Here is a 57,671-nt window from a genome sequence, read left to right on the forward strand (position 1 = left end):
CGGGGACGCGGCGTACGACAGGGACCGCCCGCTCGACGCCGATCTGGTCGTCGTCGACGAGGCGTCCATGCTCGACCTGCTGCTCGCCAACAAGCTCGTGAAGGCGGTGGCACCCGGTGCCCACCTCCTGCTGGTGGGCGACGTCGACCAGCTTCCCTCCGTCGGCGCGGGTGAGGTGCTGCGCGATCTGCTCGCGGAGGGCGGACCGGTCCCCGCGGTCCGGCTGACCACCATCTTCCGGCAGGCCCAGCAGTCCGGAGTCGTCACCAACGCCCACCGGATCAACGCGGGGGTCCCGCCGCTGACCGAGGGCCTGGCCGACTTCTTCCTCTTCGTGGAGGACGAGACGGAGCAGGCGGGGTTGCTCGCCGTGGATGTCGCGGCCCGTCGGATCCCGGCCAGGTTCGGCCTCGACCCACGCCGTGACGTGCAGGTTCTCGCCCCGATGCACCGTGGCCCGGCCGGTGCGGGCGCACTGAACGGGCTGCTTCAGCAGGTCATCACGCCGGGCCGCCCGGACCTGCCCGAGAAGCGTTCCGGCGGCCGGGTCTTCCGCGTCGGCGACAAGGTCACGCAGATCCGCAACAACTACGACAAGGGCGAGAACGGCGTCTTCAACGGCACGGTCGGCGTGGTCACCGCCCTCGATCCGGACGAGCAGAAGCTGACCGTCCGCACGGACGAGGACGAGGAGATCGGGTACGACTTCGACGAGCTCGACGAACTGGCCCACGCCTACGCCATGACCATCCACCGCTCCCAGGGCAGCGAGTACCCGGCCGTCGTCATTCCGGTCACCACCAGCGCCTGGATGATGCTCCAGCGAAACCTGCTCTACACGGCCGTGACGCGCGCCAAGAAGCTCGTCGTGCTGGTGGGGTCACGCAAGGCGATAGCCCAGGCCGTGCGCACGGTTTCCGCAGGCAGACGCTGTACGGCACTGGATTTCCGGCTCGCCGGAGGGTTCGGCGGAGACTTCGCACAAAAATGATCGATCAAATCGGTGGGAAACATCACTGAGGGCTTCCGGAACCGGATTCAAGGGGGCAGGATGAGTAAGTTGGCGGCACTGAGTGCCGCCACTAGGTCCAATGGACGACCCCGAGTGCACTCTCCTGAGCCAAATGGGGGAGGGTGGAAGACAGTCAGGGCACCTCGAAGAAGAGGCACTACGTCGGTGAGGGATGACGTGAGCGAGCACACCAACAATGCTGTAGTACTGCGGTACGGCGATGACGAGTACACCTACCCGGTGATCGACAGCACCGTCGGCGACAAGGGCTTCGACATCGGGAAGCTCCGGGCCAATACCGGCCTGGTGACGCTGGACAGCGGATACGGCAACACCGCCGCGTATAAATCCGCCATCACCTATCTCGACGGTGAGCAGGGCATCCTGCGGTACCGCGGCTACCCGATCGAGCAGCTGGCGGAGCAGTCGACGTTCCTCGAAGTCGCCTACACGCTGATCAACGGTGAGCTTCCCAAGGCCGACGAGCTGTCGGCCTTCAAGAACGAGATCACCCAGCACACGCTGCTGCACGAGGACGTCAAGCGGTTCTTCGACGGCTTCCCGCGCGACGCGCACCCGATGGCCATGCTGTCCTCGGTCGTCAGCGCGCTGTCCACGTTCTACCAGGACAGCCACAACCCGTTCGACGAGGAGCAGCGCCACCTCTCGACGATCCGGCTGCTGGCCAAGCTCCCGACGATCGCGGCGTACGCGTACAAGAAGTCGATCGGCCACCCCTTCGTCTACCCGCGCAACGACCTCGGCTACGTCGAGAACTTCCTGCGGATGACGTTCTCGGTCCCGGCCCAGGAGTACGTGCCGGACCCGGTCGTCGTCTCGGCGCTGGAGAAGCTGCTCATCCTGCACGCGGACCACGAGCAGAACTGTTCGACCTCCACCGTGCGTCTGGTCGGCTCCTCGCAGGCGAACATGTTCGCCTCGATCTCCGCCGGCATCTCGGCGCTGTGGGGCCCCCTGCACGGTGGCGCCAACCAGTCGGTGCTGGAGATGCTGGAAGGCATCCAGGCCAACGGTGGCGATGTCGACTCCTTCATCCAGAAGGTGAAGAACAAGGAGGACGGCGTCCGCCTGATGGGCTTCGGCCACCGGGTGTACAAGTCCTTCGACCCCCGCGCCAAGATCATCAAGGCCGCGGCCCACGACGTGCTGTCCTCGCTCGGCAAGTCCGACGAGCTGCTGGATATCGCGCTCAAGCTGGAGGAGCACGCGCTCTCCGACGAGTACTTCGTCTCGCGCAACCTCTACCCCAACGTGGACTTCTACACCGGCCTGATCTACCGGGCCATGGGCTTCCCGAGCGAGATGTTCACCGTGCTCTTCGCGATCGGACGGCTGCCGGGCTGGATCGCCCAGTGGCACGAGATGATCAAGGAGCCGGGATCGCGCATCGGCCGCCCGCGCCAGATCTACACCGGCGAGGTCCTGCGCGACTTCGTCCCGGTCGAGGGTCGCTGACCCCGACCCCTCCGCAGAGCTTTCCGGTACGACTGACTCTGCCGCTCCTGGCCCTCCCTCGGGCCGTCTGCCTTCGCCCCGCGTACCGCGCTTTCGCACAGAGCGCGGTGTCCGGGGCGATTCGGCGTTCAGGGGGGAGGCCGTGGTCGCCCGTACCGTCCGGCGGTGGAAAGCGAGAAGCGCCCCGCCGCCGATCCCCCCACGGGTCGACGTACAGGGCGCTTCCCTTGTCCCGGAGCGGATTCCCCCCACGGGATCCGGCCGGGCGTCTGTGTGGAGCCGAGGCTCCAGGCGCCGCGCTGGTCGTACGTATTCAGTTGGATGCCGCCGGCGTTCCGCCGGGGTACGTACGGGAGGGCCGCTCAAAGCTCCCCGTGCACGTGCCCCGGCCAACGCTGGCCAGGAGCGTCCCCCAAGACACTCCATCGGACGTCCCCCAAGACATCCTTGACATCGCACTCTAAGACTCGTGAACCCCTCAGATGGTTACCCCAAATGCAGTGTGATCTAGATCTCTTTGTGGAAATTACGTGAAGGAGCGCAAGCGGAGGCTGTTCGTCACCACGAAGACGGACGAAAAAGCCATGGCAGCGCCAGCGATCATGGGGTTGAGCAGGCCGAATGCGGCGAGCGGCAGGGCGGCCACGTTGTAGCCGAACGCCCAGAAGAGGTTGCCCCTGATGGTGGCGAGCGTGCTGCGGGCAAGCCGGATGGCATCGGCCGCGACCTTGAGATCTCCACGAACGAGCGTCAGGTCGCTCGCCTCGATCGCCGCGTCGGTGCCCGTCCCCATCGCCAGACCGAGGTCGGCGGTGGCGAGGGCGGCGGCGTCGTTGACCCCGTCGCCCACCATGGCGACCGTCCGGCCCCCGGCCTGGAGCCGCCGGATCACGTCCGCCTTCTCCTCCGGCAGCACCTCGGCGTACACCTCGTCGATCCCGGTCGCGCGCGCGACGGAGTCCGCGACGGCCTGGCTGTCTCCGGTGAGCAGCACCGGCCGCAGGCCCAGGGCGCGCAGTTCGGCCACGGCCGCCGCGCTGGTGTCCTTGACCGCGTCGGCGACTTCGAGGACCGCCCGCGCCTCTCCGTCCCAGGCCACGGTGACCGCTGTACGGCCCTGTGCCGCCGCGTCCGTCATGGCGGCCGCCAGGGGCTGCGGCAGGGCGATCCCGGCCTCGCTGAGCAGCTTCGGGCGCCCGACCAGTACCTGATGTCCGAGGACGGTGCCGCGGACGCCGAGACCGGGGACGCTGGTGAAGCTCTCGGGGGTGGGGAGCGGTGCGCCGGTGCGTTGGGTGGCGCCGGTGGCGACGGCCTGGGCGATGGGGTGTTCGGAGGAGTGTTCCAGTGCTCCGGCGAGGCGCAGGACTTCCTGCTCGGTGGTGTGGTCGGTGGTGTGGATGCCGAGGAGGGTCATGCGGCCGGTGGTGACGGTGCCGGTCTTGTCGAGGACGATCGTGTCGACGCGGCGGGTGGTTTCCAGGACTTCGGGGCCCTTGATGAGGATGCCGAGCTGGGCGCCGCGCCCCGTGCCGACCATGAGGGCGGTCGGTGTGGCGAGGCCCAGGGCGCAGGGGCAGGCGATGATCAGTACGGCGACGGCGGCGGTGAACGCGGCCGTGACGTCGTCCGTGACCAGGAGCCAGGTGACGAGCGTGGCCAGCGCGATCAGCAGGACGACGGGCACGAAGACGGCGGAGATCCGGTCGGCGAGGCGCTGGGCCGCGGCCTTGCCGTTCTGGGCGTCCTCGACGAGCCTGGCCATCCGGGCGAGCTGGGTGTCGGCGCCGACCCGGGAGGCTTCGACGACGAGCCGGCCGGAGACGTTGACGGTGGCTCCGGTGACGGGGTCTCCGGCGGACACGTCGACCGGGACGGACTCGCCGGTGAGCATCGAGGCGTCGACGGCCGAGGAGCCCTCGACGACCGTGCCGTCCGTGGCGATCTTCTCGCCGGGGCGGACCACGAAACGGTCCCCGACGGTGAGCCGGCCGACCGGAACGCGTACCTCCGTACCGTCCCTGAGCACCGCCACGTCCTTGGCGCCGAGATGCATCAGCGCGCGCAGCGCCGAACCGGCCTTCCGCTTGGACCGCGCCTCCAGATAGCGGCCCAGCAGGATGAAGGTGATGACGCCCGACGCCACCTCCAGATAGATCGTCGAGGCGGCGTCGGCGCGCGAGACGGTGAGGTCGAAGCCGTGCCGCATGCCGGGCATGCCCGCGTCCCCGAGGAACAGGGCCCACAGCGACCAGCCGAACGCCGCGAGGGTGCCGATCGAGACCAGGGTGTCCATGGTGGCCGCGCCGTGCCGGAGGTTGGTCCAGGTGGCGCGGTGGAAGGGCAGGCCGCCCCAGACGACCACGGGGGCGGCGAGGGTGAGGGAGAGCCACGGCCAGTTGTCGAACTGGAGCGCCGGGACCATGGCGAGCAGGATCACGGGGAGGGAGAGCACGGCCGAGACGAGGAGGCGCTGCCGCAGGGCGGCGAGGGCGTCGCCCTGCCCCGCCCCTGCGGTCTCTCGCTGTCCCGGCGCCTCGGCCGGGCCGCCGGCCTCTTCGGTGCCCGCCTTCACGTCGGCCGCTCCGCCGGGGGGCTCGGGTGCGGCTGGCGGTGGCGGGGCCGGCGCCGGGCGGGGCACCGGGCGGGCCGTGTAGCCGGTCTTCTCGACCACGGCGACGAGGTCCGCCACCGCCGTCCCCGCGCCGAAGGAGACGCGGGCCTTCTCGGTCGCGTAATTGACGCTGGCGGTGACGCCGTCCATCCGGTTGAGCTTCTTCTCGACGCGGGCCGCGCACGACGCGCAGGTCATCCCGCCGATCGCGAGCTCGGTCTCGGAGGATTCCGCAGCCGGGACCTCGGCTGTTGTGGTGCTGGCCATGTCCGAACTCCTGGGTCACGCAGATCGGGCCGTACCCCACCAGTATCTGCTGGCAGGTCCGGCCCGACGGGATGGTGCGGTGGTGCGGTGCGACCGGGGGAGTCTCAGGCGCGGCCGGCGAGCTCGTAACCCGCCTCGTCGACGGCGGCGCGCACCGCTTCCTCGTCCAGGGGGGCCTGGGAGGTCACGGTCACCTGTCCGGTGGAGGCGACCGCCTTCACGGAGGTGACTCCGGCGATACCGGAGATCTCCTCGGAGACAGCGCCCTCGCAGTGGCCGCAGGTCATGCCCTTGACCTCGTACACCGTCGTGACAGCGCCCACCTGGACGTCGGACGCGCTGTCGTGGCAGGAGCCGGTGGGCGAGCAGCAGGAGCCGGTGGCGGCCTGGGGGGTCTCGGTCTCGGCGGTCATGGCGTTCTCCTCTTCGGCAAACACGGGTGGGCGTGACGTGCGGGAGCCCCCGGCAGGAGCCGGTGCGCCCTCACATGCGTCACACTATACCCCTAGGGGGTATGAAGGCGAGTCGCGCGGGAGAGGCGGAGGCGGGCGGGGCGTCCGAGTCCGGCAAGAGGCGGGACAAGATCGGCGGCGGGGCGTAGATTCGGCGCCTCCGAGCGGCGGGCGAGGCGAAGGGCGGAACCGATGCGGGCAGTTGTGTTCGAGCAGTTCGGGCAGGAGGCCCGGCTCCGGGAGGTGCCCGATCCGGCTCCCTCCGCCCAGGGAGTGGTGGTCCGGGTCGAGGCCACCGGACTGTGCCGCAGCGACTGGCACGGCTGGATGGGCCACGACCCGGACATCACCCTCCCGCACGTCCCCGGGCACGAGCTGGCCGGAGTGGTCGAGGCGGCGGGAGCCGATGTCGTCAACTGGCGGCCGGGCGACCGCGTGACGGTGCCCTTCGTCTGCGCCTGTGGCCGGTGCGAGGCGTGCGCGGCAGGTGCGCAGCAGGTCTGCGAACGGCAGACCCAGCCCGGGTTCACGCACTGGGGCTCCTTCGCCGAGTACGTGGCACTGGAGCAGGCGGACGTGAATCTGGTCGCCCTGCCCGAGGGGCTGTCGTTCGCCACGGCGGCGGGTCTCGGCTGCCGGTTCGCCACGGCGTTCCGGGCCGTCGTCGGCCAGGGGCGGGTGGCGCCGGGGGAGTGGGTCGCCGTGCACGGCTGCGGCGGGGTGGGCCTGTCGGCCGTGATGATCGCGGTGGCCTGCGGGGCGAGGGTCGTGGCCGTCGACGTCTCGCCGCGGGCCCTGGAGCTGGCGCGGACCTTCGGCGCGGCGGAGTGCGTGGACGCCTCCGCGCACCCCGAGGGTGCGGACGAAGCGGTGCGCGAACTCACGGGCGGCGGTGCGCGTCTGTCGATCGACGCGCTCGGCTCACCGCTCACCTGCGCCGCCTCGGTGCGGAGCCTGCGGCGGCAGGGCCGCCATGTACAGGTCGGCCTGCTGCCGTCCGCGACCGGCGATCCGGTCGTGCCCATGGCGCGGGTGATCGGCCTGGAGCTGGAGATCCTCGGCAGCCACGGCATGGCCGCGCACGACTACCGGCCGATGATGGACATGGTGCGGGCCGGCGCCCTGCGCCCGGACCTGCTGGTGACCTCCGTCATCCCGCTCGACGCGGCACCGGCCGCGCTCGCCGCGATGGGGGCGGCGCCGGGGGCGGGCGTGACGATCATCGAACCGTCGGGGAAGCGGCGTGACTGAGGCCCCGCAACGGGACCGGAGGGGACCGGTCGCCGTACGGGGCCTGGGGGGAGTGAATCCGGAGGGGGCTCTGTCAGTCGCGTCGGCCGCGGTTGCCGGGGCGGGACGCGACCCAGGCGCGGACCGTGTCCGCGTACCAGTAGGGCTTGCCGTTCTCCACATGGTCGGGAGGTGGAAGCAGACCGTGCTTGCGATACGAGCGGATGGTGTCGGGCTGCACCCGGATGTGCGCGGCAATGTCCTTGTAGGACCAGAGACTTCTGTCCGTCATGGGTGACACCTCTCTGCACCGCACCGACGGCGGGGGGCCGTCTGGGGGATGTGCGGCATGGACGCTGACGATCACTCAGCCTGTGCCTGGTCAACGACGCAGAGTGACGAGCGGGGAGGGATGTCGGGCGCCTGTGACGGAAGACCCGCGTAACGGAGACAAGCGTGACAAGAGGGTGACAGCTGTGACAGAACGAGGTCAGCGGGGACTTCGGGAGCCGCCGGGGCTCTGCGGCATGCCGCAGGAGCGGAGGAAGTCCCGGGTGCGGCGGGCGATCGGGAACGGCTTGTCGGGCGGGCAGGGATACATGTCCTGCTCGACGATCGCGAACATGTCGACGTCCAGAGCGCGGGCGGCCTCCAGGACCGGCCCCAGGGCCGGGACCCCGCGCGGCGGTTCACACATCACTCCGCGGGCCACGGCCGGGCCGAACGGCACCTCGTTGGCGACGACATCGGCGAGGATCTCCGGGTCCACCTGCTTGAGGTGCAGATAACCGATGCGCTCACCGTAGGTCTCGATGAGCTTGACGCTGTCCCCGCCGCAGTACGCGTAGTGGCCGGTGTCCAGGCAGAGCGAGACCAGGGCGGGGTCGGTGGCGTCGAGGAACCGGCTGACGTTCTCCTCGGTGTCGATGTGGGTGTCGGCGTGCGGGTGCACGACGATGCGCAGCCCGTACCGGTCCTGGACCTCGCGCCCCAGTCGCTCCGTCTGGGCCGTCAGATCGCGCCACTGCTCAGCCGTGAGCGTGCGGTCCTCCAGCACCTCGCCCGTCTTGTCGTCGCGCCAGAACGACGGGATGACCACGAGGTGGTCCGCGCCCATGGCCCGGGTGAGCGCCGCGATGTCCGCGACATGGGCCCAGGTCCGGTCCCAGACGGCGGGCCCGTGGTGCAGTCCGGTGAAGACGGTGCCCGCCGAGACCTGGAGTCCACGACGCCCGGTCTCCTCCGCCAGCCGGTCCGCGTCGACGGGGAGATAGCCGTACGGCCCGAGCTCGATCCACTCGTAACCGGCCTCGGAGACCTCGTCGAGGAAGCGCTGCCAGGGCACTTGCCGCGGATCGTCGGGGAACCACACCCCCCACGAATCAGGTGCCGAGCCGATTCGGATGCGGGCCGGAGAGGGTACGGAGGAGGTCATATCGCCCACCCTCCGGTCACTGTGGAGGAGTGTCAAGAGTACGTCCGAATGTCCGGACAAAATGTTGACAGGGTTCCGGGGGAGGGCTAGACCTGGGACCAGCCGTCCGGCCGCGGTCGAGCCGCGGCGCGAAGGGATGCGTATGCCTGAGCCGTACGACGTGATCACCATGGGGCGGATCGGGGTGGACATCTACCCCCTGCAGACCGGTGTGCCGCTCGCCCGCGTCGAGACCTTCGGGAAGTACCTCGGTGGCTCGCCGACCAATGTCGCGGTGGCGGCGGCCCGTCTCGGCCGGCGCGCGGCCGTGATCACCCGGACCGGCCGGGACGCCTTCGGTGACTATCTCCGGTGGCAGCTGCGGGAGTTCGGGGTGGACGACCGGTGGGTGACGGTTGTGGAGGAGTATCCGACCCCGGTCACCTTCTGCGAGATCTTCCCGCCGGACGACTTCCCCCTCTACTTCTACCGGCAGCCCAAGGCGCCCGACCTGGAGATCCACGGCGCGGAACTCGACCTGGACGCGGTGCGCGACGCCCGGGTGTTCTGGATGACGGGCACCGGACTCTGTGCCGAACCGAGCCGCACCGCGACCCTCACCGCACTCCGCGCCCGGAACGGGACCCGTACCGGGGCGCGAGCGGGCGGTGTCACCGTCTTCGACCTCGACTGGCGGCCGATGTTCTGGGAGGGCGGCGACCACAGCACGGTGGCACCCGCGCGGTACCGGGAAGCGCTCGCCCACGCCACCGTGGCCGTCGGCAACCTCGACGAGTGCGAGATCGCCACCGGGGAACGCGAGCCGTACGCGGCGGCCCGCGCCCTCCTGTCGGCCGGGGTCGAACTGGCCGTCGTCAAGCAGGGACCCAAAGGGGTCCTGGCCGTTCACCGCGACGGCACCACGGCCGACGTGCCGCCCCTGCCCGTGGAGGTCGTCAACGGACTCGGCGCCGGGGACGCCTTCGGCGGGGCGCTCTGCCACGGGCTGCTCGCCGGATGGACGACCGAGCGCATCATGCGGTACGCCAACGCGGCCGGTGCCATCGTCGCGTCCCGCCTGGCCTGTTCGTCCGCGATGCCGTACCCGGCCGAGGTCGAACAGGCGCTGGCCGACGGCGCCGTCCTGCCGACCGGAGCGACCCCATGACGCCCGCCGCCTCCTCCGCCTCCGAGCTCGTCCGGCTGCGGGTGCACCACCCGGAGGCCGTCGCCGAGGCCGCCGCCCGGCGCCGCCGACGGCCTCTCGTCTCTCCCGGCGGCCGGTTGATGATCGTCGCCGCCGACCATCCGGCCCGCGGCTCGCTCGCCGTCGGGGAGCACGGACTGGCCATGGCCAACCGTTTCGAGCTCCTTGAGCGGCTCTGCCTAGCCCTCTCCCGGCCGGGCGTCGACGGGGTCCTCGCCACCGCCGACATCCTCGACGACCTGCTCCTGCTCGGGGCCCTGGAGAGCAAGGTCGTCATCGGCTCCATGAACCGCGGCGGACTCGCGGGCGCCTCCTTCGAACTGGACGACCGGTTCACCGGGCACCGCCCCACCGACCTGGCCAGGCTCGGCTTCGACGCGGGCAAGCTGCTGCTGCGCATCGACTACGACGACCCCGGCTCCCTCGACACCCTGCACACCACCGCCCGTGCCATCGACGACATGGCGGCCCGCCACCTGCCCGTCTTCGTCGAGCCGTTCCTCTGCCGCCGCGTCGACGGCCGGCTCCGCAACGACCTGGGCGCGGCAGCCGTCACCACGTCCATCGCCATCGCCTCCGGGCTGGCGGGCACCTCCGCGTACACCTGGCTCAAGGTCCCCGTCACGGAGAATCCCGACGACATGGCCCAGGTGATGGAGACCTCGACCCTGCCCGCCGTGCTGCTCGGCGGTGAGGTGGGCGGCGATCTCGACGGTGCGTACGAGAAGTGGCGTGGCGCGCTGCGGCTGCCGTCCGTCCAGGGGCTGGTGGTGGGCCGTTCACTGCTCTATCCGGCCGACGGCGATGTGGCCGGGGCGGTCGACACCGCTGTGGCACTGCTCTAGGAGGGCATGTAAAGGGCATGGAGACGACGACGCACGAGGACCAGCGGCGAAGCCGCCACCACCTCCCGGCCGGCAGCGCGGCGAGCGGTGCCTACGCCTTCGACATCGACCCGGAGCGGGCCGGGTGGGACCGGTCGAGCCTGCGCGTGCTCGAACTGGAACCGGGTGGTGTTCACACCCTGGTAACCGGGGAGAGTGAATGGATCATCCTGCCGTTGACGGGCGGCTGTACGGTGCACACGGCAGGTGAGATCTTTGAACTGCTGGGCAGAGAAAGCGTGTTCAGCGGGGTGAGCGATTTTGCGTACCTACCGCGTGACGCCCACGCACAGATCGCCTCCGGCGCGGGAGGCCGCTTCGCCCTGGCAGGAGCGAAGTGCGAGCGACGACTCCCCGCTCGCTACGGCCCCGCGCCGGAGGTACCCGTCGAGCTGCGCGGCGCCGGGAACTGCTCCCGGCAGGTCAACAACTTCGCCGCCGCCGACACCTTCGACTGCGACCGCCTCATCGCGGTGGAGGTCCTCACCCCCGGGGGCAACTGGTCCTCGTACCCGCCGCACAAGCACGACGAGCACCGTCCCGGGACGGAGTCCGTGCTCGAGGAGATCTACTACTTCGAGGTGGAGGGGGACGGCCTCGCCTACCACCGGGTGTCACCGTCCCGGGCGGGCGGTACGGATGTCCTCGCCGAAGTGCGTACCGGCGACGCGGTCCTCATCCCCGACGGCTGGCACGGCCCGTCCATCGCCCCGCCCGGCCGCACCCTGTACTACCTCAACGTGATGGCCGGGCCGGGGCAGCACCGCGAGTGGCTGATCCGCGACCACCCCGACCACAGCTGGATTCGTGACGCCTGGCCCGCACAGCCCGTCGACCCCCGGCTCCCCCTCTACGGCCCGGAGGCCGGCCGATGACCACACCCCCCGCCCCGGCGACCAGGCGGCTCACCACCGCTCAGGCCCTCGTCGCCTTCCTCGCCCGCCAGTACACCGAGCGCGACGGCCATCGCCAACGCCTGATCAACGCCACCTGGGGCATCTTCGGCCACGGCAACGTGGCCGGGATCGGCCAGGCCCTCGTCGAGGCCGGACCGGCCGGCATGCCCTTCCTCCAGGGCCGCAACGAACAGGCCATGGTGCACGCGGCCGTGGGGTACGCACGCCAGTCCGGCCGGCTCTCCGCGCAGGCCGTCACCACCTCCATCGGTCCCGGCGCCACCAACCTGGTCACCGGCGCGGCCCTCGCCACGGTCAACCACCTGCCCGTCCTCCTCCTGCCCGGTGACACCTTCGCGGCCCGGCCCGCCGACCCCGTACTCCAGCAGCTCGAAGTGCCGTACGCGGGCGACGTCTCCGTCAACGACTGTCTGCGGCCGGTGTCCAGGTACTTCGACCGGATCGGCCGCCCCGAAGCACTGATCCCCGCCGCTCTCGCCGCGATGCGCGTCCTCACCGACCCGGCGGCCACCGGCGCCGTCACGCTGGCGCTGCCGCAGGACGTCCAGGCGGAGGCGTTCGACTGGCCGGAGGAGTTCTTCCGGGAGCGGGTCTGGCACATCCGCAGGCCCCGCCCCGAGGACCGCGAACTGTCCGCGGCCGCCGCGGCGATCAGGGCAAGCGCCCGCCCGCTCGTCGTCGCGGGCGGCGGCGTCCGTCACAGCGGGGCCCAGGCGGCGCTGCGCGCCTACGTGGAGGCCACCGGCATCCCCGTCGCCTCCACCCAGGCGGGCAAGGGATCGCTGCCCCACGACCACCCCTGCGACGTCGGCGGCATCGGGCACACCGGGACGGCCACCGCCGACGAACTCGCCCGCGCGGCCGACCTGGTGATCGGCGTGGGCACGCGGTACAGCGACTTCACCACCGCCTCGTCGACGCTCTTCGCCCCCTCGGCCCGCTTCGTCAACGTCAACATCGGCTCCTTCGACGCGCACAAACTCTCCGCGCTGACCGTGCTCGCCGACGCCCGCGAGGCGCTCGAAGCCCTGCACGGCGGCCTGGACACGGACCCCTACCGGGTCGAGGCGGCCTACGAGGCCGGTTACGGCGCGGCCAAGGCCCGGTGGGAGGAGCGGGTCACCGCCGCCTACGCCCCGGCGGACCCTGCGGCGCGCCCCACCCAGGCCCAGGTCCTCGGCGTACTCGACACCCTGGTCACCGAGGACGACATCCTGATCAACGCCGCCGGTTCGCTCCCCGGCGACCTGCACAAGCTCTGGCGGACCCGTTCCGCCGACCAGTACCACGTCGAGTACGGCTACTCCTGCATGGGATACGAGATCCCCGCCGCGATCGGAGTCCAGCTCGCGGCCCCCGGCCGGCCCGTCTGGGCACTCGTCGGCGACGGCACCTACCTGATGAACCCCACCGAAATCGTCACCGCCGTGCAGGAGCGGCTGCCCATCAAGATCGTCATTCTCCAGAACCACGGCTACGCCTCGATCGGCGGCCTCTCCGAGTCCGTGGGCGGCGAGCGCTTCGGCACCGCCTACCGTCACCGGGCGGCGGACGGCAGCTTCACCGGGCCGCCGCTCCCCGTCGATCTCGCGGCCAACGCGGCCTCCCTCGGTATGCGCGTCCTGCGTGCCGAGACCGTGACTGACCTGCGCGAAGCCCTCGCCGATGCCCGCGCCGCCGACCGTCCTACTTGTGTCTACGTCGAGACCGAAACGGCAGACACTGTGTCGGGCCCCCCTCCGGCGCAGGCGTGGTGGGATGTTCCGGTAGCCGAAACCGCGACCCGCCCGTCGGCGGTCAAGGCCAGAGAAGAGTACGAACGCCACGTCGCAGCCCGACGCCGCCACCTCTGAAGGAGCACGTAGTCATGACGAAGACCGTCAACCACTGGATCGGCGGCAAGAGCGTCGAGGGCACGTCGGGCAACTACGGTCCGGTGACCGACCCCGCCACCGGCGCCGTCACCACCAAGGTCGCGCTCGCCTCGCTCGACGAGGTGGACGCCGCGGTCGCCGCCGCGAAGGCCGCCTACCAGACGTGGGGCACGTCCTCCCTCTCCGCCCGCACCGCGGTCCTCTTCCGCTACCGCGCCCTGCTCGACGCCCACCGCGACGACATCGCCGCGCTGATCACCGCCGAGCACGGCAAGGTGCACTCGGACGCGCTCGGTGAGGTCGCCCGCGGTCTGGAGATCGTGGAGCTGGCCTGCGGCATCACCACCCAGCTCAAGGGCGAGCTGTCCACCCAGGTCTCCAGCCGGGTCGACGTCTCCTCCATCCGCCAGTCGATCGGTGTCGTCGCCGGCATCACGCCGTTCAACTTCCCGGCCATGGTGCCGATGTGGATGTTCCCGCTCGCCATCGCCTGCGGCAACACCTTCGTCCTGAAGCCCAGCGAGAAGGACCCCTCGGCCGCCAACCTGCTGGCCGAGCTGGCCGCCGAGGCCGGTCTGCCGGACGGTGTCCTCAACGTCCTGCACGGTGACAAGGTCGCCGTCGACGGGCTGCTGAACCACCCCGACGTCGCCGCGGTCTCCTTCGTGGGCTCCACCCCCATCGCCCGCTACATCCACACCACCGCCTCCACCAACGGCAAGCGCGTCCAGGCGCTCGGCGGCGCCAAGAACCACATGCTGGTCCTGCCCGACGCCGACCTGGACGCGGCGGCCGACGCGGCGGTCTCGGCGGCGTACGGCTCCGCCGGTGAGCGCTGCATGGCGATCTCCGCCGTCGTCGCCGTCAGCTCCATCGCGGACGAGCTCGTCGCCAAGATCAAGGAGCGGGCCGAGAAGATCAAGATCGGCCCCGGCAACGACCCCACCTCCGAGATGGGCCCGCTGATCACCGCCGCCCACCGCGACAAGGTCGCCTCCTACGTCACGGGCGCGGCCGCCCAGGGCGCCGACGTCGTCCTCGACGGCACCGGTCACACGGTCGACGGCTTCGAGGACGGCCACTGGATCGGCCTGTCCCTGCTCGACAACGTGTCGACGGACTCCGACGCGTACAAGGACGAGATCTTCGGCCCGGTCCTGTGCGTGCTGCGCGTCGACACGTACGACGAGGGCGTCGCGCTCATGAACGCCTCGCCGTTCGGCAACGGCACCGCGATCTTCACCCGCGACGGCGGCGCCGCCCGCCGCTTCCAGCTGGAGATCGAGGCCGGCATGGTCGGCGTCAACGTCCCGATCCCGGTGCCGGTCGGTTACCACTCCTTCGGTGGCTGGAAGGACTCGCTCTTCGGCGACCACCACATCTACGGCAACGACGGCGTGCACTTCTACACCCGCGGCAAGGTCGTCACCACCCGCTGGCCCGACCCGGCGGACGCCCCCTCCGGCGTCGACCTGGGATTCCCCCGCAACCACTGATCCGTACACCGGATCACGAAGCCCCGCCCGCCCCGGGCGGGGCTTTCCGCGTCCCTGATAACCCCCCGACCGCCCCCTGGTCGCTCTCTGGTCGCCCTCCGGTGAAAGGGTGGCCGGATGACGAGTCGACAACTGCCGTTCGGGGAAGCCCTGCTGGCCGGGCTGGGCGAGCCCAGGCACCCCCGCGTCCTGGAGAGCAGCCCGCGTTCACGGGTCTGGCGCATCGAGCTGGACGGGCGGGCCGCGGTACTGAAGCAGCTCATCGAGGGGCCGGGCGCCGACGAGCGTTACGGGCGTGAGGTGGCCGCCCTGCGGATCGCCGCCCGCGCCGGAACCACCGGAACCCCCGTGGTGCCCGCTCTCCTGGGCACCGACCCCGGGGAACGCGTACTGGTCCTGGAACACGTGGACGAACGGCGCCCGCCCGCCGACTGGATCGTCACGTACGCGGCGGCCCTGGCCCGGCTGCACGCCACCGCGGAGCCCGGCGACACCGGCACCCTTCCCCGCTGGCAGGGCCCGACCCAGGCCGATGCCACGTCCTTCCTCGCCCTGGCCGAAACCCTCGGCGCCCCGGTGGCACCCGGCGTGGCCGGAGAGCTCGACGCCCTGGTCCACCGGATCGCCCACGCCCCGGGGAACGCCCTGCTGCACGGGGACCCGTGCCCCGGCAACGACCTGCACACCACCGACGGCATCAGGTTCATCGACTTCGAACAGGCCTCGCTGGGCAACGGCCTGATGGAGCTCGCCTACCTGCGCATCGGCTTCCCGACCTGCTGGTGCGTCACCAAGGCGGCCGAACCGCTGCTGGACCGGGCCACCACCGCCTACCGCACGGCCTGGCGCACCGCGACCGGCACCGAACTCGACGACACGGGTCTCACCGACGCCTGCGCGGGCTGGCTGATCCGCGGCGACGCCCTGGTCGAACGCGCGCACCGGGGCACCACCGACCACCTGGCCCGCATCCCGGACCAGGACTGGGAATGGGGCACGACGACCGCCCGGGGCCGTCTGGCCCACCGCCTGCGCGTAGTCGCCGAACTGACCACGGACCACCCGGACCTCGGCGGTCTGAGCACCCTCGCCGCGGACCTGCGCCACCGCATGCTGACACGCTGGCCGAGACTGGAACCTGTGCCCTCGAAGCGCCCGTAGTCACGCGGCCGGATCGGCACCCGCGAGGCGCACGGAGTCGCCGACGGTCACGGTCCAGGGACGTTGTCGGTGAGCGGCCATATCGCCCCCGCCAAGAGCACAGGCGGCAGCAGTCCTCGCAGCCGGCCCCTGATCCCTCGTACCCGTCCACGTGCGTGGAACGCGTCGGACCAGTCCGGCTGCCCCAGCTCGCATCTCAGCTCGACGACGGCGCTCGCCCCCGTTCTCCGCTCCTCTGTCACGGCCCCTCCCCGGTGCTGCTGGGTGACGAGCCGCGATCGTCACGGGCGGGCAGCCGTGGTCGTGCCGTCGAAGGGACCGTGGAAAACCTGGTGGCAGGGGCCGAGGGGTCCGCGCGATGGTGTACGCCATGACCGCACCGCATCTGACCGCACCGCCCCACGAGATCCGCGCTCAGCACACCGAATCGACGATCACCGTGTACCAGGCGTACCCGCCCGCCCTAGGCCTTCCGGCCGCTCGCGACGGCCGTTTCCCCGCTGCCTGGAAGCGTGACCGCATGACGTGGATCAAGCCGAGCTTTCTGTGGATGATGTATCGCTGCGGCTGGGCGACGAAGGAGGGCCAGGAGACCGTCCTCGCGGTCGAGATCAGTAGGGAGGGCTTCACCTGGGCGCTGGAGAACGCCGAACTCTCCCATTACGTACGGGACGTGCACCCGGACCACGCCACCTGGCAGCGCAACCTGCGACGCGCACCCACCCGCGTCCAGTGGGACCCCGAGCGCGACCTCCACCTGAACCCCCTCCCGTACCGCTCCCTGCAACTCGGCCTCGCGGGCGTGGCGGCCCGGCGGTACGCGGACGAGTGGACGGTCTCGATCCGCGATGTCACCCCGCTCGCCCGGGAGATCCACGGGCTGGTGCGGGCCGGCCGGTCCGAGGCCGCCTCCGCGCTACTGCCCCGCGAAACCCCGTGGCCCGCGACCGGGAGAGTGCCCCGGCCCTCGGCGCCCGAGGCATGAGGCATACGGGAACTGACGCCCAGCGCGGCGATGTCAGTCCCGGTTGCTATACCTGTCCCATGACCGTCTTCCGCGACTTCAACTTCAAGCTCCTCGTCGTCGAGCAGCTCATGTACTGGGACGAGACGCTGACGCCCGCGTTCAGCCTGAGGGACCACATGCGGACCCACGGCGTCGACGACCTCGACGCCTACGTCCAGGACAAGGATCTGGCGTACACCGTCCTGGACGAGCCCCGCGCGTACTTCCAGGCGCTGGAGATCCCCGCGGAGCTGCTCGCCACGGTGGAGGAGCTGACGTTCGACGGCGGGCATCAGGTCTTCCACGAGTGCGCCCCGGTCTGGGACGGTGAGGACGACCTCTTCGACGTCCGCTCCCTCGACGACCTGGACCTGCTGCCGAACCTCAAGCTCTTCACCGGCGCGGACGAACTGGAGTACATGCTCCCCGGCTCCCTGGAGATCCTGGCCGCCAGAGGTATCGAGGCACGCTGACCGAAGTCATGCCGGCTGGTGCCGTTGCCGCCGCAGGTCTCCCGGAGCCGTGTGCACCAAGGCCTACGTACCGCGTACGGAGTACGGAGGGAGCACCCCGTACCTCTGAGGGAGGCCGGGGACCTCCCCCTGGTGGGCTCTTTCGGAGTGCCGGCGCCCGCTTAGGGTCGGGGTATGGACTCCCCAACTTCCCGGTGGCGGCCCCGACTGCCACGTAAGCGCGGCCGATGGGCCGCCGGCCTGGCCGCGCTCGTCGTGCTCGTGGGCGGCGGCACGTGGACCGCGGTCGCCGACGACAGCGGTCCCGCCGTGCAGCGCGAGGACCGGATGCTGCGGATGGACGGGGTGCCCATCGACACCTCGTACTTCACGACCGGGGGCTCACAGCGCCGGCCCGCCGTGCTCATCGGGCACGGCTTCGGCGGCAGCAAGACCGATGTGCGGGCCCAGGCCCAGAAGCTGGCCGCCGACGGGTACGCCGTACTGACCTGGTCCGCCCGCGGATTCGGGAAGTCGGGCGGGGAGATCTCGCTCAACGGGCCCGACGCCGAGGTCAAGGACGTGTCCGGGCTCATCGACTGGCTGGCCGGCCGGCCGGAGGTGGAGCTCGATGGTGAGGGTGACCCGCGGGTCGGTGTCACCGGGGCTTCCTACGGTGGGGCCGTGTCGCTCCTCGCCGCCGGGTACGACAAGCGCGTCGACGCCATCGCACCGGTCATCACCTACTGGAATCTGGCCGACGCCCTGTTCCCGGACGGGGTCTTCAAGAAGCTCTGGGCCGGGATCTTCGTGACCACCGGCGGTGGCTGCGAGAGGTTCGAGAAGCGGCTCTGCGAGATGTACGAGCGGGTCGCCGTCAGCGGGAAGCCGGACGCCGCCGCGCGTGAGCTGCTGACGGAGCGCTCCCCGGTCGCCGTCGCCGACCGCATCAAGGTGCCCTCGCTGATCGTGCAGGGTCAGTCCGACTCCCTCTTCCCCCTCGACCACGCCGACGCCATGGCGAAGGCCATCAGCGGTAACGGCGCGCCCGTCTCCGTCGACTGGATCGCGGGCGGGCACGACGGCGGGGACAGGGAGGGCGCCCGGGTCGAGGGCCGTGTCGGTGCGTGGTTCGACCGCTATCTCAAGGAGGAGAAGGGCACCGGCACAGGGCCCGCCTTCCGGGTCACGCGTACCGGAGGGATCGACTCCACCGACGGGGCCGCACAGCAGCGCGGCGCGAGCAGCGACCGCTACCCGGGGCTGACGAGCGGGGGCGAGGAGATCGCGCTCGCGGGGGACGAGCAGACCTTCCGTAACCCCGCCGGGGCCAGTCCGCCCGCGATCTCCGCCGTGCCGGGACTCGGCGGTGGGCTCTCGCGGCTGTCGTCCCTCGGTGACGGGCTCTCACTCGACTTCCCCGGGCAGTACGCCCGGTTCCAATCACGGCCACTCGCCGAATCCGTACGCGTCACCGGATCGCCCACCGTCCGCGTGAACGTCACGGCCGAGAGTGGAAACGGCAGCGGCGACGCCGTGCTGTTCGGGAAGGTGTACGACGTGTCGCCCGACGGGAAGCAGCAGGTGCTGCCCTCCCAGCTCGTCACCGCCCACCGGATCACGCCCGCCCAGCAGGGCAGGCCCATCGAGCTGACCCTCCCGGCCGTCGACCACGAGATCGACTCCGGGCACCGGCTCCGCCTCGTCCTGTCCGCCACCGACCTCGGCTACGCGTCGCCGGCCGCCCCCGCCACGTACACCGCCTCGCTCGAAGGCCCGCTGACACTGCCCACCGCACCGCGGGTCAGGACCGCGTCGACCGCTCTGCCCTGGTGGACCTGGGGACTTCCGGCCGCGGCCCTCGCGATCGCCGCCGCGCTCCTGCTCTCCGCGCGCCGCCGCACCGCGACCCCGGCGCCCGACCCGGCGCTCGCCGACGTACCGCTCCAGATCACCGGCCTTTCGAAGAAGTACGCCAAGTCCGCGGACCGGTACGCCGTGCGGGAGCTGTCCCTCCGAGTGGAGAAGGGGCAGGTGCTTGGACTCCTCGGGCCGAACGGGGCCGGGAAGACCACGACCCTGCGCATGCTGATGGGGCTCATCACGCCCGACGACGGCGACATCCGCGTCTTCGGACACGCCATCCGGCCGGGTGCGCCTGTGCTGTCCCGGGTCGGCTCGTTCGTCGAAGGGGCCGGTTTCCTGCCCCACCTGTCGGGTCGCGCCAACCTGGAGCTGTACTGGCAGGCCACCGGACGGCCCGACGGGGACTCGCACATCGACGAGGCACTGGAGATCGCCGGACTCGGTGACGCCCTGGCCCGTGCCGTACGGACGTACTCGCAGGGCATGCGGCAGCGGCTCGCCATCGCCCAGGCCATGCTGGGGATGCCGGACCTCCTGATCCTCGACGAGCCGACCAACGGCCTCGACCCGCCCCAGATCCGTGAGATGCGCGACGTGATGATCCGGTACGCGGCCGGGGGCCGGACCGTCATCGTCTCCAGCCACCTCCTCTCCGAGGTCGAACAGTCCTGCACCCATCTCGTGGTCATGGACCGGGGGCGGCTGGTACAGGCGGGACCGGTCGCCGAGATCACCGGCTCCGGCGACATGCTGCTCGTCACCACCGCACAGGAGGTCGCTGAACCGCTCGTCGAGAAGATCGCCGCACTCCCGGGGATCGGCTCCGCGGTGCGTACGGGCGACGGGCTCGGACTGCTCGTACGGCTCGACGGTGCCGGCTCGTCCGAGCTGATCGCCGAACTGGTGCGCATGGACGTGCCGTTGACGGGCGTCGGGCCGCACCGCCGCCTGGAGGACGCGTTCCTCACCCTGATCTCCGGAGGCTCCGCATGAGTGCCGCAGTCGATGTGACACACGCCCCCGAGGTACCCGGCTACCGGGCCCGGCGCACCCTGCCGCTGCGCGTCGAGGCGATGCGGCAGCTCCGCAGGCGCCGCACCCTGCTCATGGGCGGGGTGCTGGCGGCCCTGCCGTTCATCCTGATCATCGCCTTCGCGATCGGCGGCACCCCGGACGGCGGGCCCGGCGGCGGCGAACGGATCACCCTGATGGACACCGCGACGGCGTCCGCCGCGAACTTCGCCGCGACCTGTCTGTTCGTCTCGGCCGGCTTCCTGCTGGTGGTGCCGGTGGCCCTGTTCTGCGGGGACACCGTCGCCTCCGAGGCCAGTTGGTCGTCCCTGCGCTACCTGCTCGCGGCGCCCGTGCCGCGGACCCGCCTGCTCTGGAGCAAGCTCGTCGTCGCGCTCGGCTTCAGCCTGGCCGCCATGGTGCTGCTGCCGGTGGTCGCACTCGCGGCGGGAGCCGCGGCGTACGGCTGGGGGCCACTGGAACTCCCCACCGGCGGCGCACTCGCCACCGGGGACACGGTGCCGCGTCTCGCGCTCGTCGTGGCGTTCGTCTTCGTGTCCCAACTGGTCACCGCGGCCCTGGCGTTCTGGCTGTCGACCAAGACCGACGCGCCCCTGGGAGCGGTCGGCGGCGCCGTCGGCCTCACCATCGTCGGCAACGTCCTGGACGCGGTCACCGCACTCGGCACCTGGCGCGAATTCCTCCCCGCCCACTGGCAGTTCGCCTGGGCGGACGCGCTCCAGCCGGATCTGGAGTGGGGCGGCATGGCCAAGGGCGCCGCGGTGTCCGTCACCTATGCCCTGATCCTGTTCGCCCTGGCCTTCCGCGGCTTCAGTCGTAAGGACATCGTGTCCTGACGCAGACATTCCGCGCCGCTTCCGCCCGTCGTTGCCGCATCGAGACTGATCCGCAACTCGTTCGTCGACTCTTTCGGACCTCCCGATACGTCACATTCACAGATGTCGACGATGTGGGGGGTACGGATGAAACACCGGACGGCGAAGTACAGCGGGACACTCGCTCTGCTGCTGGCGGGCGGAATGCTGCTCACCGGCTGCGGGGCGGGAGACAACGGCGCGACCTCCGCGGACCGGAAGACCGATGCCAGGGGTCCCAAGGGCGGGGCCCCGGCACCGGCCGCGACCGCGCCCGGCGGGGCGGCGGACGAGGTCCGTCCGGAACAGGAGGAGGGCTCGGCCCGCGAGGTGGCGCCGCCGGACTACCTCTCCACCTTCGCCCTGGACGTGGACACGGCCAGTTACGGCTACGCGCGCCGCACCCTGGGCGACGGGCAGCTGCCCGGACCGGAGACCGTGCGGCCCGAGGAGTTCGTCAACAGCTTCCGCCAGGGCTACCAGCGGCCCAAGGACAACGGCTTCTCGGTGACCGTCGACGGTGCGCGCGCCGGGGCGGGAGCGAGCGACTGGTCGCTCGTACGGGTCGGGCTCGCCACCAAGGCCGCCACCGGCCAGGCCGAACGCCCGCCCGCCGCGCTCACGTTCGTCGTCGACATCTCCGGGTCGATGGCCGAACCGGGCCGCCTGGACCTGGCGAAGAAGTCCCTGGGCATCCTCACCGACGAACTGCGCGACGACGACTCCGTCTCCCTGGTCACCTTCAGCGACCGGGCCGAGACCCGGCTCCCGATGACCCGTCTCCAGGGCAACCGCACCAAGGTCCGGGACATCGTCGAGGACATGGAACCGGAGGACTCCACGAACGTGGACGCCGGCATCAGGCGCGGCTACGACGAGGCCGTCAAGGGCCACCGCAAGGGCGCCAACAACCGGGTCGTGCTGCTGTCCGACGCGCTCGCCAACACCGGTGAGACGCAGGCCGACGCGATCCTCGAACGCGTCGACTCCTCACGCCGCGAGTACGGCATCACCCTCTTCGGCGTGGGTGTCGGCAGCGACTACGGCGACGAGCTGATGGAACGCCTCACCAACAAGGGCGACGGCCACACCACGTACATCTCCGACGAGACGCAGGCCCGCAAGGTCTTCGTCGACCAGCTGCCCGCCCATGTCGAACTGCGGGCCCGGGACGCCAAGGCCCAGGTGGCCTTCGACCGCGAGACCGTCCAGCAGTTCAGGCTCATCGGCTACGAGAACCGCAAGGTCGCCGACGAGGACTTCCGCGACGACAGCGTGGACGGCGGCGAGGTCGGCCCCGGCCACACGGTGACGGCGCTCTATGCCGTACGCCTCCGGGACGGCGCGTCCGGACACGTGGCGACCGCCACGGTGCGCTGGCAGGACCCGAAGACCAGGGAAGCGCACGAGGAGACCGGGTCGGTGGAGACCGGGGCGATCGACGGGACCCTGTGGGGCGGCGACAACACCCGGCTCCAGGTGACGGCCGTGGCCGCGTACTTCGCCGACGTGCTGCGCGGCGGAAGCATGCCCGGCGCCCCGGGGCTCGGTGAACTCGCCGACAGGGCACGGAAACTGGCGAGCGCCACCGAGGACGGTTCCGTGACGAAGCTGGCCACGGCGATCGAGCAGGCCGACTCGATCAGGGGCAGCGAGGACGCCCCTGACGAGGGTGAGGGCGAGGGCGAGATCGGCTGAGGGGGCGCCACGAAGAGTGGGGGGAGAGGGCCACCGTGTGGCCGGCTGCACGCCCGGAGCCTGGACACCTTCAGGCGTGTGACCGTGCCGGAAGCGCGCGCGGGCGCCCTTCGTCACGCCCGGCGGGAGGCAGAGTGTGCCTCCCGCCCCACGCTTTTCCGCAAGGCCGCCGCATCAGCCGTCCCGCCACGTCATGATGGGCGCCATGTCCTCCCTGCCCCTGGCGGCCGCCGTGATCGCCACCGGCCTCTACGCCGGCTTCATGCTGACGTTCCTGATCGCGATCATGCCCGGCCTGGGCGCGCTGCCGGACGCCCAGTTCACCTCGGCGATGCGCCGCTTCAACGAGAAGGTGCCGGGCCCCGCCTTCCTCGTCCTCTTCCTCGGCGTGATCGTCCTCCCCGGCGTGGCCCTCGCCGTCGGAGCCGGTGACCGTACGGCCACCGACCAGCTCCTGATCGCCGTGGGCCTCGCCTGCGCGGTGGCCGGCCACCTCATCACCGTGGTCGGCAACATCCCGCTGAACTCCGCGCTGGCCGCATCGGAAGGCGGTGACGACGGCGCCGCGCGCACGGCGTTCGAGGCACGGTGGAACACCCTCCACCGCGTCCGGACAGTGACATCGCTCGTGGCCTTCGCCCTGCTCGTCGTGGCAGCCGTCTGACCGCGCGATCTAGGCCGCCCACGGCCGCAGCTTCTCCGGATTGCGGACCACCCAGATCCGGGTGACGCGGCCGTCGGCCACATCGAACGAGGCGACGGTCATGACGGCGCCGCCACGCCGCGCCACCAGGCCCGGCACACCGTTGACCGAACGCTCCAGGAGTTCGAGCCCCGGAGCCCTGTCGGCGATGGCGACCATGTACTCGGCGATGCGCGCACCGCCTTCGACCGGGCGCAGGGCGGTACCGACCATGCCGCCGCCGTCGGCGGTCATCACGGCGGCCGGGTCGAGGAGGTCGACGAGGGCCACGATGTCCTTGGTCTCCCATGCCTCTTTGACATGCCGCACCGTGTCCGCCTGCCCCGCCCGCCCGGCTCGCCCGGCCGATGTCACCGGAGTCCGTGCGACGCGCACCCGCCGCCGGGCGGACGCCGCGAGCTGTTTGCAGGCCGCAGGGGTCCTGCCGAGGATGTCGGCGATCTCGGCGAAGGGGTACCGGAAGACGTCGTGCAGGACGAACGCCACCCTCTCGGCGGGTGTCATCGATTCCAGGACGACGAGGAAGGCCATGGTCACCGATTCGTCCAGGACCATCTGGTCGGCGGGGTCGGTGCCATGGCCGTGGCCCCACTCGGCGTGATCGGGCAGCGGATCGGGCAACCACGCGCCGACATAGCGTTCACGCCGGGCCCGCGCCGAGCCGAGCACGTCCAGGCAGACGCGGCTGGTCACCGTCGTCAGCCAGGCGCCGGGGGAGACGATCTCGTCCTGCCGGTTTCGCGGCAGCGCGTACCAGCGCGCGTAGGCCTCCTGTACGGCGTCCTCGGCCTCGGCCAGGGAACCGAGCAGCCGGTAGGCCACATTGATCAGTTGGCACCGCTCGCCGGCCATCTCGTCGGTGCTCGCCCCAACCGCCCCCATGCCCCCGCCCGCCCCCTCGCCTTACCTTTCGCCGGCCCGCGTCGTCGGGCTGGTGAGACCTTATCGATCTACTGCCCCAGCGGGCGGAAAAGGGGACCGTGGTATGGCAACCCAGGCGACGGCACAGGGCCGCATCTCGTTTCTGCAGATCGCGATCACCGCGCAGACCCTGACCATCTTCCTTCAGGCGGTCTCCGCCGGACTGCTGCTGACCTCGTCCTACGGAGAGACGCTGCACAGTGCCGGAGCCCGCGTGATGTACGGGGCGTCGATGCTGTACGTGCTGGCGGCGGTGCTCGCGTGGAAGCCGGGCGGCGGCTCCCCCCGGCCCGTCTGGTACGCGTCCGGCTTCCTTGTCCTCGCCTCGGTCCAGGTCGTGCTCGGCATCGCACACATACCGTCGGTCCATCTCCCCCTGGGTGTCCTGATGTTCGGTCTGAGCGTGCTGGCGCTGGCGCGACGCTGAAGTCCGTTACGAGGGCGGTCCCGGAATCAGCCCGGGGGCGACGCGGCGAGACGCGTGCGGAGGCGGGGGCCCCGGGCCGTGTCACCTAGGCCAGGTGGAACACCTCCGTGAGCGGAACCATCGCCTCGTCCGCCGCCTCCGGCTGTTCGAAGAACTCCGCCATGTCCCGCTGCCACCGCGCGTTGACCTCGGTCGCTGCCATTCCCTCGCGGGCCGCCTCGAAGTCCGCCGTCTCCAGATAGCCGACGAGGAGCCCGTCCTCGCGCAGGAAGAGCGAGTAGTTGTGCCAGCCGCACTCCGAGAGCGCGGCGAGCATGTCGGGCCAGACGGCGGCGTGCCGTGCGCGGTACTCCTCGACGCGGTCCGCACGGACCTTCAGCAGAAAACAGACGCGCTGCACGGAACGGCTCCCCGGCTCAGTAGGTGAACTGATCGATGTTCTTGTCGTCGAAGACCGTCGGCTCGCCGAGGACGACCCGTGGCGGACTGGTGCACGGGGGCTCCCCAGCGGTGGCTCGCGGTGCCTCGCCCACGCCCCGTGAAAGGTTTCAACGGGGTTGCTCGGAAGCTAGACGGGGATGCCGGGCTCCGTCAATGGGTTGACGGGGTGCCGTGGGCCCAGCAGGACGGCGAGGCCCGCCTTGCCGGGCACCGTCGAGGGGACCTGGTACCAGCCGGCCCGCTGGTAGAAGCGCAGGGCGCCCTGCGCCCGGACCGAGGTCAGCAGCCAGCAACGGCCGTCCGGGGCCGCGCCGGTGACCGCCGCCAGAAGCGCCGCGCCCAGCCCGGTGCCGCGGGCCCGTTCGGTGACGGCGAGTTCGTCGACCTCGAGACCGCCGCACAGCCAGGCCGTGGTGCGCTCCGGCCCCAGGGCGGCGGCCACGTCTCCGTAACTGCGGTCCTGCGGGAAGGAGTCGGGCGTGGACCAGGCGGTGGCGAAGCCGGTCACCGTGTCGCCGTGGAAGGCGAGCGCGGCCGTGAAGCCGGGCCGCAGCGCGTCGGCCGCCAGCCGCTCAACGTAGAGACCGGCCATCGCCTCGTCCTCGTTCCACGGCGGGGCCGAGAACACCTCCGCGTACACCCGGCGGATGCCGTCGGCGTACGCGGGCAGGCTCGCCCCCGCCACGAGTCGTACCTCTGTGTCCATGCCACTTCCCCCCGCCCCTGTCGCCCCGGCGGGCAGCCGTGACGAGTGATCAAGGATAGGGCGCGAGCCACCGGTTGGCCCCTCGCTCCCGTGCCCGGGGCTACTCGATCCGCGGCGCGGTACAACCCTTGACGGGTCCGGCACGTCTCAGCGTATGCAGTGCACACCCCCACGTACTCACCGATACGGCACCGAGAACACTCTCTGAACTTTCGATAAGGAGTCCGTGTGGCATCCCGAGCAATCGGAACGACTGTGGCACTCGCCATCGCGGTGGCAGCAGCCGCCGTCGTCACCGCGCCCGCAGCCCAGGCAACGATCTCCGCGCGCCCGACGGCGTCGGTGGCGGGAGCGGTGACGGCGCCGGTCACCCCGGTCCCGGGCCGTGTCGACTACAACGGTGACGGATTCGCCGACCTGGCCGTGGCCGCACCCGGCGCCACCGTCAACGGGAAGGCCGGGGCCGGATACGTCGGTGTGGTGTACGGCTCCACGAGTGGCCCCGCGACCGCCACCAGGCAGATCGTCACCCAGGACTCGGCGGGTGTTCCCGACGCCGCCGAGGCCGGTGACGCCTTCGGCAGTGCGATCACCTCCGCCGACCTCGACCGGGACGGCTACAGCGACCTCGTGGTCGGTGCCGCGACCGAGAAGGACGGCACCGTCGACCGCACCGGGCTCATCACCGTCGTCTGGGGCGGGGCGACCGGGCTGTCCGGTGGCGCCACGCTCCTGACGGGCGAGCAGTACGACGGGGCCGGTGGCCGGCTCACCGCGGGCGACTTCAACGGTGACGGCTTCCCCGACCTCGCCACCGTCAAGTGGGCGGACCTCCAGACGCTCTCGGGCCCCTTCACCCGGGCGGGCGCCGCGGCCGCCACTGCCGTGTACCCCGACATGGACGACACGCGCTACCTGGACCTCGCGTCGGGCGACGTCAACGGGGACGGCCGCGACGACATCGCCGCGCTCACGCACGCCGGTGACGAGTTCGACAGCCGCACGATCCGCGTCGCCGCCGGTGGCGCCACGGGCCTGGGGGCTCTCGCCCCGGTCAAGGGCACCGACGGTTACGCGATCGAGGGCGGCGAGCACCTGGCGGTCGGCCGGGTGAACGGCGACGCGTACGCCGACCTCGTCGTGGGCCGCGCGATCGACGGATACGACAGCGACCTCGATCTGCCGCTCGCCAAGGGCGGCATGGTCACCTACGTGCCGGGCGCGGCCACCGGCGCGCAGGGCACCAAGGCGAAGGTCTTCAACCAGGACTCGGCGGGCATCCCGGGTGCGGCCGAGTCGGCGGACGGCTTCGGTTCGTCCGTCGCGATCGGCGACACCAACGGCGACGGCTTCGGAGACATCGCGGTGGGCGTCTCCGGCGAGGCCCTCGAAGCGGTTCGGCGTGCGGGGGCGGTCCTCGTCATGCCCGGCACCTCCACCGGCCCCACGGGCACGGGGACCAAGGGCTTCAACCAGGACACGGCGGGCGTCACCGGAGTCGCCGAGCTGAACGACAGGTTCGGCGCGGCTGCCGCCTTCGTCGACGGCAACAAGGACGGCCGCGCGGAGCTCGCGGTGGGTGCCCCGGGCGAGGACACGGGCGCGGGAGCCCTCTGGTTCTTCCCCGCCACCACGACCGGCACCACGGTCACGGGCTCGTCGGCCATCAACAACGCGACGCTCGGAACGGTCGCCGTGAACGCCGCACTGGGTGCGTCCTTCGGCCGCTGACGGCCACGTAGTACGGAATGTGGGGAGCGGCCACGCGGTAGCTCCCCACGGCGTCACCACTCCACGGCATCCAGCGCGGGGGCGATGACGGCGAAACGCGGCGACCGCTCCGGATGTGACGGGCGGCGAGTTCATCGGCCCGGACGGCCGTGCGGAACCGCGCGGCGCACCGACGCGGGTACGACTGGCCCCGGCAGCGACCGACTCCGGCACGGCCCGCCGCCTGTGGGAGGTCTCGGAGGCCCTGACCGACGTACGTTTCGCGCTTCCCGCGTCGTCCTAGACCGCGGACGCTTCCGGAGCGATCTCCTCGATCAGGCCCTCGACGAGCTTCTTGATCTCGTCACGGATCGGCCGTACGGACGCCACGCCCTGGCCCGCCGGGTCCTCCAGCGTCCAGTCCAGATACCGCTTCCCCGGGAAGACGGGGCAGGTGTCGCCGCAGCCCATGGTGACGCACACGTCGGATGCCCTGACCGCGTCGACGGTCAGGATCTTCGGTGTCTCGGCGGTGATGTCGATGCCGACCTCGCGCATGGCCTCGACCGCCGCCGGGTTGACCTGACCGGCCGGCGCGGAACCGGCGGAGCGGACCTCGACGCGGTCCCCGGCCAGGTGGGAGAGCCACGCGGCAGCCATCTGCGAACGGCCGGCGTTGTGGACGCATACGAACAGCACGGACGGCTTCTCGGACATCGGGGCTCTCTCTCGTCTCGCCGCGGGACCGGCCACACGTGACATCAACGCCCACTGGCTTCAGTCACCGCTGATGTGACAGTATCAGCCCATGATGACGTCAGTCGACACTGAACTGATCCGGGTGCTGGCCGACCCGCTCAGGCTCAAGATCGTGACCCTGCTGGCCCGCGAGACGCTCTGCACCACGCATCTGGTCGAGGAGACCGGCGCCAAGCAGACCAACCTCTCCAACCACCTGAGAGTGCTGCGTGAGGCCGGTGTCGTGGACACCGAGCCGTGCGGCCGCTTCACCTACTACAGGCTCCGGCCGGACGTCATCGCCCAGCTCGCCGGCCAGTTCGCCGGCCTGGCCGATTCCGCTCGTACGGCCGGCGAGAACAAGAGGGCCTGTCCGTGACCCCCACACAAGCGACCGCGCCCCCCGAGGAGACCTCGGTCGTCGCGAAGCTCTCGACGCTCGACCGCTTCCTCGCCGTGTGGATCCTGCTCGCCATGGGTCTCGGCCTGGGTCTCGGCCGGCTGATACCGGGGCTGGACGACGCCCTCGCGAAGGTCGAGATCGGTGGAATCTCCCTGCCCATCGCGGCCGGCCTGCTGATCATGATGTATCCGGTCCTGGCCAAGGTCCGCTACGACAAGCTCGACGCCGTCACCGGTGACCGCAAGCTGATGATCTCCTCGCTGGTCATCAACTGGATTCTCGGCCCGGCGCTCATGTTCGCGCTCGCGTGGATCTTTCTCCCGGACCTCCCCGAATACCGCACCGGCCTGATCATCGTCGGCCTGGCCCGCTGCATCGCCATGGTCGTCATCTGGAACGACCTCGCGTGCGGCGACCGCGAGGCCGCCGCCGTCCTCGTGGCGCTCAACTCCGTCTTCCAGGTCATCGCGTTCGGCGTACTGGGCTGGTTCTACCTCGACCTGCTGCCCGGCTGGCTCGGCCTGGGTGAGGGCGAGACGCTGGACATCTCCATGTGGAAGATCGCGCTCAACGTCGTGATCTTCCTGGGCGTGCCCCTGGTGGCGGGCTTTCTGACCCGCCGTACCGGCGAGAAGAGGATGGGCCGCGAGTCCTACGAGACGACGTTCCTGCCGAAGATCGGTCCCTGGGCGCTCTACGGGCTGCTGTTCACGATCGTCATCCTCTTCGCCCTCCAGGGGAAGACCATCACGACCCAGCCGATGGACGTCGTACGGATCGCGCTGCCGCTGCTCGTCTACTTCGCCGTGATGTGGTTCGGTACGTTCCTGCTGGGCAAGGCCATCGGCCTGAACTACGACCGCACGGCGACGCTCGCCTTCACGGCCGCGGGCAACAACTTCGAGCTGGCCATCGCGGTGGCCATCGCCACCTTCGGTGTGACGTCCGGTCAGGCCCTCTCCGGCGTCGTGGGACCACTGATCGAGGTGCCGGTCCTGGTGGCACTCGTGTACGTGTCCCTGGCGTGGCGCAAGAAGTTCACGACCGCACCTGCGCGCTGAGCGGGAGGGGGTGCCGCCCGGCGGCCAGGCGGAGCCGCCCGTCGATGAGCACCTCGGCGGCCGGGCAAAGCCGCCGGGCGGTCACCACCTCATCAGCTGCCGATCACTCCGAGCTGCTGCATCAGACCGAGGTCGTCGAAGTTCCACCAGCTTTCCGCGATCTTTCCGTCCTCGCAGCGGAAGGTCGCGTGGCCGGTTCCCGAGACCTCCCGGCCGGTGGGCTCCATACCCTGGTACGCGCCCACGTGGCGCCCCCTGAAGGACAGCCGCGCGCACACCATGTCGCCCTCGGCGGTCAAGCCCTCGATGGTGGCCTCCGGTTCGAACGCCTCGATGATCGCCCGGTTCTCGATCTTGGCCTGCTCCAGCCCGACGTCGTACGACGACAGCGACGGGTCGTGTTCCCGGTAGCCGGCGGCACAGATCGCGTCCACCGCGTCGACGTTCTTCGCGTTGATCACGTCGTCGAAGAAGCTGCGGACCACGATCTTGTTCAGCTGTTCGTCCCGCACGACGTCGAGGTCCGTGAACGACGGCTCCCCGTCGCACAGGGCCGCCATCTCCTGGAATATCCGGTCGGTCTCCGGCAGGTGCGAATTTCTCTGGGCCTCCTCGTACGAGGGGAACTCCACGATCTCCACCAGGTGAGTGGCGTCCGCCCGGTCCCGTCCGACGATCGAGTGCGTGGCTGTCCGCTTGCCCTGTGTCGCGTCGACCCAGGCGTCCATAAGGCGGTCCAACTCATCGGCCCTGCTCGTTTTGCAGTCGATGACCTGCACGAATGTCATGACGCCTCCCAGTGATCGGAGAGCTTCGAGCCCCTTCAGGATATGCCCGGCCCGGAACGTACGAGGCGCTGGCCGACCGCCGCGAACGGGCGTGCACACGGGTCACGAGAGGGTGCGGACGACTGCGGGCCGCCCAGCCTTACGCCCCCGCTACGCCGCCCTCGCTAGCGTCCCCCTGAACAGCGAAAAGGCCCTCCGGGGTGGAGGGCCTCAAGGTGGTGCGCGCTCTGTGCCCCCGGCAGGACTCGAACCTGCGGCCAAGCGCTTAGAAGGCGCCTGCTCTATCCACTGAGCTACGGGGGCCGGTGATGGCCTGGGGCCCTGTGGTCGGGGCCGTTCCGGCCGGTCCTGACCTTGCCGGGACAAGGATAGGGCTCCGATCGCCTCGACCCGGCTGCTTCACCTGCGTGGCACGATGTGGAGGTTCGGTGAAGCGAACCGATAATCGCAGGTAGGTGCGATTCATGCACCGCTTTTGACGTCTCGCGCCCCGGGTGTTGTGCACTCGTTATGCCTGCGCCCCACTCGTCCCCTCTGTCCCCAGAGTGGAACCGCCGCGCAGAGGTGCCTATACGCTTCAAAAAGGCGCCAAAATTGGGCATTCTTCGCATGTGGTGACCATGGACGTACGGCCTCAGCTCATCGACGCACTTTCCGCCCTGCGCGACCGTGTCGCCGCCGTGCGTCTCCCATTGCCTCTTCCGGGGGCCGAACGGGCCCGGCAGGGCAGGGCCGAGCTGCTCGCGCAGCTCGACGACTACCTGCTGCCACGGCTCAAGGATCCCGAGGCCCCGCTGCTCGCGGTGATCGGCGGGTCCACCGGTGCGGGCAAGTCGACGCTGGTGAACTCGCTCGTGGGGTGCCGGGTCAGTCAGGCGGGTGTGCTGCGTCCGACGACGCGGACGCCTGTGCTCGTCTGCCACCCGGACGACCACCACTGGTTCGCCGGGGTGCGGGTGCTGCCGCAGCTGACCAGGATCTGGCTGCCGCCGGGGCAGGCCAGGGACCCGGACGGGCTCGACGACCTGGGGGCCGCGGGCGGGGACGACGAAGAGACCGCGCTGCGGGTGGAGACCGCCGTCAGCCTGCCGCGCGGCCTCGCACTGCTGGACGCGCCCGACATCGACTCCCTCGTCGTACGGAACCGGGTGCTCGCCGCGGAACTCATCTGCGCCGCCGACGTGTGGGTGATGGTGACCACGGCATCCCGGTACGCCGACGCGGTGCCCTGGTATCTGCTGCGTACGGCCAAGGAGTACGACGCCTCGCTCGTCACCGTCCTCGACCGGGTACCGCACCAGGTGATCGCCGAGGTCTCCCGCCAGTACGCCGCCCTGCTCACCAGGGCCGGGCTGGGCGAGATCCCCCGCTTCACCATCCCCGAACTGCCCGAGTCCGCGGGCGGCGGCAGCGGTCTGCTGCCCACCACCGCGGTGGCCCCCCTGCGGGCCTGGCTCACCCACCGCGCGCAGGACCCGGCGGCCCGTCAGCAGGCCGTCGGGCGCACGGCGTCCGGGGTCATGGAATCGCTGAACGTCCGCATGCCGGAGCTGGCCGGGGCCGTTGCCGCGCAGTACGCGGCCTCGGTGCGGCTGACCGGCGTCGTCGAGGAGGCGTACCGGAAGGAGGCGTCCCGGATCCGCCGCAGGCTCCAGAGCGGCGCGGTGCTCGCCGGGGACGCGCGGACCCGGTGGCGCGGCTACCCCCTGGACAGTTCAGCCGGGGAGCTGCTGGAAGCGCTCGTGGAGAGCCTGGTGGCGCTGCTCCAGTGCGCGGTGGCCGCCGCCGACGACGAGATCCGCATGATGTGGCGGAAGGAGCCCGCCGCCGGGGCGTTCCGCTTCGAGGACGCCGGCCGGGAAGCCGGCGGATGGGGGCCGGCCGAGGACATCCAGGGCCGTATCGCCATGGCCGTACGGCGGTGGCGGCGGGTGCTCGAAGAGCTGGCCGAGGAGGAGGTACGGCTGCTGGAGCGCAATGTGGCACCCGACGCCGAGACCGTGGCCGCGCTGCTGGCCGCCGCCCTGCTCGGCGGGCGCCGCGCCCGCACGGCGGGGGAGCAGCTCGCCGAGCGGATCGGCGCCCAGGGCGCGCTGCGGCTGCGTGACAAGGGCGGGGTGCTGCTCACCACCTATCTGGACCAGGTCATGCACGGGGAGCGCGACCGGCGGCTCGCGCCGCTCGACGCCCTCGACGTGGCTCCGGAACCGCAGGCCGAGCTGATTGCCGCGCTGTCCGTACTGCAGAAGGAGAGGGTGCAGCCATGACCGCCGTCACCGACCAGGATCAAGGTCAGGGCCAGGACCAGGACCAGAACCAGGCGCAGGGGCAGGGCCGGGACCGGGGCCAGGACCCGGCAGCGGGGCCCGGGGCCGCGCGGGCCGGCGAGCGGGGCGCGCGCGAGGGCGACCGGGGGCAGGACAAGGAATCCCCCGGCCCGGTGAAGGGCGAGAGCAGGGGCGGCCGCTGGGACGACGGGCTGATCGCCCGCCGCGCCGCCGCCGCTTCCGAGGAAGCCGACGACGCCGACGAGGCCGATGACGAGCCGGACGGCGACCCGGCGCCCCAGGTGGAGGCGTACGTACCGTCCGGGGGACCGCTCACCCAGCGCCTCGACTCGCTGCGCGAACTCGTCGGCCTGTCACGGGCCCGGCTGGACCGGGAAACCCTCGCCGAGGCCGGGCGGGTACTCGACGAGGCCGCGGCCCGTCAGCGGCTCTCCTCACGGCACACCGTCGTGGCCATCGCCGGGGCGACCGGCAGCGGAAAGTCGACCCTGTTCAACTCCCTCGCGGGCTCCCAGATCTCCGACACCGGGCTGCGGCGCCCGACGACCGCGTCACCGATCGCCTGCAGCTGGACCGACGGGGCCGCGGGGCTCCTGGACCGGCTCGCGATCCCGGGACGGCTGCGGCGCCGGCCACAGCAGGGCGGCTCCGACGCCGACGCGGCGCTCCAGGGGCTCGTCCTCATCGACCTGCCCGACCACGACTCGGCGGCGCCCGGACACCGGGAGCAGGTGGACCGGGTGCTGGCGCTGGTCGATGCCGTGATCTGGGTCGTCGATCCCGAGAAGTACGCCGACGCGGCCCTGCACGAACGCTACCTGCGGCCCCTGGCCGGGCACGCGGAGGTCACCTTCGTCGTCCTCAACCAGATCGACCGGCTGCCCGGGGACGCCGCCGACCTGGTCCTGGACGATCTGCGCAGGCTGCTCGACGAGGACGGCATGGCCCTGGGCGAGCACGGTGAACCAGGGGCCACCGTCATGTCCCTGTCCGCGCTCACCGGCGACGGAATGAGCGAACTGCGCGAGATGCTCGGCCGGTTCGTCCAGGAACGCACGGCCGCGGCGCGCCGGCTCTCCGCCGACGTGGACGCGGCGGCCGCGCAACTCCGGCCGGTGTACGTCGCCGAGGGCCGGGCCGGGCTCGGTGAGCTGGCCCGTGAGGAGTTCACCGACCGGCTCGCGGAGGCCGTCGGTGCGGCGGCCGCGGGACAGGCGGCCGAGCGCGAGTGGCGCAGGAACGCGGGACGGGCCTGCGGGACACCCTGGCTGCGGCTGTGGCGCTGGTACCAGTCCACCCGGCAGCTCGGCGGCCTGGACCGCATGGCCCAGGCACTCGCCCTCGCCCCGCCGGAGGAGGAGATCACCGCCCGGCAGCGGGTCGAGCAAGCGGTACGGACCGTGGTGGACGACGCGTCCGCCGGGCTGCCGGGCCCCTGGGCACAGGCCGTCCGTGAAGCGGCGGTGAACGGGGCCAAGGGGCTGCCCGAGGCTCTGGACGAACTGGCACAGAACGCGAGCGCGGAGGGCCGGGGCCGCCCGGCGGGCGGCACGGGAACGGCGGACAAGGCCGGGTCGGCGGGGCTGAAGGGGTCGGCCGGGGCCGGCAGAGGTGTGGGATTTCCGCCGGGCGGCCGGGCCGCCAAGCCGCCGCGTCCGGCCTGGTGGCCCGCCGCGGTGCTGGTGCAGGCCTCGATGACCCTGCTGCAGATCTTCGGCGGACTCTGGCTGCTCGGCCAGATCATCGGCGTACTCGAACCGGGCCTGGTCACACCGGCCCTGGTGATGCTGGCCGGAGTCATCGGCGGACCGCTCGTGGAGTGGTCCTGCGCGGCGGCGGCACGCGGTCCGGCACGGCGGTACGGGCAGGAGGCCGAACGGCGGCTGCGTGACGCGGCGGCCGCGTGCGGGCGGGCCAGGGTCCTCGACCCGGTGTCGGCGGAACTGGCGCGCTACCGGGAGGTGCGGGAGCGGTATGTGGCGGTGACGGAGATTTCCACAACCGGCCGGTAGTCCACAGGCCTCGGCGGGATTTCCGTTCTCCGTCCAGCATGAAGTCCGGCATGAAGTCGGTGGACCGGTGCACGGAGCGTGCACCGGTCCGGTACGCAGAGTCTGGACGGGAGACGGAAGAATGAACGACACCTTTGTGACGCTGGTGGGAAACGCGGCGACCGGCGTGGAGTTCCGGGAGACGGCCACCGGCGGAATGGCGCGATTCCGCTTCGCTGTGACGCCGCGCCGCTGGGACCGCGAGAAGCAGGCCTGGGCCGACGGGCACACGAGCTTCTACACGGTGTTGGCCTGGCGCACGCTCGCGGCGAATCTGTCCGGGTCTGTCTCCGTCGGGGAACCACTGGTCGTGCACGGCCGTTTGAAGGTGCGCGAGGAAGAACGGGAAGGTCAGCGCCGGACGTTCGTCGACATCGAGGCCGTGGCGGTGGGCCACGACCTGACGCGGGGGACCGCCGCGTTCCGTCGGGTGCTGAGGGCGGAGCCGTCACTGACGGCACGTTCGCCGAAGGACGTCGAATTCGGCGGCGAGGATGCGGTGAAGCGTCAGGAACCGGCCACGGAACTGGCGTCGGTGTCCTGAAAGGGCGGCGAGTGCCGGATTCAGCGATAACGATTCCGAGTCGGAATGGTTGTCCGACCGTATGACGGGGGACTGTGCTTCGCTCGGTCTTTAGGATTCCTCAGTATTCATGGGGCACTTGAGGCTGCTGGCGAGGCGATCCCCACACGCGCGTCGAGCGCGAGGTCCTCGCCCGGAGGGGAATTCTGTGTTTTCTGCGTTCTCGGCGTCTTCCGGATCATCCGGGTCCTGTGCGTCCGCTCCGCCGGCCCGCGCCCGGTCGGCGGCCTCGGTGACGAGTTCCGTACGGGGTCGCGCCAGAGGGCTCGGCAGACTGGCCGCCACCGTGCTGGCCGCCGGTCTCGTCGCGGCCGGCACCCTCGCCGGCGCGACCGGAGCGGCGGCCGGGACCGGCCCCCAGCACCAGGGCGGCGCGACCGCTGTCCTGGACGGGCTGAAGACCTTCGACCGCGCGGTGCTCCGCATCCCGGGCGAGGACGGCGGGAAGAACACCACGCAGGTGATCCCCGCCGGGCTCTTCGAGATGACCGTCGAGGGCGGCGGCAAGCTCAAGACGTACTGCGTCGACATCCACAACGCCACCCAGGACCAGGCGAAGTATCTGGAGACGTCCTGGGACGAGACCTCGCTCGGGGCCAACAAGAACGCCGGGAAGATCCGCTGGATACTCCAGCACTCCTACCCCCGGATCGACGACCTCGCGGCCCTGGCCCGCCGGGCCGGCACCGGGCCGCTCACCGAGCAGACCGCGGCCGCCGGAACGCAGGTGGCCATCTGGCGCTACTCGGACGACGTCGACGTCGACGCCGCCGACCCGCAGGCCGAGAAGCTCGCCGACTGGCTGGCGAAGCACGCCTCCGCCTCCGCCGAACCCAGGGCGTCCCTCACTCTGGAGCCCGCCGCCGTCTCCGGCAAGGCAGGGGAGCAGCTCGGCCCCGTGACGGTCCGCACCAACGCGGACCAGGTCTCCCTGACGCCGCCCGCCGACGCGGCCAGCGGCGTCCGGATCACCGACAAGGACGGCAAGCCCGTCACCTCGGCCGCCGACGGCGCGCGGCTCTACTTCCGGATACCGAAGGACGCCCCCGACGGATCGGCCGCGCTGACCGTCCAGGCGACCACCTCCGTACCGGTCGGCCGGGTCTTCGCCGGGGCCACCAGGAGCCAGACGCAGATCCTCGCCGGGTCCAGCGAGTCCACGGTCTCCGCCGGGGCCACCGCCACCTGGGCCGAGGCGGGGGCGGTTCCGGCCCTCACCGCGAAGAAGAACTGCGCCAAGGACGGCGTGGACGTCACCGCGAGCAACACGGGCGACGCGCCGTTCACCTTCGAGCTGGCGGGGTTCGAGCACACGATCGCCGCCGGAGCCACCAGGACCGTGACGATCCCGGTCGCCGAGGACCAGGCGTACGACTTCACGATCACCGGGCCCGGCGGCCTCCAGAGGAACTTCGCGGGTGTCCTGGACTGCGTCACCGCCTCCGACGCCGCCTCCGGTGACCAGGGCGGGATCGGCACCCAGAGCGCCAGGCAGCCCGTCCCCGCCTCCACGGGCACCAGCTCCACGGGCCCGGAGGGCGACCTCGCGGAGACCGGCGGCTCCAGTGCCACCCCGATCATCGCGGGCGTCGCCATCGCCCTCGTCGTCATCGGCGGCGCCTCGGTCATCCTCCTGCGCCGGAAGAAGCCGAACGGCGACACCGAGTGAGCGAGTGACCACCGGAGCGTCCTGAGCGTGCGCCGACCGGGCCCGGTACGCAGCCGCGTACCGGGCCCGAGGCGTCCTCGGGGGCGGGCGGAAGGCGTCGCGGGGGGTACCGGGGAGCGGACGGGTTTCCGTCCGGTGGCAGGCTTCAGGCAAGATGGGTGTATCTGCCCACACCTCTATTGCTGCCGGACGGTTTCTCTTGGCTGAGTTCATCTACACCATGCGCAAGACGCGCAAGGCGCACGGCGACAAGGTGATTCTCGATGACGTCACCCTGAACTTCCTGCCCGGCGCAAAGATCGGTGTCGTGGGGCCCAACGGTGCCGGTAAGTCCACGGTACTGAAGATCATGGCGGGCCTGGAGCAGCCGTCCAACGGCGAGGCGTACATCACGCCCGGCTTCAGCGTCGGCATCCTCATGCAGGAGCCGAAGCTCGACGAGTCGAAGACCGTTCTGGAGAACGTCCAGGACGGCGCCGCCGAGATCATGGGCAAGCTCAAGCGCTTCAACGAGGTCGCCGAGCTCATGGCGACCGACTACTCCGACGCGCTCATGGACGAGATGGGCAAGCTCCAGGAGGACCTGGACCACGCCAACGCGTGGGACCTGGACGCCCAGCTGGAGCAGGCCATGGACGCCCTGGGCTGCCCGCCCGGCGACTGGCCCGTCACCAACCTCTCCGGCGGCGAGAAGCGCCGTGTGGCGCTCTGCAAGCTGCTGATCGAGGCCCCGGACCTGCTCCTCCTCGACGAGCCCACCAACCACCTCGACGCCGAGTCGGTGAACTGGCTGGAGCAGCACCTCTCGAAGTACGCGGGCTGCGTCATCGCCGTCACCCACGACCGGTACTTCCTGAACAACGTCGCCGAGTGGATCCTCGAGCTCGACCGCGGCCGCGCCATCGCCTACGAGGGCAACTACTCCACGTACCTGGAGAAGAAGCAGGCCCGCCTCAAGGTCGAGGGCCGCAAGGACGAGAAGCGCCAGAAGCGGCTCAAGGAAGAGCTGGAGTGGGTCCGCTCCAACGCCAAGGGCCGGCAGACCAAGTCCAAGGCACGTCTCGCTCGTTACGAGGAGATGGCGGCCGAGGCGGACAAGATGCGGAAGCTGGACTTCGAGGAGATCCAGATCCCGCCGGGCCCGCGGCTCGGTTCCATCGTCGTCGAGGTCGAGAACCTCTCGAAGGCCTTCGGCGACAAGGTCCTCATCGACGACCTGTCGTTCACGCTGCCGCGCAACGGCATCGTGGGCATCATCGGTCCGAACGGCGCGGGCAAGACCACGCTGTTCAAGATGATCCAGGGCCTGGAGACGCCGGACTCCGGCGCCATCAAGGTCGGCGACACGGTCAAGATCTCCTACGTCGACCAGTCCCGCGCCAACATCGACCCGAAGAAGACCCTCTGGGCCGTCGTGTCGGACGAGCTGGACTACATCAACGTCGGCCAGGTCGAGATGCCGTCGCGGGCGTACGTCTCCGCGTTCGGCTTCAAGGGCCCGGACCAGCAGAAGCCGGCCGGTGTCCTCTCCGGTGGTGAGCGCAACCGCCTCAACCTGGCGCTGACGCTCAAGGAGGGCGGCAACCTGCTGCTCCTCGACGAGCCCACCAACGACCTCGACGTCGAGACCCTGTCCTCGCTCGAGAACGCACTCCTCGAGTTCCCCGGTGCGGCCGTGGTCATCTCCCACGACCGCTGGTTCCTGGACCGGGTCGCCACGCACATCCTGGCGTACGAGGGCGAGTCCAGGTGGTACTGGTTCGAGGGCAACTTCGAGTCGTACGAGAAGAACAAGGTCGAGCGCCTCGGCGCGGACGCCGCCCGCCCGCACCGCGCCACGTACAAGAAGCTCACGCGAGGCTGATCGTCGTGGCTCGTCATATCTACAGCTGCCCGCTGCGCTGGTCGGACATGGATGCCTTCGGCCACGTGAACAACGTGGTCTTCCTCCGCTACCTGGAGGAGGCGCGCATCGACTTCATGTTCCGGCTGGCGCCGGGGGACGGCTCGCCGTCCTTCTCGGGCGGGTCCGTCGTGGCCCGGCACGAGATCGACTACGTACGGCCGCTGGTCCACCGGCACGCTCCGGTGACCGTCGAGTCGTGGGTCACGAAGATAGGCGCCGCTTCGCTCACGATCGCGTACGAGATCAAGGACCCGGAGCAGGTGTACGTACGGGCGTCGACCGTCGTCGTCCCGTACAACCTGGCCGAGGAGCGGCCCCGGCGGATCTCCGCCGAGGAGAAGCTCTTCCTCCAGGAGTTCCTGGCCGAGGAGCCCGCCGCCGTATGACGGTGCCCGTGCAGTCGCTGCTGTTCGCCGACCCGAGGGAGGCGGCGGATCTCGCCGCCTTCCTCGGCCGGCTGCTCCACTACGACCGGGCCGCGGCCGTCCGGTTGCAGGCCGGCGGCGGCGCACTGGCCGTCTTCGGCCGGCCGCCGTCGTTCGAGGTCCTCGCGATCCGGACGGCGCGGCTGGCCGGCACGCACGACTTCGACGTGACCGTGTCCGCCGGTGAACTCCTCGAATCACTGGAGGAGTCGACCGGCTCGGGCGCCCTGCCCGCGCCCGTCACGGGACCGCCGTGGACGGGCGTGCTCCCGCCCCGCGGCGGCTGGCGCGAACAGCCCGGACTTCCGGACCCGATGGCCCTGCGCGCCCAGCTCACCGCCGCCGTCGCGGAATTCCGGACCCGCGACGAAGCGCTGCCCGAGGACCGCCGTACCAGGGCCGCACGCGACCTGATCGGCCGCGAGATCTGGTCGCGCACGGTCGGCACCACACCGCTTCCGCTGCGCGCCGTCCACGCCGCCCAGTCCCTGGGCTTCCTGCGCGCCGCCCCGGACTTCCCGGTCACCCTGCTGGCCTCGGGACCGTGGCTCCGGCTGCGCACACCCTTCGGCTCGGTCATCGTCCGCGGCCCCGGCGGCGGACTCGGCGCTCTCGCGGTGACGGTCGGCGGCGCGCACTAGGGCCTGTCCGGCGGACCGTGGCCTTGCCGCCCCAGAACGATGAGGCCATGCCCCGTCGGGGGCGGCCTCCGGGCCTATTGCTCGCGCCCGTCCGGCCACACGCCGATGTGGTCCTGCTCCAGCTCCAGCAGCACCCGGTGCTCCATGCCCAGCGCCTCGGTGTAGTCGGCGGGGAGCTGGAGCCGGCCGGCGCGGTCGAGCATCGCGTACTCGCGGGCCACCTGCGACTCCTGGCCCGTCGCCGCGTCGACCTCCGTGCGCCGCAGCACCTCGGAGGACGTACGGCCGTCGCGGATGGCGACGGTACGGCGCACCTCGCTCGCGACCGCCTGGTCGTGCGTCACGATCACGATCGAGGTGCCCAGCTCCTCGTTGGCACGGCGGAACGCGCCGAACACCTGGTCCCCGGTGGCCGAGTCCAGCTCGCCGGTCGGCTCGTCGGCGAGCAGCACCGAGGGAGAGTTGGCCAGCGCCACCGCGATCGCCACCCGCTGCTGCTGTCCGCCGGACATCTGCTGCGGACGCCGGTCGCGGCAGTCCGCCACCTCCAGCATCCGGAGCAACGACTCGGCGCGGGCGGCCTGTTCGCCGCGCCGGACGCCGCCGCGCAGCTGCATCGGCAGCGTGATGTTCTGGACGGCGGTGAGGTACGGCAGCAGGTTGCGGGCCGTCTGCTGCCAGACGAAACCGACCACGTCACGGCGGTAGCGCAGCCGTTCCTTCTTGCCCATGGACAGCAGATCGCAGCCCGCGACCTTCGCCGATCCGGCCGTGGGCACGTCGAGTCCCGCCAGGATGTTCATCAGCGTCGACTTGCCGCTGCCCGACGCCCCGACCAGAGCCATCAACTCGCCCTCGGTGACGAGCAGATCGAGGCCCTGGAGGGCCTGCACCTCCACCCCGTCCGTGGTGAAGACGCGCACCAGCCGGTCGCAGGCGATCAGCGCGTCGTGGCCGTACGAGGGCCGGTCGCGGTGCGCGGCGGCGCGCTGTTCGAGCTCCGCCAGCGTAGTCTCGGTCGTCGACGTCATCGGGTGTCTCCTGCCCTGAGTTCGGTGATCGATCCACGACGGCTCGCCCACCACGCCTGGACAGCGGCGACGGCGGCGGCGAGGAGGACCACGCCGATCGCCGGAAGTGCCAGTGACCAGAGGTCGGCCCGCAGTGAAGCGGTGTGCGGTACATCGGCGCCGCGCGCGCCGGACAGTGCCAGCGAGACCAGGTCGACGCCCGGTGCCAGCAGGGCGATGGTCGCCCAGCCGACGAGCAGACCGCCGACGGCGGCCAGCAGTGCCTGCGGCATCGCCTCGAAGACGAGCAGCCGCCTGCCCTGCCGGGTGGTCAGCCCCATGGTGCGCAGCCTCGCCAGCAGGGTGGTGCGTTCGGGCGCGGTCTGGAGCAGCGACAGCAGGACGGCGAGCAGCGCGTATCCCGCCCCGGCCACGATCCCCGTCCCGTAGATCCGTTCGGCGCCGGACTGCGCAGGCGTGTCGACGAACGACTCGCGCTCCTCGGACCGCAGGCGTACGACGAAGTCCTTGCCCGCCTCGTGGGCCGCGGCCTTCAGCGCCTTCGTGTCCAGCGCGCCGCCGGTGACCAGCAGCGCGCTGGTCTGCCGCTGGGTGAGGGAGGCGGAGTTGACGATCAGGAACGAGGAACCGGTCACCGCGGGAGTGCTCTCGCGGACCGCCACGACCCGGACCTTGAAGTCACCGGCCAGTGTCTCGATGGCCTGCGGCCCGTCACCGAGGCGCTCGGCGACGGACGGTGAGGCGATCGCGGGCAGTACCCGGTCCTGCGCGTACGGCGCGCCCTCGGGGAGGGGGGCCGAGGGGCCGGTGGCCTTCAGCAGCCCGGGGGAGAACGACCGGGCTCCGGTGGCGCGGGCCAGCCGGTCGTACGAGCCGGGGTCGACGCCGACCAGCGTCGCCCCCTTGTTGCCCTCGGAACCGCCCTCGCCGGGCGGCAGCACGACGCTGTAGTCGATCTGTACCGGAGCCACGTCGCGTACACCGCCGGCCGCCCGCACCTCCTTGGCGAAACGGTCCGTCACCGGCCTCGCGTCACCCTGCGCGCTGATCCGGGCGTCAGCGCCGACGGCCGCCAGCGCGGCGGCGTCCCGGGCGTCCGCGACACCCGCGAGCACCGAACCGCCGAACGCCGCCGTGGTCAGCGCCACCAGCAGCGCGAGCAACGGCAGCGTGCCGCTCGCCGACGAGCGCCCGGCGCGGGCCAGCGACAGGAAACCGATCGCGCCCCGCATCCGTGCCACGGGCCGGGACGCCAGGCGCAGCGGCAGCGGGTAGAGCCGTACGAGGACGAGCGCCGCGATCAGACCGACGAGGACGGGTGCGGCGCTGACCAGCAGGTCGGTGCCGCCCGCCGAGGCCGTGCCCCGGCGGCGCAGCGCGGTGACCGCGCCGGTCGCCAGGACCAGCACGGTGAGCTCCGCGACGGTGCGCCGCCGCGAGGGCCGGGCGTTCATCATGTCGTCGCGGGCGCCGTGCAGCTGGGGCCTGCGGTGCTGGAGCGTCGTACGGAGCGGAAGCGCCACACAGACCAGCACGGCGACCGCACCGGCGCCCGCCACCGCCGGCCACAGCCGGGCCTCCCCGACCAGCAGCACGGCGAGCAGCAGGCCGAGCGCCGCCGCAGGCAGCACGGTCACGGCCGTCTCGGCGAGCAGCCTCCTCCCGATGCCGGCGAGGGAGGCGCCGCGCGAGCGCAGCAGGGACAGTTCGCTGTGCCGCCGACGGGCGGTCAGCCCGCCCGTCATCAACAGGACGACCCCGGCGACCGCGCCGATCCCGACCGCGGCGACCGCGACGACGGGGCTGATCGCGGAACGCATCGCCTCATGAGCGACGAGGATCTCGTCCAGATCGGTGGACAGTGTCGCGGTGGGGCCCGCGATGTCCCGCAGCCTCAGCAGTTCCGGGCCGCTCTCCAGCGACGCGACGGCGTCCAGGAGCGGGGTGGCGTCGGTCGAGGTCAGCTGCGAGGCGTCCGGCGCGAGGTGCCAGAACAGCTCCGGCTCCCCCGTCGTCGAGAGCAGCGCGGGCCCGGCGTCCGGCGACAGCAGGAGAGCGGCCACCCAGTAGAAGGTGGGTATGGGCTCGCCGGGGTCCGCGACCAGGGACGGGGCGCGCATCAGAGGCTCGGCGGACCAGTAGGCGTCCCCGGGATGGCGGGGCGTGATGATGCCGCTGATGCGTACGGTCAGGGGCCTCCCGTCGTGCGTGGGCACGGCGACCGTCGAACCGACCTCGAACTTCAGCGCCGCCGCGGTCTCGGCCGGGACGACCGCCTCCACCTGCCGCGTCGCGGAGGTCACCGTCCCCCGGACCGCCGGCCAGCGCCCGGACTTCAGCGTGCTGTGCTCGGGCAGGGCCGAAGGGGCGACGTAGGTGAACTGCGGGTGCCGGGCGTTGGGGCGCGGCAGATAGGGCTCGGTCGCGGTGAGCGGGTTGGTGGTGTGCACACCGTACGAGGAGCGCGGCGCGTCGGGGCGTACGGGACCGGGCAGCGCGCCCATGAGATCACGGTGGATTCCCGACAGCACGTCCTTGCGGGCCGCACCGGCCCGCTCCTCGACGGACGAGCCGTCGGGCGGCGTGGTCACTTCGAGCAGACTGCGTTCCGGACTCAGGGAGCCGACGTCATGACGCAGTCCCTTCGTCTCGTAGGCGTCCACGGAGCGCGGGAACGCGGCGGCGAGGAACGCGGTCAGCAGCACGAGCGCGGCGAGCGCGGCGGCGGCGCCGGGAGCGGTACGCAGCCGGGTACGGACCCAGGGGGCGCACGCGGCCGTGCCACGGGGGGCGCGGCCGGAGGCGGGGTTCTTTTCGGCGCTCATGTCAGTTGTCCCCCTGGTGGCGCAGCGATACCGCCGGGTCGGCCCGGCGCAGCGCGATCGCCGCGACGATCAGCAGCGGAAGTGCGGCCACGCCGGCCAGCAGCCCGGCGACCTGCCAGCCGGGCAACTGCACCAGCACGGCGGGTACGGGCTGGGCGGCCTGCCCGGTCAGCACGATGAGCGGGACCACGGCCCGGGTCAGGACCGCGCCCAGTGCGAGCCCGGCCAGCAGCCCGATGGCGATCAGCACGCCCTGTTCGGCGGCGATCATGCGGGCCAGCTGCCGGCGCGGAGCGCCGAGTGCCCGCAGTACGGCGAACTCGGCGGACCGTTCACGCTGGGAGCCGACGGCGCTCACCGCGAAGCCGACCGCGGCCAGCGCGGCGGCCACCACGGCGACGGCCAGCAGCGCGGACTGCGGACCGGCGCCCAGCGGATCGCCGGTCAGGTCCTCGGCCACCTCGTCACGTACATGGACCTGTGCCGGGTCGGTGTCGGGCAGCGCGCGCAGCTGGGCGGCGACCTTCCGCGCGTCGCCGGGTCCGGTGCTCAGCCACCACTCGGTGGGGGTGAGGAGCGTGGCCGAGTCGCGGGCGAACACCTGGGTGAGGGCCTTGAGGTCGAGCAGCAGCGCCCCGCCGTCCCCGGTCGTGCCCGACGCATCGGAGGCGGGCCCCGTCGTGGGCAGTTGCCTGACCACCTTCACGATCTTCACCCGCACCTGCTCACCCGCCAGCGGCACATCGACGCTCTGGCCCTTCCTGGCGCCCGACGCCTTCAGGAACGCGTCCGTCGCCACGGCCTTCAGCGCCGGGGGAGCCGGCCGGACCGCGGTGATCCGGACGCTGTTCGTCGGCGGAAGCCACCTCGCGGCCTCCGTGCTCATGAAGCCGGTCCCGTACGTGAGGGACAGCGCGGTCCCGGCGGGTGCCGTCGGCCGCAGCCGGCGGGCCGGCTGCTCCTGGCCGGGGGCGCTGACCGTCAGGGCCGCCTCCCACCGGAAGCCGTCCGGTACGGACACCGGCTGCTCGCCGCCGTCGGCGGCCACGGTCCGCAGGGCGGTCACCGACAGCTGATGCCGTTCGGCGCTGCCGATGGGCGGCTTGTCGTCCAGCTCGAAGCCGGTCAGGGCCAGTTGGGCCGAGGCGGAGACCGGGACGGACACCGTGTGCGGCCTGCCGTCCGCCGGCACCGGGCCGACGAGGGCACGGAACGGCAGACCGAAACGGTCCTCCAGCCGGACGCTGACCTGCGGCGCACGGCCGGACGGTGACGCGCCCCGGCCGGCGGTCGTTCCGGTGATCCGCAGGTCGAACATCAGCCGGGTCCCGCCCTTCGGCAGCACCAGTCCCGGCCGGTCGGCCCGCCGCGGAGCCAGCGAACGCAGGAGCTTCGCCGAGGACTCGTCGGCCAGATCGTTACGCAGCATCAGGTGCTCGTCGGCGTGCGCGGTGTCCAGAGCGAGGATCTGGGCCGTGCGTTCGCCCGAGAGCTCCGTGCTCGTGCGGTACGCGGGCGCCGCCGACCGCACCCCGGCCAGTGTGCTGTACGCGTCCGCCTTCGCCGGATCGGTGTTCAGCACGCCCGCCATCCGCACGGAGGCCCCGGACCTGAAGTCCGCCTGGTCAGCCTGCGAACGGTCCCAGGACGCGCTCTGACCGATCGCCAGCATGCCCATCGCCACGGACAGGACCAGCAGCAGCACCGGGCCCGCGCCGCGCAGCGGCCGACGGCTGAACTGCCAGCCGGCCAGCGCCGTGGGCAGCCCCCTGCCGCTCGCGGCGCGGCGCTCGGCGAGCCTGGCCGCGGGCGGCAGCAGCCGCAGCGTCAGGACCGTGCCCGCGAGCAGGGCGAGCGCGGGGGCGGCGACGAGCAGCGGATCGATACCGAGTTCGCCCTCCTGGTCCCCGCTCAGCGCGCCGCTGCCGGAGGCCCCGGTCTGCCGGTCGAGCTGCCAGTACGCCACCGCGGCGATCAGCAGCAGCCCCACATCGGCGCCCGCCCGCACGGGCGCGGGGAGCGCGGCCGCCCGGCCTCGCCCCTTGCCGCCCGAGGACAGCGCGGGCGCCACCACCGCGAGCGCACAGGCCAGCGCGACACCGGCGGCGACCAGCCACACCGTGCCGGATGCGGTGTCGCCCAGCCGCACGCCGATCCGGGAGAGTTCACTGCGTTCGGCGAGCAACCGGGTCAGAGGACCGGCCAGCAGCGGCGCGACGACGGCCGCGGGCACCGCGAGGAGCAGCGCCTCGATCGCGGCGAACGAGACGATCCGTCCCTGCGAGCCGCCACGCGCCCGCAGCAGCTCGGTCTCCCCGCCGCGCTCGCTGCTCAGCAGCCGGGCCACCAGCAGCAGCGCGTAGGCGGCGAGCAGCACCAGCTGAACGGCGACGATCATCAGCGTCGAGCGGGAGACCAGCAACGCCTTCTCGATCTGGGTGAGCACCGTGGGCAGCGAAGTACGCACGGAGGCGCCGCCCTTGAACACCTCGGTGGCGAGCAGGGCCTTCGGCGCGCTGCTCGACGCCCGGTGCAGGGCGTCCATCCGGCCGGTGGTGACCGTACGGAAGTCCGCGCCGGCCAGCCACGACGTCTCGCCCGAGCTGATCCGGCCGGAGCCGAGCACGGCGGGATCGGTGAGCAGGGGACCGTACGTCGTGAAGACGACCTTGCGGACGCCGCGTCCGGCGAGCGGGTCCAGCTGCCAGTACGGATCGGCCTGGTCGACGGCCTCGTACAGACCGGTGATCAGGACGTCCAGCGGCTTGCCGCCCAGCCGGTCGCCGAGGCGGAGCCGGGCGCCCGGCTTCACCTTCAGGATCTCCGCGGCGGTACCGGGCAGAGCGACCTGCACGGGCTTGCCGGTCTTCCCGCTCCCAGGGTCGGGCATGTGCCCGGCGGTGAGCCGGACCCGGCTGGGGTCCAGCGAGGCGAACTGGGTCAGATCGGGGTCGCCGCGCCGGGCCGCCGGGTCCTGGAGGCCGCGCGGCAGGGCGTACGGCCCGGAGTGCTCCAGCTTCCGCACGCTCACGGGCAGCCCGGCGAACGCGTCACGGGCCGCCGCGCGCGCCGTCGCGTCGGCCTCCTCGCGCTGCTCCCGGTCCACCTGGGCGGATATGACGAGCGAGGCGGAGGCGGCCGACCGGTGGGTGAGCGAATGCCGCAGCGCGGCATCGCCGATGGAGCCGGAGAACGCGGTGAGCGCGGCCAGTACGGACGTGGTCAGCAGCACCGCCAGTACGGCGGCGGCGAGGAGGAGCCGGTGGGCCCTCACCCGCAGAAAGACGAACCCCGTCACCTGATCCCCCAAGACCCCTGTGTACGCACGCCCCCCGACGCTTGCAGGGATGCTTTCAGAGAGCACGGGGATATGGAAACCGCTTACGGGTACACCTTGACGCGATCGTGACCGTTATCCGGCCGCGGAGTACCGCATTCCGGAGGTCAGCCCTCGGTGTTCACCATCGAAGCGGCGGCGTAGGTGAGGTAGTCCCACAGCTGCCGCTCGTGTTCGGCGGACAGCCCGAGCTCGTCGAGGGCGACCCGCATGTGGCCGAGCCACGCGTCGTGCGCGGCACGGTCGACGCGGAAGGGGGCGTGCCGCATCCGCAGCCGCGGATGTCCGCGGTCGTCGCTGTACGTCCGGGGGCCGCCCCAGTACTGCATGAGGAACAGGGTGAACCGTTCCTCGGCGGGACCGAGGTCCTCCTCCGGGTACATCGGACGCAGCAGCGGGTCCTCGGCGACACCCTGGTAGAAGCGGTGCACCAGGCGCCGGAAGGTCTCCTCGCCGCCGACCTGCTCGTAGAAGGTCGGCTCCTGAAGCGTGTCGCGCGGAATCTCTGTCACCCGTCCATGGTCGCAGACGCACCGGCCGAGGACCCGGGTCCTAGGACTCCGCTTCTGGCCACACGGGCGCCGCGGCAGGAGAGTGAGGGCATGGGCGGACACCCGGACCACTACGCGGCCCACGGCGCCGAGGCGCCGTGGGCCATTCCTGGACACGCCAGCTCGACGACCCGGAGGGCCCCTACGTCTGGCCCGTCACCGGCCAGGACCTCAGCCGCGACGGAGGGTGATGGTCGTCCAGGCCCCGACATGCACCTGGTCGCCGTCCTGGAGCGGGACGGGGACGTAGGGCTGGATCGGGTCCTCGGCGGTGTTGAGCGTGGTGCCGTTGGTGGAGTTCTGGTCGACCACGGCCCAGCCGCCGTCGGGCTGCTGCACCAGAAGCGCGTGCTGGTGCGAGACCCCGGGGTCCTCCGGCGGCACGGACAGATCGATGTCGGGGGACTCGCCCGTGCTCTGCCGGCGGCGCCCGATGGTGATCTGGCCGCCGGTCAGCGGGAGGTGCTGCTCCGGGGAGTACGCGGGCAGGTTGAGCCCGGTGGCCTCGGGGCCGCTGCGCTGCATCATCGCGAGGAAGTACTCGCGGTCCGGGGCGATGACGGCCGTCCAGGTGGTGGACTGCTGGCCCTGGTTCTGCCCGTGGCCGGGGCCGTGGTCCTGGCCGGGGCCCTGGTTCCCACCCTGGCCGGGTCCCTGGTGGTGGCCCTGGCCGGGCGCCTGTCCCTGGCCCGGCCCGTGGCCCTGGCCCTGGCCCTGGCCCTGGCCCTGGCCCTGGCCAGGGAACGGCTGCCGCATCGGCTGCTGGAATCCCTGCGGCGGCTGCGGGGCGGGCGGCTGAGGCGCGAGGCCCTGGGAAGGGGGCGGCAGCAGCCAGTCGTCGCCGCCGGTCTGCGGAGCCTGCGGCCGCGCGGGGGCCGGCGGTGCGGACTGCTGCTGGAAGGCCGGCGGGGGCGGCGGCCCCTGCTGGAACGACGGCGGAGGCCCCTGCTGGAACGACGGCGGAGGCGGCGGACCGGAGGGGCCGCCCTGCTCGGACGAGAGCGGCTCCGCCGGACGGTTCATCTGCGAGGGGCGCGAACTCTGGTACTCGAACGGGTCCCGCTGCTGCTGGGGCGGCGGGGACGGCGGTCCCTGCTGGGCCTGGAAGCCGGGCGGCAGGTTGAGGCCGGGCACCGGGGCGCCGGGGCCGCCCGGAGCGCCGTGCTGCGGTGCCAGCGGGGTGTAGGAGGTCGCCGTGTTCGTGAGGAAGTTCCAGCGGCACTCCTCGCAGAAGGGCGCCATCGCCTCACGCGGGGTGCGGCACTGCGGGCAGAGCTCGGCACGGGCGGTCGGCTCCCCGGGGCCGGGGCCCTGCGGGTAGCCGTAGCCGGGCGCGGGCGGCGGGGGAGGCGGCGGAGGAACCGCGCCCGCGGGCGCGCCCGCCCCGGCCATGCGATGTCCACAGACCTCGCACCAGTCCTCGGAACCCGACTGGTGTCCGTTCGGGCAGGTCGGCATGTCGGCGCTTCCCCCTCTCCTCGTCCGGCCCGGGGGCCGTCATGCTCGTTCGGTTGCCGGTGGTTGCCGCGTCGCTACTTCTTGACGCGAACGGTCTTGGTGGAGCGCGTTTCGAGGGTCATCTCGTCCGCCTCCGCGACCTTTGCCTTCAGTCGCACAGTACCGGTCGCCGCATCGACGACGTCGACCACCTTCGAAAGCAGTTTCGCAGTGTCCTCGTTCCCGGAAGCCGACGCCAGCTGCACCGCACGGCCCAGCTTGGCGGTCGCGCCGTCGAAGTCTCCCGACTTGCGCGCATCGAGCCCCTGCTGGATGACGTGCGCCAGTTCCGCCTGACCCGTGTAGTGCGCGACCTGCGGGTTGATCGACGTGGACGCCACCATGTCGTCCGTCCAGACCGCGCGTACGAGCCCCTGCGAGAGGGTGCGCGGAGTGCCGCCCGACGGGTCGGGGAGGATCAGCGAGACCCGCGCCGCCAGCATCTCCTGGCCGATTCCGGCCTCCGGGACCACCACACACACGTGATAGTCGCGGGACTCGTCGCCCCAGGAGCCGGTGGGATAGTCCCCGGCGCGCGGACCCGCCTCGGTGCGGCGGCCGGTCAGATCGGCGACGGTGGGCGCCACCTGCTTGACGAACCTGATCTCGACCCCGACGGGCGTCCAGAGCCGCAGCGCCACGTCCGCGACCTCCTTGCCCATCGTGTTCTCCATCATCCGCGTGAAGTCCGCGGCCAGCCCCGCCGGGTCCGCGACGATGTCGGCCGTCCCGAGGAGCGCGGAGGCGATCGCTGTGACCTCTTTCACCTCCCAGTCGGTACCCACACCACGGGCGTCACAGGTGAAACGGCCGGCGCAGGAGTCGAGCGCCGCCCGCAGATCCTCGGGCGACTCGTGCTCGTTGCGGCCGTCCGTCAGCAGGATGCCGTGCCGGATGTCCACGTCGGCGGCGCCGAGCAGCCGGTCCGTCAGCCGCAGCCAGGTGCCGATCGCCGTACCGCCGCCCGCGCTCAGCCTGCGCAGCGCGTCCTTGGCCTGGGCCTTGGTCTGCTGGTCGGCGGTGGCGAGCCGGCCGCCGCCCGGATAGATGTCCTTGGCCACATGCGTACCCGCGACGACCGCGAACCGGGTGCCGTCGCGCAGGGTGTCGATGGCCGCCGCCGTCGCGTCCCGCGCGTTGCGCATCTTCGTCGGCGGGTAGTCCATCGAACCCGAGCAGTCGACCATGATCACCACGGCGGCGTTCGGCGCCTGCCCCGGGACGTGCGAGGGCGCCGGGGACGCCCCGGTCAGCGGCACTCCGCCGGTGGTGCCCCCGCCCGTCGAGGTGACGGTGACGATGCCGTTGACCTCACGGCCGCCCTCGGGCAGGTATTCGTTCTGGTAGACCTCGACGGAGAACTGCGGCACGTTCGACTTGGAGAAGTTGGCCATCTGATCGGCTCCTTGAGGCTCCACGTAGGTCAGATCAGGTCGTACGGAACGAGGCGGGCGGGGCTCAGGCGGTGCTCCACGGGGGTGCTGCCCCCTGTGGCGTCACGGCGAACGGCAGCAGCGCCACTGTTACGTTGTCGTGCCCCCCGCCGTCGAGTGCGTGACCCACCAGCACCTGGGCGCCGTGCAACGGCCGTTCGTGCGCGTCCGTGGGCACGGCGGCGGCCATCTCCACCGCGGATTCCGCGTAGTTCCACAGGCCGTCCGTGCACACCACGACCAGGCCCGGACGGTCCGGCTTGAACGAGGCGGTGTGCGGCTCCAGTTCGTAGGAGTCGGCACCGAGCCAGCCCGTGATGGCGTGGGCGCGCTCGTCCGCGTACGCCTCCGCCTCGTTCATCAGGCCCGCCGAGACCATCTGCGCCGCCCACGAGTCGTCCTCGGTGAGCCGGGCGGGCGCGGTGGCCCGGTCGTCCGGCACCCAGTAGACCCGGCTGTCGCCGACCCAGCCGATGACCAGCAGGCCGCCGGCCATGATCGCTCCGACCAGGGTGCACGCGGGGGCGTTCTGGCTGCGGTGCTGGTCGTGCTCCGTCGCCCGGCCCGGCTCCTCGGCCAGCGCGTTGACCGCCTCGGACGCGGCGACGATCGCCTCGTGCATGGCCTGCTGCGGGTGCGTGCCCCGGGGCAGCGACTCCAGCAGCGCCTCGTTGGCGGCGCTCGCCGCGGCGGCCGACGCCTCGTCGGGACGGCTCGCCGAAGAGACGCCGTCGCAGACGATGGCGACGACGGCGGGGGAGCCGTCCGGCAGGGCGGTGGAGGACACGGCGAAGGCGTCCTCGTTGCGGTGGTGGCGCAGGCCCCGGTCACTGACCGCGGCGACCGAACCGAGCTCCTGCTCCATGTGATCGCGTTCGCGGGGCTGGGCGTGACCGCAGTTCTCGCAGTATCCGTCGGGGTCCACCTGGCCCGAACGGCACGCCACACAGAGCTTGCCGCCGGCCGCCGGGGCGGCGGTGTGCCCGGCGGTGCGCGGATCGGGTGCGGGCGCCCCGGGCGCCGCCAGTTCGAAGTCGTCCGAGCCGGGCGCGGCCCCGCCCGGCTCGTCGTGACGTACGGGGGCCTCCGTGGTGGGCAGGGCCGCGCCGCCCGAGTCCGTGCCCGGCAGATCGGTCGCGCGGTGCACGGGCGCGGGCAGATCGGAACTGTCGACCTCGGACGCGGCAGGCCACTCGACGGAACCGGCCTCCGGTGCGCCGGAGCCCGGTCCCGCACCGCTCCCGTCCGGTCCGTAGCCCGGCGCCGGTACGGCGATCGCGATCGTCGGCCGGTCGTCCGGCGGCGCGGGCACGACCGACAGGTCGTATCCGCACGCCCCGCAGAACAGGTCGCCGGTCTCCAGCGGTTCCTCGCAGCCGGGACAGTTGGACAAGGAGGTCTGCTGGTGGATCTGTGACATCTTCACACCCACGTCCGGGGGCGGAAACGGTTGGCCCGCTCCACCAGTTCGATCCGCTCGTCGCCACGCTGTGCGAGCCGGGCGAGCATCCGGTACGAGCGCTCCAGACCGAATCTGAGGCCACGCTCGTCCAGTTCGCTGCCCAGCAGCGTCCTCGGGCCCGAAGGTGTGTGCTGCGACCGGGCCGGTGAGGGTGCCGCCGGACTACCGGAGAGTACCCAGTCGAGCGCCGTACCCAGAACCTCGGTCGACAACTGCTCACGCCGCACGGCGTCCAGGCCGAAGCCCGCCAGACCCGTCACCTGGGCCGCCGAGGCCGACAGGTCGTCGAGCAGCGGTTCCTGCGGGGCGCGTTCACGCAGCCGCGCCCGCACCGCGGCCACCCGGGCCGCCGTGTAGTGGATCGACGCCTCCGGTACGGACTCCAGGGTGCGTACGGCCCCGGTCCGGTCCCCGGCGGCGATCTGCACCCGGGCCAGGCCGAACGCCGCGCTGACGTAGCTCGGGTCGGTCGTCCACACCAGCCGGTAGTACTCGGCGGCGTTGTCCAGCTGTCCCAGGACCTCGGCGCAGATGCCCAGGGCCAGCTTGGGGGCCGGCTCGCCGGGGAACGCGTCGTAGACCGCGTCGAAGGACAGCGCCGCGTTCTCGTTGTCCCCGGTCACCAGTGAGGTGATGCCCCGGTACCAGACGACCCGCCAGTCGTCCGGGTGCTGGTCCTCCAGTTCGAACAGTGCCCGTACGCCCGCGTCGAGGTCACTCATCTCCAGCCGGGCGCGCAGCTCACGCAGCCGCGTCTCCAGCGAGGCCGCGGGTACGGCCTGGAGTGCGGTGATCAGTTCGGTGGGTGCGGAAGCCATCACTCCGGCGAGGAAGCCGGCGTTCGGGTCGTTCGCGTCGACGCGGGGGACCGGCAGCGCGAGCGAGGTCGCCCGCGCGTCGAACTCCACGAGCCGCGGCCCGCCGCCCGTGTAGGCCCCGGGGAGCGTGCCAGGACCCGGGAGCGTGCCCGGCGCGGGGGCCGGTGGGCGCGGCGCCGGAATCGCGGCGTGCGTCGGCGCGGGGGCGAGCGCCGTGCCGGCACCGCCCGTGCCACCGCCGCCGCCCCGGACATGCGTGGCGGGCGCCGACAGCGGCGCCGCACCCGCGGCGCCGTACGCGGCCGGTGCGCCGACGGGCGGACCGGTCAGGACCCCCACCGCGGGCACACCCGCCACCGCGCCCGGAGCGGCCGGTACCGCAGCGGCGGCCGCCCCCCGCTTCCGGCGGCCACCGGCCGTCGTGTTCCTGCCCCCGAGCCGCGACACATCACCGGTCAGCTCGGCGAACAACACCGTGTCCGTCACCCGAAGTTCCGTACCGAACAGGGTGGAGAGCGCCGGGCGCGGCCGCCCCGTCTGAAGGGCCACCACCTCGCGCAGCACCCCCGTCAGCTGCTCGGCCATCTCCGTCGCCGAGGCGAACCGCCGCGCCGGGTCCGGGTCGGTGGCCCGCACGAGGAGCCGGTAGAACGACTCGTACCTCCGGAACACCTCGATGTTGTCCGGGTCGGGCAGCGAGTCCACGAACACGTTCGTGTAGCCCTGGAAGTCGAAGGTGAGCACGGCGAGCGTCCGCGCGACCGTGTACAGGTCGGAGGCGACGGACGGTCCGACCTCCGCGACCTCCGGCGCCTGATAGCCCACCGTGCCGTAGATGGCCGACTCCTCGTCGTCCATCCTGCGCACCGCGCCCATGTCGATCAGCTTGAGCTGGTCCTCGGTCTGGATCGCGTTGTCGACCTTGAAGTCGCAGTACAGGAGATTGCGGCTGTGCAGATGGCCCAGCGCCTCCAGCGCCTCGATGCCGTACGCGCACGCCTGCTCGACCGGCAGCGGGTCCCGCTTCCCGGCCGGTGTGCGGCGCTCGTTGGCGATCTCCTTGAGCGCCTTGCCGCCCACGTACTCCATGACGATGTAGCCGTCGAGCGAACCGGTCCGCTGGTCGAGGTGCTCGACGAAGTTGTAGATGCGGACGATGTTGGAGTGCTCGATCTCCGCGAGGAAGCGCCGCTCGGAGATGGCCGCGGCCATGGCGTCCTGGTCACCGGTGTCCAGGAGGCCCTTGAGGACCACCCACCGGTCGGAGACGGCACGGTCCACCGCGAGATAGACCCAGCCCAGCCCGCCGTGCGCCAGGCAGCCCGCGACCTCGTACTGGCCGTGCACGATGTCGCCGCCGCGCAGCTTCGGTACGAAGGAGTACGGGTGTCCGCACTTGGTGCAGAAGCCCTCGGTGCGTCCCGGCCGCTCCCCACGGGCCCGGCCCACCGGCGCCCCGCAGTCCGAGCGCGAACAGAACCGCTTGCGCTCCGGGACCTCGGGTTTCTCCATGACGGCGGTCCGCGGATCGGGCCGCGGGACGTCGGGCACGAGCACCAGGCCCGCGCCCAGCCTGCCCCGGCCCGACGAGCCGGTCGACGAGCCCGAGGAGCGCACCGACACCGAACGGGCCGTCGCGCTGCCCGACAGCGAGCGGGACAGCCGTCCCGAGACCGAGCGCCGCGACGTGGACGAACGCGACGACGATCTGGCAGAGGCCCGTGAACCCGACCGCTGCGAGGTGCTGTTGCTGCCGCGGCTGCCACCCCTGCCACCGCCCGCGATCCCGGTGGGCGGCGAACTGACCATGCCCGTCGGCGAGACGACCGGAGCCAGACCGCAGGTGCCGCAGTACAGCTCACCGCCGCCCATGTCCTCGTAGTCGCCCTCGCACGCGGGGCGCTGGCACTGCGTACTCATGATGTCTCCCCCTGTTCGCCCCGCCGCCGCGGCGGCCCCGTCCTTCTCTTTCCGGCCGTACGTGTGCTCATGCGCGGCCCTGCCCGCCCCACCGGTCCTCCGGCGCCGGTGACCGCTGCGGGGCCAGCAGTTCCGCTGCCGCCTGCTGGAAGCGCAGTACCGCCTGCTCGGCGACCCGCAGATCGCACGGCGCGCTCCACAGCATCCGGCGCGCCGTGTCGTACCGCTCGATCAGCAGCGGGTCCTCCGCCAGGCCGTGGCGGGCCACCTTCGCCTTGTACGCGTCCAGCCTGCCCCGCAGCTCCGCGCGGACCGCGAGCGGCGCCGTCACCGAGGTCAACGACTCACGGGCCCGCAGCAGTTCGTCCTCCGCCTCGCGCTCCAGGGCCTCCAGGAGCGGGGAGAGCCGGTGCCACTGGGCATGCCTGCGGTAGTCCGACGCGGCCGCCAGCCGCTCCTGCAACGCGGTCGGCGGCCCGCTGACCGCGGGCACCTCCGACGCGGCGATCTTCGCCAGCACCTCGCCGCGCGCCGACCGTGCCTCCGCGAGCGTGCGGTCGGCACGGGAGAGCACGTCACGGAGGTGCACCAGACGCTGTTCGGCGTCCTGCCGGACCGCGAGCACGGCCTCGATCTCGCGTCGTATGTCCTCCAGGGCTCGCGCCGCCCGGTCGTACCGTGCGGTGTCCGGCCGGCCGCCGCCGGGCGCCGCGCTGCCGGGGCCCGGCAGCCAGAACGCCAGCGGATCGGAGATCACCTGCACCCGGAGCGTCGCCAGCTCCTCGGTGATCGACTCCAGGTCGTCACCGGCCGGATGCTCACCCGGCCGCACCCCGACCGAGTGCGCCAGCGAGGCCGTACGGCGCAGTTCGGCGGCGAGCAGATCTATCCGGGCGGGCAGCGCGGACCATACGGAGTCGCAGGCGACGACCATGTCCAGCGCCCGTGCGTACAGCTCGTTCATCCGGGCGACCAGCTCCTCCAGCGAGAACCGCTCGGAGAGCATGGCCGGCCCGGTGACCGAAGTGCCGGGACCGGCGGCCGTGTTGGCCACCGTGACCCCCTGGCCGCGCAGCAGTTCCGTCAGGGCCAGCAGGTCGTCCCGGTTGGGGTGGCGCCTGCGGGCCCGTATCGCGCGGGCCTCGGTGAGCGCGTCGGCGTAGGCGTCGAAATACCCCCACAGCAGGGTGATCGACTGCTCGGTCGCTGCCCAGCGGTCCTTGGTGACGCCGGTCAGCGCGGCGCCCTCCAGGAGCCGGCGGCCCGCATGGTCCTGCAGGGCGAGGAGCGAGGTCTCGATGGCCTCGTGCTCCGCGCCGAGCCGGGCCAGCGCACGGTCCGCCTCGTCCCGGTCCAGGACCGGGCCGGGGGGCCTCCCCGCGAAGCCGGGGAAGGAACCCGCCACGCCCATCGATCACCTCTCCGCTCTTTCCGTCCGGCCCGCGGGCCGGAGGACTCAGTTGCTCAGGTACTTGGGCGCCGGCGGCGCCGTGATCCCGGGCAGGCCGCCGGCCAGCCACTCGCGGTACGACACCATCCAGGGGCTGTCCTTCCCGCCCTTGCGATAGTCGACCAGCACCTGATTGACGCGGGCCACCAGATCGTCCGCGCCCTTCTTCGCCGCCACGCCGTAGTACTCCGTGGTGAACGGCTTGTCGCCCTTCAGGACGACGGCCGGGTCCTGGGCCGCCTGACCGGCCGCCAGGGCGTTGTCCGTGACGATCGCGTCGACCTCGCCGAGCTGGAGCCGGACCAGACAGTCGAGCTGGTTGGGCACGGTCAGCTGGTCCTTGTCCCGCTCGGTGCCGTCGCCCTCGTCCTTGAACACCGCGCCGAACGACTGCTTCTCCAGCGCCTCGTAGGCCGTGGAGCCCTCGGCGGAGCAGACCCGCTTGCCGTCCAGCGACGTGTCGTACCCCGTGATCGTGGAGTCCTTCGGGGCCAGCACCTGCTGTCCGGCCTGGAAGTAGGCCGTCGAGAACGAGACCTGCTCCAGCCGCTTGCAGTTGATGGTCATCGTCCGCACGACGACGTCGACCCGGTCGTTCTCCAGCGCCGCGATGCGCTGGTTGGTGGGTATCGCACGGAAGATCACCGCGTCCCGGTCGCCCAGGATGTTCTGCGCGATGGCCCGCACCAGATCGATGTCGAAGCCTTCGAGCTCGCGGGTCTCCGGATTGCGGTAGCCCCACCGGAAGCTGTTCTGGTCGACACCGGCGATCAGCTTGCCGCGTTCCTTGATCTTGTCGATGCTCGGCCCGTCGTCGCCCGAGGGCTGAAGGCTCGCCTCCGGGTCCGTGCACTCGTCGGCGCGTGCGTGCACCGCCGACGTCGCACCCTGTCCCACGGTCTTCGGGCCGAAGGAGCCGTCCGCGCTGTGGGACAGCGGCAGCAGCGTGAGCGAGGCGGTGACCGCGCACGCCA

Annotated in this window: 46 protein-coding genes, 1 tRNA gene and 1 pseudogene (2 of these 48 running past the window's edge); 28 read left to right on the top strand and 20 right to left on the bottom strand. The window is 71.8% G+C overall.

All coding sequences use genetic code 11. From position 1 onward, the window contains the following. On the top strand, positions 1-991 hold the final stretch of the coding sequence (recD2, locus tag AC07FA_RS01315) for an SF1B family DNA helicase RecD2 (protein ID WP_479072623.1). The gene continues 1,241 nt to the left of window position 1, outside the view; the window shows 991 of its 2,232 coding nt (coding positions 1,242-2,232); its start codon lies off the left edge, out of view; its stop codon occupies positions 989-991. Between the two features lie 198 nt (positions 992-1,189). Then, positions 1,190-2,488, top strand: coding sequence for a citrate synthase (locus tag AC07FA_RS01320; protein ID WP_479072624.1), 1,299 nt, complete (start codon positions 1,190-1,192; stop codon positions 2,486-2,488). 526 nt (positions 2,489-3,014) lie between these two features. Here the strand turns inward: AC07FA_RS01320 and AC07FA_RS01325 are convergent. Both AC07FA_RS01325 and AC07FA_RS01330 read right to left on the bottom strand, forming a co-directional pair. After that, complete coding sequence (locus tag AC07FA_RS01325; protein WP_479072625.1) at positions 3,015-5,369, bottom strand: heavy metal translocating P-type ATPase; 2,355 nt, start codon at positions 5,367-5,369, stop codon at positions 3,015-3,017. A gap of 104 nt (positions 5,370-5,473) precedes the next feature. Next, positions 5,474-5,782 (bottom strand): heavy-metal-associated domain-containing protein, encoded by a 309-nt coding sequence (locus AC07FA_RS01330; RefSeq protein WP_479072626.1) that lies wholly within the window; start codon positions 5,780-5,782, stop codon positions 5,474-5,476. A gap of 231 nt (positions 5,783-6,013) precedes the next feature. Between AC07FA_RS01330 and AC07FA_RS01335 the strand changes: the two genes are divergently transcribed. Continuing rightward, on the top strand, positions 6,014-7,072 hold the full coding sequence (locus AC07FA_RS01335) for a zinc-dependent alcohol dehydrogenase family protein (protein ID WP_479072627.1): 1,059 nt from the start codon (positions 6,014-6,016) through the stop codon (positions 7,070-7,072). Positions 7,073-7,145: 73 nt separating this feature from the next. Here the strand turns inward: AC07FA_RS01335 and AC07FA_RS01340 are convergent, their stop codons facing one another. Both AC07FA_RS01340 and AC07FA_RS01345 read right to left on the bottom strand, forming a co-directional pair. Continuing rightward, positions 7,146-7,343, bottom strand: coding sequence for a helix-turn-helix transcriptional regulator (locus AC07FA_RS01340; protein ID WP_328910246.1), 198 nt, complete (start codon positions 7,341-7,343; stop codon positions 7,146-7,148). A gap of 198 nt (positions 7,344-7,541) precedes the next feature. Next, positions 7,542-8,486: a sugar phosphate isomerase/epimerase family protein gene (locus tag AC07FA_RS01345; protein ID WP_479072628.1), complete on the bottom strand. Its 945-nt coding sequence runs from the start codon at positions 8,484-8,486 to the stop codon at positions 7,542-7,544. A 142-nt stretch (positions 8,487-8,628) separates the two neighbouring features. Between AC07FA_RS01345 and iolC the strand changes: the two genes are divergently transcribed. The 12 genes from iolC to AC07FA_RS01405 all read left to right on the top strand — a co-directional run bounded on the left by iolC (position 8,629) and on the right by AC07FA_RS01405 (position 23,576). Next, complete coding sequence (gene iolC / locus AC07FA_RS01350) at positions 8,629-9,633, top strand: 5-dehydro-2-deoxygluconokinase (protein WP_479072629.1); 1,005 nt, start codon at positions 8,629-8,631, stop codon at positions 9,631-9,633. After that, positions 9,630-10,517, top strand: a complete 888-nt coding sequence (locus AC07FA_RS01355; protein WP_479072630.1) for a Cgl0159 family (beta/alpha)8-fold protein — start codon at positions 9,630-9,632, stop codon at positions 10,515-10,517. The genes iolC and AC07FA_RS01355 overlap by 4 nt, the downstream gene beginning before the upstream one ends. A gap of 17 nt (positions 10,518-10,534) precedes the next feature. Further along, positions 10,535-11,431 carry a 5-deoxy-glucuronate isomerase gene (gene iolB / locus AC07FA_RS01360; protein ID WP_479072631.1) on the top strand — a complete coding sequence of 299 codons (897 nt, stop codon included), beginning with the start codon at positions 10,535-10,537 and terminating at the stop codon, positions 11,429-11,431. Next, positions 11,428-13,326, top strand: coding sequence for a 3D-(3,5/4)-trihydroxycyclohexane-1,2-dione acylhydrolase (decyclizing) (iolD, locus tag AC07FA_RS01365; RefSeq protein WP_479072632.1), 1,899 nt, complete (start codon positions 11,428-11,430; stop codon positions 13,324-13,326). The genes iolB and iolD overlap by 4 nt, the downstream gene beginning before the upstream one ends. A 14-nt stretch (positions 13,327-13,340) precedes the next feature. Continuing rightward, entirely contained in the window at positions 13,341-14,843 is a 1,503-nt protein-coding gene (mmsA, locus tag AC07FA_RS01370; protein ID WP_479072633.1) for a CoA-acylating methylmalonate-semialdehyde dehydrogenase, read from the top strand. A gap of 117 nt (positions 14,844-14,960) precedes the next feature. Beyond that, a complete protein-coding gene (locus AC07FA_RS01375) occupies positions 14,961-16,004 on the top strand; it encodes an aminoglycoside phosphotransferase family protein (RefSeq protein ID WP_479072634.1) in 1,044 nt (347 codons plus the stop codon). Between the two features lie 370 nt (positions 16,005-16,374). Next, positions 16,375-16,989, top strand: coding sequence for a DUF4291 domain-containing protein (locus tag AC07FA_RS01380; protein ID WP_479072635.1), 615 nt, complete (start codon positions 16,375-16,377; stop codon positions 16,987-16,989). 59 nt (positions 16,990-17,048) lie between these two features. Beyond that, a complete protein-coding gene (locus AC07FA_RS01385) occupies positions 17,049-17,483 on the top strand; it encodes a DUF6892 domain-containing protein (RefSeq protein ID WP_479072636.1) in 435 nt (144 codons plus the stop codon). A 174-nt stretch (positions 17,484-17,657) separates the two neighbouring features. Continuing rightward, entirely contained in the window at positions 17,658-20,321 is a 2,664-nt protein-coding gene (locus AC07FA_RS01390; protein ID WP_479072637.1) for an alpha/beta fold hydrolase, read from the top strand. Beyond that, on the top strand, positions 20,318-21,196 hold the full coding sequence (locus tag AC07FA_RS01395; RefSeq protein ID WP_479072638.1) for an ABC transporter permease: 879 nt from the start codon (positions 20,318-20,320) through the stop codon (positions 21,194-21,196). The genes AC07FA_RS01390 and AC07FA_RS01395 overlap by 4 nt, the downstream gene beginning before the upstream one ends. Before the next feature lie 126 nt (positions 21,197-21,322). Next, positions 21,323-22,912 (top strand): vWA domain-containing protein, encoded by a 1,590-nt coding sequence (locus tag AC07FA_RS01400; protein ID WP_479073409.1) that lies wholly within the window; start codon positions 21,323-21,325, stop codon positions 22,910-22,912. A 205-nt stretch (positions 22,913-23,117) separates the two neighbouring features. Further along, complete coding sequence (locus AC07FA_RS01405; RefSeq protein ID WP_479072639.1) at positions 23,118-23,576, top strand: anthrone oxygenase family protein; 459 nt, start codon at positions 23,118-23,120, stop codon at positions 23,574-23,576. Positions 23,577-23,585: 9 nt separating this feature from the next. Here the strand turns inward: AC07FA_RS01405 and sigJ are convergent, their stop codons facing one another. Then, on the bottom strand, positions 23,586-24,497 hold the full coding sequence (gene sigJ, locus AC07FA_RS01410) for an RNA polymerase sigma factor SigJ (RefSeq protein ID WP_479072640.1): 912 nt from the start codon (positions 24,495-24,497) through the stop codon (positions 23,586-23,588). 103 nt (positions 24,498-24,600) lie between these two features. On the opposite strand from sigJ, the gene AC07FA_RS01415 reads away from it, so the two are divergent. Then, entirely contained in the window at positions 24,601-24,963 is a 363-nt protein-coding gene (locus AC07FA_RS01415) for a hypothetical protein (protein ID WP_479072641.1), read from the top strand. Between the two features lie 85 nt (positions 24,964-25,048). Here AC07FA_RS01415 and AC07FA_RS01420 read toward each other — a convergent pair whose 3' ends face one another. Both AC07FA_RS01420 and AC07FA_RS01425 read right to left on the bottom strand, forming a co-directional pair. Then, on the bottom strand, positions 25,049-25,363 hold the full coding sequence (locus tag AC07FA_RS01420) for an L-rhamnose mutarotase (protein ID WP_479072642.1): 315 nt from the start codon (positions 25,361-25,363) through the stop codon (positions 25,049-25,051). A 168-nt stretch (positions 25,364-25,531) separates the two neighbouring features. Then, positions 25,532-26,110, bottom strand: coding sequence for a GNAT family N-acetyltransferase (locus tag AC07FA_RS01425; protein WP_479072643.1), 579 nt, complete (start codon positions 26,108-26,110; stop codon positions 25,532-25,534). Positions 26,111-26,338: 228 nt separating this feature from the next. Here AC07FA_RS01425 and AC07FA_RS01430 point away from each other — a divergent pair, with 228 nt between their 5' ends. Together AC07FA_RS01430 and AC07FA_RS01435 are read left to right on the top strand one after the other, a co-directional pair. Further along, the gene (locus AC07FA_RS01430) at positions 26,339-27,841 is read left to right on the top strand and encodes an FG-GAP repeat protein (protein ID WP_479072644.1); all 1,503 of its coding nucleotides are present in this window, start codon (positions 26,339-26,341) and stop codon (positions 27,839-27,841) included. Between the two features lie 97 nt (positions 27,842-27,938). Beyond that, a pseudogene (locus tag AC07FA_RS01435) lies at positions 27,939-28,124 on the top strand (short-chain dehydrogenase); the annotation flags it as partial. Here the strand turns inward: AC07FA_RS01435 and AC07FA_RS01440 are convergent. Further along, positions 28,121-28,537: an arsenate reductase ArsC gene (locus AC07FA_RS01440; RefSeq protein WP_479072645.1), complete on the bottom strand. Its 417-nt coding sequence runs from the start codon at positions 28,535-28,537 to the stop codon at positions 28,121-28,123. The pseudogene AC07FA_RS01435 and the gene AC07FA_RS01440 sit on opposite strands and share 4 nt — an antisense overlap. 91 nt (positions 28,538-28,628) lie before the next feature. Between AC07FA_RS01440 and AC07FA_RS01445 the strand changes: the two genes are divergently transcribed. Both AC07FA_RS01445 and arsB read left to right on the top strand, forming a co-directional pair. Beyond that, complete coding sequence (locus AC07FA_RS01445; RefSeq protein ID WP_479072646.1) at positions 28,629-28,937, top strand: ArsR/SmtB family transcription factor; 309 nt, start codon at positions 28,629-28,631, stop codon at positions 28,935-28,937. Continuing rightward, positions 28,934-30,022 (top strand): ACR3 family arsenite efflux transporter, encoded by a 1,089-nt coding sequence (arsB, locus tag AC07FA_RS01450; RefSeq protein WP_479072647.1) that lies wholly within the window; start codon positions 28,934-28,936, stop codon positions 30,020-30,022. The genes AC07FA_RS01445 and arsB overlap by 4 nt, the downstream gene beginning before the upstream one ends. 92 nt (positions 30,023-30,114) lie before the next feature. Here arsB and AC07FA_RS01455 read toward each other — a convergent pair whose 3' ends face one another. Continuing rightward, on the bottom strand, positions 30,115-30,810 hold the full coding sequence (locus tag AC07FA_RS01455; protein ID WP_479072648.1) for an ester cyclase: 696 nt from the start codon (positions 30,808-30,810) through the stop codon (positions 30,115-30,117). 230 nt (positions 30,811-31,040) lie between these two features. Then, positions 31,041-31,113 (bottom strand) — tRNA-Arg (locus tag AC07FA_RS01460). Between the two features lie 317 nt (positions 31,114-31,430). On the opposite strand from AC07FA_RS01460, the gene AC07FA_RS01465 reads away from it, so the two are divergent. The 7 genes from AC07FA_RS01465 to AC07FA_RS01495 all read left to right on the top strand — a co-directional run bounded on the left by AC07FA_RS01465 (position 31,431) and on the right by AC07FA_RS01495 (position 40,373). Further along, a complete protein-coding gene (locus AC07FA_RS01465) occupies positions 31,431-33,077 on the top strand; it encodes a dynamin family protein (RefSeq protein WP_479072649.1) in 1,647 nt (548 codons plus the stop codon). Continuing rightward, positions 33,074-35,110: a GTPase gene (locus AC07FA_RS01470; RefSeq protein WP_479072650.1), complete on the top strand. Its 2,037-nt coding sequence runs from the start codon at positions 33,074-33,076 to the stop codon at positions 35,108-35,110. The genes AC07FA_RS01465 and AC07FA_RS01470 overlap by 4 nt, the downstream gene beginning before the upstream one ends. A gap of 121 nt (positions 35,111-35,231) precedes the next feature. Further along, on the top strand, positions 35,232-35,693 hold the full coding sequence (locus AC07FA_RS01475) for a single-stranded DNA-binding protein (RefSeq protein WP_479072651.1): 462 nt from the start codon (positions 35,232-35,234) through the stop codon (positions 35,691-35,693). A gap of 187 nt (positions 35,694-35,880) precedes the next feature. Beyond that, complete coding sequence (locus AC07FA_RS01480; protein ID WP_479072652.1) at positions 35,881-37,401, top strand: Cys-Gln thioester bond-forming surface protein; 1,521 nt, start codon at positions 35,881-35,883, stop codon at positions 37,399-37,401. Between the two features lie 199 nt (positions 37,402-37,600). Then, positions 37,601-39,265 carry an energy-dependent translational throttle protein EttA gene (ettA, locus tag AC07FA_RS01485; protein ID WP_479072653.1) on the top strand — a complete coding sequence of 555 codons (1,665 nt, stop codon included), beginning with the start codon at positions 37,601-37,603 and terminating at the stop codon, positions 39,263-39,265. Between the two features lie 5 nt (positions 39,266-39,270). Next, a complete protein-coding gene (locus AC07FA_RS01490; protein ID WP_479072654.1) occupies positions 39,271-39,693 on the top strand; it encodes an acyl-CoA thioesterase in 423 nt (140 codons plus the stop codon). Then, positions 39,690-40,373 carry a DUF8010 domain-containing protein gene (locus AC07FA_RS01495; RefSeq protein ID WP_479072655.1) on the top strand — a complete coding sequence of 228 codons (684 nt, stop codon included), beginning with the start codon at positions 39,690-39,692 and terminating at the stop codon, positions 40,371-40,373. Before AC07FA_RS01490 ends, AC07FA_RS01495 begins: the two co-directional genes overlap by 4 nt. A 74-nt stretch (positions 40,374-40,447) precedes the next feature. On the opposite strand, the gene AC07FA_RS01500 is transcribed toward AC07FA_RS01495, so the two are convergent. The 8 genes from AC07FA_RS01500 to AC07FA_RS01535 all read right to left on the bottom strand — a co-directional run bounded on the left by AC07FA_RS01500 (position 40,448) and on the right by AC07FA_RS01535 (position 54,944). Beyond that, positions 40,448-41,404 carry an ABC transporter ATP-binding protein gene (locus AC07FA_RS01500; protein ID WP_479072656.1) on the bottom strand — a complete coding sequence of 319 codons (957 nt, stop codon included), beginning with the start codon at positions 41,402-41,404 and terminating at the stop codon, positions 40,448-40,450. Then, positions 41,401-44,229, bottom strand: coding sequence for an FtsX-like permease family protein (locus tag AC07FA_RS01505; protein ID WP_479072657.1), 2,829 nt, complete (start codon positions 44,227-44,229; stop codon positions 41,401-41,403). Before AC07FA_RS01505 ends, AC07FA_RS01500 begins: the two co-directional genes overlap by 4 nt. A 1-nt stretch (position 44,230) precedes the next feature. Next, the gene (locus AC07FA_RS01510; RefSeq protein WP_479073410.1) at positions 44,231-47,527 is read right to left on the bottom strand and encodes an FtsX-like permease family protein; all 3,297 of its coding nucleotides are present in this window, start codon (positions 47,525-47,527) and stop codon (positions 44,231-44,233) included. Positions 47,528-47,673: 146 nt separating this feature from the next. After that, the gene (locus AC07FA_RS01515; protein ID WP_479072658.1) at positions 47,674-48,078 is read right to left on the bottom strand and encodes a globin; all 405 of its coding nucleotides are present in this window, start codon (positions 48,076-48,078) and stop codon (positions 47,674-47,676) included. 210 nt (positions 48,079-48,288) lie between these two features. After that, positions 48,289-49,575: an FHA domain-containing protein gene (locus tag AC07FA_RS01520; protein ID WP_479072659.1), complete on the bottom strand. Its 1,287-nt coding sequence runs from the start codon at positions 49,573-49,575 to the stop codon at positions 48,289-48,291. Between the two features lie 74 nt (positions 49,576-49,649). Next, complete coding sequence (locus AC07FA_RS01525; protein WP_479072660.1) at positions 49,650-51,008, bottom strand: vWA domain-containing protein; 1,359 nt, start codon at positions 51,006-51,008, stop codon at positions 49,650-49,652. A 64-nt stretch (positions 51,009-51,072) separates the two neighbouring features. Continuing rightward, positions 51,073-52,467 carry a PP2C family protein-serine/threonine phosphatase gene (locus tag AC07FA_RS01530; protein ID WP_479072661.1) on the bottom strand — a complete coding sequence of 465 codons (1,395 nt, stop codon included), beginning with the start codon at positions 52,465-52,467 and terminating at the stop codon, positions 51,073-51,075. A gap of 2 nt (positions 52,468-52,469) precedes the next feature. Continuing rightward, entirely contained in the window at positions 52,470-54,944 is a 2,475-nt protein-coding gene (locus AC07FA_RS01535) for a serine/threonine-protein kinase (RefSeq protein WP_479073411.1), read from the bottom strand. On the opposite strand from AC07FA_RS01535, the gene AC07FA_RS01540 reads away from it, so the two are divergent. After that, positions 54,838-55,209 carry a hypothetical protein gene (locus tag AC07FA_RS01540; protein WP_479073448.1) on the top strand — a complete coding sequence of 124 codons (372 nt, stop codon included), beginning with the start codon at positions 54,838-54,840 and terminating at the stop codon, positions 55,207-55,209. The genes AC07FA_RS01535 and AC07FA_RS01540 overlap by 107 nt on opposite strands. A 105-nt stretch (positions 55,210-55,314) precedes the next feature. Here the strand turns inward: AC07FA_RS01540 and AC07FA_RS01545 are convergent, their stop codons facing one another. Continuing rightward, the gene (locus tag AC07FA_RS01545) at positions 55,315-56,658 is read right to left on the bottom strand and encodes a hypothetical protein (RefSeq protein ID WP_479072662.1); all 1,344 of its coding nucleotides are present in this window, start codon (positions 56,656-56,658) and stop codon (positions 55,315-55,317) included. A gap of 45 nt (positions 56,659-56,703) precedes the next feature. After that, a protein-coding gene (locus tag AC07FA_RS01550; protein WP_479072663.1) for a glutamate ABC transporter substrate-binding protein crosses the window boundary here: on the bottom strand, positions 56,704-57,671 show its 3' portion. The gene runs 70 nt beyond the window's last position; 968 of the gene's 1,038 nt are visible here — the last part of the coding sequence; the start codon falls outside the window, past its right edge — the gene reads right to left on this strand; its stop codon occupies positions 56,704-56,706.

This window comes from Streptomyces sp. NPDC045968, from assembly GCF_056430475.1.

Bases quoted from the DNA above. Each gene is read 5' to 3' on its own strand.
- AC07FA_RS01325 (WP_479072625.1), bottom strand. From the start codon at position 5,369: ATGGCCAGCACCACAACAGCCGAGGTCCCGGCTGCGGAATCCTCCGAG.
- AC07FA_RS01330 (WP_479072626.1), bottom strand. From the start codon at position 5,782: ATGACCGCCGAGACCGAGACCCCCCAGGCCGCCACCGGCTCCTGCTGC.
- AC07FA_RS01335 (WP_479072627.1), top strand. From the start codon at position 6,014: ATGCGGGCAGTTGTGTTCGAGCAGTTCGGGCAGGAGGCCCGGCTCCGG.
- AC07FA_RS01340 (WP_328910246.1), bottom strand. From the start codon at position 7,343: ATGACGGACAGAAGTCTCTGGTCCTACAAGGACATTGCCGCGCACATC.
- AC07FA_RS01345 (WP_479072628.1), bottom strand. From the start codon at position 8,486: ATGACCTCCTCCGTACCCTCTCCGGCCCGCATCCGAATCGGCTCGGCA.
- iolC (WP_479072629.1), top strand. From the start codon at position 8,629: ATGCCTGAGCCGTACGACGTGATCACCATGGGGCGGATCGGGGTGGAC.
- AC07FA_RS01355 (WP_479072630.1), top strand. From the start codon at position 9,630: ATGACGCCCGCCGCCTCCTCCGCCTCCGAGCTCGTCCGGCTGCGGGTG.
- iolB (WP_479072631.1), top strand. From the start codon at position 10,535: ATGGAGACGACGACGCACGAGGACCAGCGGCGAAGCCGCCACCACCTC.
- iolD (WP_479072632.1), top strand. From the start codon at position 11,428: ATGACCACACCCCCCGCCCCGGCGACCAGGCGGCTCACCACCGCTCAG.
- mmsA (WP_479072633.1), top strand. From the start codon at position 13,341: ATGACGAAGACCGTCAACCACTGGATCGGCGGCAAGAGCGTCGAGGGC.
- AC07FA_RS01375 (WP_479072634.1), top strand. From the start codon at position 14,961: ATGACGAGTCGACAACTGCCGTTCGGGGAAGCCCTGCTGGCCGGGCTG.
- AC07FA_RS01380 (WP_479072635.1), top strand. From the start codon at position 16,375: ATGACCGCACCGCATCTGACCGCACCGCCCCACGAGATCCGCGCTCAG.
- AC07FA_RS01385 (WP_479072636.1), top strand. From the start codon at position 17,049: ATGACCGTCTTCCGCGACTTCAACTTCAAGCTCCTCGTCGTCGAGCAG.
- AC07FA_RS01390 (WP_479072637.1), top strand. From the start codon at position 17,658: ATGGACTCCCCAACTTCCCGGTGGCGGCCCCGACTGCCACGTAAGCGC.
- AC07FA_RS01395 (WP_479072638.1), top strand. From the start codon at position 20,318: ATGAGTGCCGCAGTCGATGTGACACACGCCCCCGAGGTACCCGGCTAC.
- AC07FA_RS01400 (WP_479073409.1), top strand. From the start codon at position 21,323: ATGAAACACCGGACGGCGAAGTACAGCGGGACACTCGCTCTGCTGCTG.
- AC07FA_RS01405 (WP_479072639.1), top strand. From the start codon at position 23,118: ATGTCCTCCCTGCCCCTGGCGGCCGCCGTGATCGCCACCGGCCTCTAC.
- sigJ (WP_479072640.1), bottom strand. From the start codon at position 24,497: ATGGGGGCGGTTGGGGCGAGCACCGACGAGATGGCCGGCGAGCGGTGC.
- AC07FA_RS01415 (WP_479072641.1), top strand. From the start codon at position 24,601: ATGGCAACCCAGGCGACGGCACAGGGCCGCATCTCGTTTCTGCAGATC.
- AC07FA_RS01425 (WP_479072643.1), bottom strand. From the start codon at position 26,110: ATGGACACAGAGGTACGACTCGTGGCGGGGGCGAGCCTGCCCGCGTAC.
- AC07FA_RS01440 (WP_479072645.1), bottom strand. From the start codon at position 28,537: ATGTCCGAGAAGCCGTCCGTGCTGTTCGTATGCGTCCACAACGCCGGC.
- AC07FA_RS01445 (WP_479072646.1), top strand. From the start codon at position 28,629: ATGATGACGTCAGTCGACACTGAACTGATCCGGGTGCTGGCCGACCCG.
- AC07FA_RS01455 (WP_479072648.1), bottom strand. From the start codon at position 30,810: ATGACATTCGTGCAGGTCATCGACTGCAAAACGAGCAGGGCCGATGAG.
- AC07FA_RS01465 (WP_479072649.1), top strand. From the start codon at position 31,431: ATGGACGTACGGCCTCAGCTCATCGACGCACTTTCCGCCCTGCGCGAC.
- AC07FA_RS01470 (WP_479072650.1), top strand. From the start codon at position 33,074: ATGACCGCCGTCACCGACCAGGATCAAGGTCAGGGCCAGGACCAGGAC.
- AC07FA_RS01475 (WP_479072651.1), top strand. From the start codon at position 35,232: ATGAACGACACCTTTGTGACGCTGGTGGGAAACGCGGCGACCGGCGTG.
- AC07FA_RS01495 (WP_479072655.1), top strand. From the start codon at position 39,690: ATGACGGTGCCCGTGCAGTCGCTGCTGTTCGCCGACCCGAGGGAGGCG.
- AC07FA_RS01500 (WP_479072656.1), bottom strand. From the start codon at position 41,404: ATGACGTCGACGACCGAGACTACGCTGGCGGAGCTCGAACAGCGCGCC.
- AC07FA_RS01505 (WP_479072657.1), bottom strand. From the start codon at position 44,229: ATGAGCGCCGAAAAGAACCCCGCCTCCGGCCGCGCCCCCCGTGGCACG.
- AC07FA_RS01520 (WP_479072659.1), bottom strand. From the start codon at position 49,575: ATGCCGACCTGCCCGAACGGACACCAGTCGGGTTCCGAGGACTGGTGC.
- AC07FA_RS01525 (WP_479072660.1), bottom strand. From the start codon at position 51,008: ATGGCCAACTTCTCCAAGTCGAACGTGCCGCAGTTCTCCGTCGAGGTC.
- AC07FA_RS01530 (WP_479072661.1), bottom strand. From the start codon at position 52,467: ATGTCACAGATCCACCAGCAGACCTCCTTGTCCAACTGTCCCGGCTGC.
- AC07FA_RS01540 (WP_479073448.1), top strand. From the start codon at position 54,838: ATGACGGCGGTCCGCGGATCGGGCCGCGGGACGTCGGGCACGAGCACC.
- AC07FA_RS01545 (WP_479072662.1), bottom strand. From the start codon at position 56,658: ATGGGCGTGGCGGGTTCCTTCCCCGGCTTCGCGGGGAGGCCCCCCGGC.